29 protein-coding genes and 1 tRNA gene (1 of these 30 running past the window's edge) are annotated in these 42,593 nt (G+C 73.1%); 12 read left to right on the top strand and 18 right to left on the bottom strand.

Features of this window, described 5'->3' with window-relative positions:
• Positions 1-208: 208 nt before the first annotated feature.
• Complete coding sequence (locus F6W97_RS28030; RefSeq protein ID WP_155373495.1) at positions 209-1,039, bottom strand: alpha/beta hydrolase family protein; 831 nt, start codon at positions 1,037-1,039, stop codon at positions 209-211.
• Between the two features lie 159 nt (positions 1,040-1,198).
• On the opposite strand from F6W97_RS28030, the gene F6W97_RS28025 reads away from it, so the two are divergent.
• The 4 genes from F6W97_RS28025 (at position 1,199) to F6W97_RS28010 (ending at position 8,462) form a co-directional block, all read left to right on the top strand.
• On the top strand, positions 1,199-2,224 hold the full coding sequence (locus F6W97_RS28025; protein ID WP_155373494.1) for a DUF695 domain-containing protein: 1,026 nt from the start codon (positions 1,199-1,201) through the stop codon (positions 2,222-2,224).
• Positions 2,225-2,483: 259 nt separating this feature from the next.
• Complete coding sequence (locus F6W97_RS28020; RefSeq protein WP_155373493.1) at positions 2,484-5,618, top strand: hypothetical protein; 3,135 nt, start codon at positions 2,484-2,486, stop codon at positions 5,616-5,618.
• Positions 5,615-7,372: a hypothetical protein gene (locus F6W97_RS28015; RefSeq protein ID WP_155373492.1), complete on the top strand. Its 1,758-nt coding sequence runs from the start codon at positions 5,615-5,617 to the stop codon at positions 7,370-7,372. The genes F6W97_RS28020 and F6W97_RS28015 overlap by 4 nt, the downstream gene beginning before the upstream one ends.
• A 16-nt stretch (positions 7,373-7,388) precedes the next feature.
• A complete protein-coding gene (locus F6W97_RS28010) occupies positions 7,389-8,462 on the top strand; it encodes a hypothetical protein (protein ID WP_155373491.1) in 1,074 nt (357 codons plus the stop codon).
• Positions 8,463-8,469: 7 nt separating this feature from the next.
• On the opposite strand, the gene F6W97_RS28005 is transcribed toward F6W97_RS28010, so the two are convergent.
• The 7 genes from F6W97_RS28005 to F6W97_RS27975 form a co-directional block, all read right to left on the bottom strand.
• Positions 8,470-9,426, bottom strand: coding sequence for an AraC family transcriptional regulator (locus F6W97_RS28005; RefSeq protein WP_196279361.1), 957 nt, complete (start codon positions 9,424-9,426; stop codon positions 8,470-8,472).
• 150 nt (positions 9,427-9,576) lie between these two features.
• Positions 9,577-10,851 (bottom strand): Gfo/Idh/MocA family protein, encoded by a 1,275-nt coding sequence (locus F6W97_RS28000; RefSeq protein WP_155373489.1) that lies wholly within the window; start codon positions 10,849-10,851, stop codon positions 9,577-9,579.
• Positions 10,852-10,991: 140 nt separating this feature from the next.
• A complete protein-coding gene (gene ypfJ / locus F6W97_RS27995; RefSeq protein WP_155373488.1) occupies positions 10,992-11,912 on the bottom strand; it encodes a KPN_02809 family neutral zinc metallopeptidase in 921 nt (306 codons plus the stop codon).
• A 38-nt stretch (positions 11,913-11,950) separates the two neighbouring features.
• Positions 11,951-13,618: a hypothetical protein gene (locus tag F6W97_RS27990; protein ID WP_155373487.1), complete on the bottom strand. Its 1,668-nt coding sequence runs from the start codon at positions 13,616-13,618 to the stop codon at positions 11,951-11,953.
• Positions 13,619-13,824: 206 nt separating this feature from the next.
• A complete protein-coding gene (locus F6W97_RS27985; RefSeq protein WP_155373486.1) occupies positions 13,825-14,775 on the bottom strand; it encodes a sensor histidine kinase in 951 nt (316 codons plus the stop codon).
• 125 nt (positions 14,776-14,900) lie between these two features.
• Positions 14,901-15,236 (bottom strand): STAS domain-containing protein, encoded by a 336-nt coding sequence (locus tag F6W97_RS40250; RefSeq protein WP_196279360.1) that lies wholly within the window; start codon positions 15,234-15,236, stop codon positions 14,901-14,903.
• A 50-nt stretch (positions 15,237-15,286) separates the two neighbouring features.
• Positions 15,287-17,287 (bottom strand): APC family permease, encoded by a 2,001-nt coding sequence (locus F6W97_RS27975; RefSeq protein WP_155373484.1) that lies wholly within the window; start codon positions 17,285-17,287, stop codon positions 15,287-15,289.
• Positions 17,288-17,414: 127 nt separating this feature from the next.
• On the opposite strand from F6W97_RS27975, the gene F6W97_RS27970 reads away from it, so the two are divergent.
• The 3 genes from F6W97_RS27970 (at position 17,415) to F6W97_RS27960 (ending at position 19,994) form a co-directional block, all read left to right on the top strand.
• A tRNA-OTHER gene (locus tag F6W97_RS27970) sits at positions 17,415-17,487 on the top strand.
• A gap of 26 nt (positions 17,488-17,513) precedes the next feature.
• Positions 17,514-19,163 carry an ankyrin repeat domain-containing protein gene (locus tag F6W97_RS27965; RefSeq protein ID WP_155373483.1) on the top strand — a complete coding sequence of 550 codons (1,650 nt, stop codon included), beginning with the start codon at positions 17,514-17,516 and terminating at the stop codon, positions 19,161-19,163.
• A gap of 189 nt (positions 19,164-19,352) precedes the next feature.
• A complete protein-coding gene (locus tag F6W97_RS27960; protein WP_155373482.1) occupies positions 19,353-19,994 on the top strand; it encodes a hypothetical protein in 642 nt (213 codons plus the stop codon).
• Between the two features lie 105 nt (positions 19,995-20,099).
• Here the strand turns inward: F6W97_RS27960 and F6W97_RS27955 are convergent, their stop codons facing one another.
• From F6W97_RS27955 to F6W97_RS27920, 6 genes are all read right to left on the bottom strand, one after another.
• A complete protein-coding gene (locus F6W97_RS27955; protein WP_155373481.1) occupies positions 20,100-23,207 on the bottom strand; it encodes a non-ribosomal peptide synthetase in 3,108 nt (1,035 codons plus the stop codon).
• Positions 23,204-26,440 (bottom strand): AMP-binding protein, encoded by a 3,237-nt coding sequence (locus F6W97_RS41290; RefSeq protein WP_196279359.1) that lies wholly within the window; start codon positions 26,438-26,440, stop codon positions 23,204-23,206. The genes F6W97_RS27955 and F6W97_RS41290 overlap by 4 nt, the downstream gene beginning before the upstream one ends.
• Positions 26,441-26,444: 4 nt before the next feature.
• Complete coding sequence (locus F6W97_RS27935) at positions 26,445-27,689, bottom strand: SGNH/GDSL hydrolase family protein (protein ID WP_155373480.1); 1,245 nt, start codon at positions 27,687-27,689, stop codon at positions 26,445-26,447.
• Positions 27,690-27,887: 198 nt separating this feature from the next.
• Positions 27,888-29,123, bottom strand: a complete 1,236-nt coding sequence (locus tag F6W97_RS27930; RefSeq protein ID WP_155373479.1) for a macrolide family glycosyltransferase — start codon at positions 29,121-29,123, stop codon at positions 27,888-27,890.
• A complete protein-coding gene (locus tag F6W97_RS27925) occupies positions 29,116-30,429 on the bottom strand; it encodes a condensation domain-containing protein (protein ID WP_155373478.1) in 1,314 nt (437 codons plus the stop codon). The genes F6W97_RS27930 and F6W97_RS27925 overlap by 8 nt, the downstream gene beginning before the upstream one ends.
• 162 nt (positions 30,430-30,591) lie before the next feature.
• On the bottom strand, positions 30,592-31,692 hold the full coding sequence (locus F6W97_RS27920) for a hypothetical protein (protein WP_155373477.1): 1,101 nt from the start codon (positions 31,690-31,692) through the stop codon (positions 30,592-30,594).
• 57 nt (positions 31,693-31,749) lie between these two features.
• Here F6W97_RS27920 and F6W97_RS27915 point away from each other — a divergent pair, with 57 nt between their 5' ends.
• From F6W97_RS27915 to F6W97_RS27900, 4 genes are all read left to right on the top strand, one after another.
• Positions 31,750-33,549 carry an ATP-binding cassette domain-containing protein gene (locus F6W97_RS27915; protein WP_155373476.1) on the top strand — a complete coding sequence of 600 codons (1,800 nt, stop codon included), beginning with the start codon at positions 31,750-31,752 and terminating at the stop codon, positions 33,547-33,549.
• Positions 33,546-35,321 (top strand): ABC transporter ATP-binding protein, encoded by a 1,776-nt coding sequence (locus F6W97_RS27910; RefSeq protein WP_155373475.1) that lies wholly within the window; start codon positions 33,546-33,548, stop codon positions 35,319-35,321. The genes F6W97_RS27915 and F6W97_RS27910 overlap by 4 nt, the downstream gene beginning before the upstream one ends.
• Before the next feature lie 138 nt (positions 35,322-35,459).
• Positions 35,460-36,308, top strand: a complete 849-nt coding sequence (locus F6W97_RS27905) for a hypothetical protein (protein ID WP_155373474.1) — start codon at positions 35,460-35,462, stop codon at positions 36,306-36,308.
• Positions 36,309-36,406: 98 nt separating this feature from the next.
• Positions 36,407-37,582 carry a damage-control phosphatase ARMT1 family protein gene (locus F6W97_RS27900; protein ID WP_230687034.1) on the top strand — a complete coding sequence of 392 codons (1,176 nt, stop codon included), beginning with the start codon at positions 36,407-36,409 and terminating at the stop codon, positions 37,580-37,582.
• Positions 37,583-37,683: 101 nt separating this feature from the next.
• Here F6W97_RS27900 and F6W97_RS27895 read toward each other — a convergent pair whose 3' ends face one another.
• The 4 genes from F6W97_RS27895 to F6W97_RS27880 form a co-directional block, all read right to left on the bottom strand.
• Positions 37,684-38,460 carry a hypothetical protein gene (locus F6W97_RS27895; protein WP_155373473.1) on the bottom strand — a complete coding sequence of 259 codons (777 nt, stop codon included), beginning with the start codon at positions 38,458-38,460 and terminating at the stop codon, positions 37,684-37,686.
• 337 nt (positions 38,461-38,797) lie between these two features.
• The gene (locus tag F6W97_RS27890; protein ID WP_155373472.1) at positions 38,798-40,624 is read right to left on the bottom strand and encodes a hypothetical protein; all 1,827 of its coding nucleotides are present in this window, start codon (positions 40,622-40,624) and stop codon (positions 38,798-38,800) included.
• 105 nt (positions 40,625-40,729) lie between these two features.
• Positions 40,730-41,521: a maleylpyruvate isomerase family mycothiol-dependent enzyme gene (locus tag F6W97_RS27885; RefSeq protein WP_155373471.1), complete on the bottom strand. Its 792-nt coding sequence runs from the start codon at positions 41,519-41,521 to the stop codon at positions 40,730-40,732.
• 80 nt (positions 41,522-41,601) lie between these two features.
• Positions 41,602-42,246, bottom strand: coding sequence for a M15 family metallopeptidase (locus F6W97_RS27880; RefSeq protein ID WP_155373470.1), 645 nt, complete (start codon positions 42,244-42,246; stop codon positions 41,602-41,604).
• A gap of 141 nt (positions 42,247-42,387) precedes the next feature.
• Between F6W97_RS27880 and F6W97_RS27875 the strand changes: the two genes are divergently transcribed.
• Positions 42,388-42,593, top strand: partial view of a hypothetical protein gene (locus F6W97_RS27875; RefSeq protein ID WP_155373469.1) — the 5' end (the start) only. It continues 259 nt past the right edge of the window; the window shows 206 of its 465 coding nt (coding positions 1-206); its start codon is at positions 42,388-42,390; its stop codon lies off the right edge, out of view.

Here is a 42,593-nt window from a genome sequence, read left to right as displayed (position 1 = left end):
TTCCCAGCGTCAGACTCCTATCCGGGCTCGAAGCACCAGGCATCAACGACGTCGGCGGGCGACCACCCCGATTTTCACGCCCGGCATGGGCGTCGCGATAGGGACATCGGAGACTCCTATAGGGACAGCCAGCGTCCACAACAACAGATCTTCGTCAGCGCGGCGTCCGTTCCGCTCGTTTCGTGACTGACCGGCGGGCAGACGCGACTCAGCTCAGGCGGTCGGCGAAATTGCTGCCGAGCCCTGCGAGGCGGTTGCGGGCCTCCGCGTCGCCGTTGAGGCGCCAGCGCAGGAAGTCGGTCGTCGACGTGGCGACCAGGGTGAAGTCCGGGTCGGCCGGGGACATGAACGGGTTGCGGTGGGTGCCGCCGGGCAGGGTCAGGAACGCCTTCGGCCAGGGCACGGCGTCGTACGCGGCACGGCCCTGGTCGATCGTCACCACCTGGTCGCCCATGCCGTGGATGAACAGCATCGCCGCCGGGTCGCCCCGGAACTCCGCCCCGACCTCGCGAGCGCTGCCCGCCAGCACGATCCCGGCCTTGAGCCGCGGGTCCCGCCACTTCCCCAGCGCCCCGACCGTGGTCATGCCGCCGAGCGAGTGCCCACCGGCTGCGATCCGGTCCGGGTCGATCCGCCCGTACAGCGGGTCGCCGTCCTTCGCTGCGCGAGCCAGCACCGCGTCGAGCACGGCAGTGACGTCCTGCGGCTGGTTGAGCAGGTCCATCACGTCGAGTTTCGCGGCCGCGCCGTTGGTGTACGGGAACGTCGGCGCGGCCACCGCGAACCCGGCCACCACCCAGTGCGCGATCAGGTCCGCGTACTCCGACACGTGGCAGGTGTACCCGTGCACGAACAGCACCAGCGGATGCCTGTCCCGCCCCGGCGGCAGGTGGACCTCGGTCGGCAGCGGCCGGTCCGGCCCCCGGGCGAGGTCGAGCCGCACCACCGTCGAGGGCGGGGTCTCCTGCGCCGTCGTCGGCGAGCCGCATCCGGCCAGCATGACGAGTCCCGCAGCGATGATCGCAGTCCGACGGCGCAAGGCGCCCTCCCCGTGGTCGTATGGCGTCCCGCAGGAAAGGACCCGGCAGGTCCCCGCCCCGGTTGCTCCCGCACCACGATCGATCGACACGGGCGTCACCGCGGACGCGGTCGGCAACGGCCTTCCGCCCCGGCCCGGCTGCCGTTATGCTCCCGCACCATGATCTTCTCCCGGAAGCGGCGTCCCGAGCAGTCCGTGGCGATCGCCGCGTTCTGGGCGGCCTGGCCGCAGCTGCGCGCCCGGTCGGAGGCGGCGATCGGCACCGGCGACTTCCCCGACGACCTGGTCGCGGAGGTTTCGGCCAGGGTCAAGGGCATCCACCCCGAGCTGGAATGGGAGTTCAGCAAGGGCCGGGTGTCAGAGCACGCGTTCATCGTCAGCGCGGCCGGCGACACGGCCCTGCGCGCGATCGCGCACCGCTGGCGGCAGGCTGCCCCGGCGGCGGACGCCACCTGGGAGTTCCACGACGCCCGGCAGGCCGAGCCGGAGATGTTCGAGGCCGTGTTCCAGGCCGACGGCCACCGGGTGGAGCTGGCCGAGCTGCGTTACGCCTGGAGCCTCGACGAGCCGCGGTGCGAGTACGACGTGGTGGTCTTCCATGCCGCGTTCGCCGCCATGACGGAGTCGGAGCGGCTGCGGCTGGCATTCCTGTCGCTGGCCTGGCTGCTGGGCGAGGACGCCGTCGAGACGTGGATCGGCGGCATCGACGCCGTCACGCAGCTGCCGGACGGGGCGCTGCCGCCGCAGCGGCTGGCCGCGGCGGTGGCGGAGCTGGCCGGGCAGTACCGGGACGAGACCTGGGTGCTGCTGGGCAGCAGCCCGGACGCCGAGGTCCCGCGCATCGCCACGACCCAGCGGCCCCTGAAGCCGGCCCGCTGGCCGGTGCTGGACACGCACGTCGCGGTCACGCTGGCGTTCCGGGGCCGGGACAACGGCATGCCGGACTCGGATGCGCTAACCGCGTTGCGCGACTTCGAGGACCGGCTGCGCGACGTGCTCGCCGACGCCGCGCTGATCGCCCACGAGACCAGCGACGGGATGCGGACCTTCCACGTGTACGCCGACTCGGCCAGGTTCTCCGCCGACGCCGTCGAGAAGCTGGCCAAGGGCTGGTCCGCGGGCCGGGCGAAGGTCAAGGTCGCCGCGGACCACGGCTGGGAGGGCGTGCGTCACCTGCGCCCGTGAGCGGGGCGGCGCAGGTGCGCAAGGGGTGAGCGGACCGCTCGCGGCGGCCGGACGGGGCGCAGGCGCCGACGGCGGGCTGACCGGTGGCAGCCGGGCGTCCGGTCCACGCCGGTGGAGCGGTCGGTCGTGCTGTCGGGTCCGCGTCCGGGGCGAGCACCGCAACGGCTCCGGAGCTTAGCTTTACGTCGATGCCGTCGGCACCATCACGGCAGTTGCACCGCCCTTCCCTTGCGGCACAACTGATCCGAGGAGTTCGGCCATGGCCGATGACGCGACGCCGATTTTCGACTTCATGCTGGTACGCCCGCCGGAGCTGGCCGCGGACGCGCTGATGCGCCGCCGCTATATCCGCGACGAGCTGCTGACCGGTGACGTCGGCGGCCCGGCCGATGTGGACCTGCGCTCGCCGCAGAGTCCGTCGGCGATCGCGCGGCTGGTGTACCGGAAGGTGTTCTGCGAGCCGCAGAACCCGAGCATGGTCGAGGCGTTGCAGGACCTGCAGCAGGCGGTGCTGGCGACACTGCCGATCTACGTGCCGTTCTGCGGGGACGGCCCGAGCCCGCAGACGGGCAGCCACCCGTCGACGCACCTGCCCAAGCCGTGGGGCTCGGGCGGGCGAGGGTCGACGGACGACGGCGGCGAGCCGACGATGATGATCGGCTCGGACGAGCCGGCCCAGCCCGAGCGGGAGCTGCTGCCGCTGGACCTGGCCGATCTGCAGCGCCACGCGTACGTGACGGTGGCCGGGCACTACATCCTGCTGCCGGACCGGTTCGAGGATCTCGACGGGCCGCTGATCGGGCGGCTGGTGGAGGTGCTGCCGCTGCTGATCGAGGCCGCCGCGCCACCACCGGAGCCGGGCACGCCGCCCGCCGGGGGCGCACCGGTGGGACAGAAGCTGTCCGACCGGCTCAGGACGCTGTTCGACGGGGTGCCGGTGGAGGAGATGGTGTTCGCGGGCAACGGCGCGCACACCGAGGCGTACGCGCAGACCAAGCGGGTGCTGTTCGACGCCCTTTACACGCTGTACGTGCTGCGCCGGTCGGTGGGCTGCAGCTTCGAGTCCGTCATGGACGGGCTGCAGGCGCTGCACGCCCTGGAGGCGGTGGCGATCGACGAGATCTATGCCAGGGGCAAGGCGAACAAGCTGAGCGCGCGCGACCGGGTGGTGCTGCAGCGGCTGGAGCCGGTGTTCCCGGCCCTGCGCCACTGGGCGGGCGGCACCTCGGTGCCCGGGTTCCCGCTGGCGGCGACGGCGGCTGACCTGGCCGAGCACCTGGAGGCGCGACCGGTGGTGCATCTGCTGTTCGCGCGGTTGTTCCACCTGCTGCGGCCGTTCAACGCGATCAAGCCGCTGGGCGTCGGGGACCTGAAGGTCGTCAAGCAGTGGCTGGTGGCCTACCAGGCCGGGGAGATCTCCGACATCCACAACATGATGAAGGGCGAGCACAAGGACCGGGTGCACCGGCGGCTGGAGAAGACCCAGGAGCTGTTCTCGTACAGCTCCAGCGAGTCGTCGGAGACCAGCCGGGACACCCAGTCCGCGGACCGGTTCGAGGTCAAGCGCGAAGCCGAGCAGGTGCTCAAGCAGGACCTCAACGTCAACGCGAGCCTGCGCGCGCAGTACAACTACATGTCCGTGGTGAGTGTGGCCGTCGGAGCCGGGTTCGCTTACAACCGCAACAGCAGCGACCAGCAGAAGGTGGCGCAGAACTTCTCCCGCGAGGTCGTCGACAAGGCCGTGTCGCGGGTGCAGTCGTCGTCGGCGACGCAGCGCTCCACCACGAAGACCTTCGAGACCGAGGAGACCAACACCCACGGTTTCGACAACAAGCAGGGCACCGGCCACGTCTCGGGCATCTACCGCTGGGTGGACAAGCGGTACCGGGCGCAGGTGTTCAACTACGGCAAGCGGTTGATGTTCGAGTTCGTGCTGCCGGAGCCGGCGGCGCTGCTGGTGCAGTCGCGGCTGCGGGCGTACGAGGCGAACCTTGACGTGCCGCGTAAGCCGATCGACCCGACGTCGTTGTTCAAGACGCCCAATATCGGGGTGGCCCGGCCGCAGGACATCGACAAGGCGCAGTTCGAGCGGCTGCGGCTCAAGTACGACCTCGGCGAGCTGGCGTACCCGGTGATGCGCAAGTCGCTGCCGCTGGTGAACATGGAGGGCAAGGCGTTCTTCGCCGAGACGGGCATCCACGGCAACGATGCCTGGTATGCCGCCTCGCACCACTGCAAGCTGGACGCGGTCGGCTACGCGGTGGAGCGGATGCGGTTCACGACCCGGATCGGCTTCTCCGACCAGAACGCCGACGACCCGAGGACTCCGCAGGACCGCAACATCGTGCGGATCGCGCTGGACGGCACGACCGTGTGGGAGCAGCAGTTCGCCACGCAGTGGGTGTGGGGCAACAACTTCAGCTGGTCGCCGACGGGCGGGCCGGTGACGCTGACCCGCGACGCGGTGGATCTGACGCTGACGTTCTCCGACGTCAGCGGCTACGAGCTGACGGCCACGGCCGACCTGGTGCTGACCGCCGACGAGCTGCTGCGCTGGCAGACGCAGGTGTTCAAGACCGCGGAGGCGATCGAGCGCAAGGCCGTCGACGACCACAACCGCGAGCTGAAGACGGCGTACGACGCGGACATGACCACGTACCGCAACCGGCTCGGGCAGCTGGAGGCGACGACGGTGCACGAGCTGATCCAGGGGCAGTCCTCGGCGTACAACCAGGACATGATCATGACGGAGCTGCGGCGGCAGTGCCTGGCCATGCTGGCCAAGGAGTTCGACGCCTACGACGGCGACGACCTGCTCACCTCGATGGAGACGATGGGCGAGCGCACCGTCAACGTCGACTACCAGCAGCTGGTCGTCGACGAGTCGGGCGCGCAGCCGGTCGCGCAGTTCAAGCCGCAGCCCCGGCCGGTGCCGTATCCGCTGCCGAACACCGCCGCCGCGCAGATCAAGGGGCGTTACATCCAGTTCCTGGAGCAGGCGTTCGAGTGGAACCGGCTCGGCTACGTGTGCTACCCGTACTTCTGGGCGACCCCGCCGAAGTGGATGGAGCTGCTGGCCCGCAACGACGAGGCCGACCCGGAGTACACCGCGTTCCTGCGCGCGGGCGCGGTGAAGGTGCTGGTCGCGGTGTCCCCGGCGTACGACGACGCGGTGCTGCACTTCCTGGCCACCCGCGAGCCGTGGGAGGGCGGGCCGGGGCCGGTCATCGGCGACCCGCTGTACCTGCCGCTGTTCGAGGAGCTGCACAAGGCGCAGGACGACCGGTACGGCGCGGTGGCCCAGGGCGAGCCGTGGGAGTTCACGCTGCCCACCTCACTGGTGTACCTGCACGGCAGTGAGACGGAGCTGCCCGAGATCGCCCCCGAGCCGTGAGCATTCTGATCACGGCCGAGCCCGCCCGGGCGGACATCTTCACCCCGGGCGGGCCGGACGAGGCTGCCGAGCCGCTGCTGCCCGAGGTGCAGCCGCTGGCCGACAGCCTCATGACGGCGTACCGGGCGCGGGCCGGGCACTACCACGACGCGCTGACCGAGCAGCTGGGGCGGCAGGGCGACGAGCTGCCGATGAGCTTCGTGCCCAGCGTGGTGATGGCCGACGGCGAGCAGATCCCGATCGACGCCGACCTGTTCCAGACCCTGCTGGAGCTGTACCTGGCCGACGGGTGGGCGCCGCTGGTCGCGATCGAGGCCGGGCTGAAGGAGGCGGCCAGGCCGCAGGGCGTGCCGGACCGGCCGAGCGCGGGCACGCCGGCGTTGCCGTGGCTGAAGGCGTACGAGTTCTTCGTGTTCACCCGCAACCTGGTCGCGCTGCTGGTCCGCGAGTCGCTGACGCGCATCGAGCAGCACGCGGCCACCGTCCTGCAGGCGCGCCGGGCCGCGTCGGCGGAGCAGCTCGAACAGGCCATGCGGGGCGTCTTCATGGTCACCGCGGACAAGTCGAAGCCGGTCGGTGTCCCCCGCGGCCCCGGTGCGCCGATCAGCGTGCCGGTGACGGTGTACCACTTCGACAACCGGGCGCTCATGGACGATCTGACCCGGATCATGAACGACGCGGCCAAGCAGCGGGTGGTGCTCGACGGCCTGGTCCGCGACATCGCGCAGACGCAGCAGCAGCGCCGTCAGGCCCAGACGGCGACGCAGAGCGCGCAGGGCGGCAGCGGCGGCCCGGCCGCCTCCGACTCCGCCGCACGCGAGCAGTCGCTGGCCGCCAAGGAGGGCGAGCAGCAGACTCTGCGGCAGGCGGCCGAAGGCATGCTGACGCAGCTCAAGGCGGTCATCGGGCAGCGGGCGCCGCTGGCGCTGCTGGTCGTCGACGGGCTGCGGCCGGGCTTCAAACGCGACGAGCTGGAGGCCAAGCTCGGCCGGGCGCTGTACTCGCTCCGTGACCAGCTCGCCGAGCTGGGCTCGGGCCTGAACCCGGAGCGCAGCTTCACCGGCGAGGTGCTGCGCGGCGTCGCCGTCGGCGAGCAGGCGCAGGTGTCGCTGGTGGAGGTGCAGAACCTGGCGGTGCCCGCCGCAGGGCCCGAGGCCGCGGTCGCCGCTGCGGCGCTGGCCCGCCTGTCCGCCGACAAACACCTGTTCGCGCTGGTCCACGAGCAGACATGGTGGCTGTTGGTGCAGTCCGGGCACGTCGCGCGGGACAGTTTCGACTACGTGGTGCTGCACCACTACCTCGTCGAGCTGGAGCGGCAGACGCAGGCCCTGGAGGCGGGCACGAAGGCGACCGAGGCGGTGCTCCGCACCATCACCATGGTCTCGGCGGCGCTGTCGATCACGCTGCTGGTGACGCCGCTGGCCGAGCTGGTGCCCGCGCTGGCCGGGCTGTCCTACCTGATCGACATGGCGCTGCTGGCGTACCAGATCCATTCCGTGGTGGGGCAGCTGCGGCAGCTGGACGTGATGCTGTCGACGGCGCTGCTGGCCCCGGACGCGTTCGGGCTGGAGCAGCTCGCGCACCTGGGCGACCTGCTGATCGCCCGCGGCGACCTCGGGGCCGGGCTGACCGAGGCGGTGCTGAAGGAACTGCTGCTGGCGATCGCGGGCAGCCGGTGGCGGATCACCCGGCGCGCGCTGATCATGCGCGGCTTCTACGCCGACGTGCAGACGCTGCTCGGCTCCGACGGCTGACGGGGAGGGAACCGTCATGGGCAACCGGGCCGCGACGAAGAAGCTGTCCGCCAAGGAGCGCCTGAAGGCTCGCCAGGCGAGCAACGAGCAGGAGGTCCGGCTGACCGTCAAGGCCGTGCTGCCGCCGCCCGGCGCCCCGCTGGACGTCAAGGGCGCGCTGAAGGCGCTGCACAAGGTCGGCTCGCTGGCGCTGCGGCCCAATATCCGCAAGAAGGTCCTCGCCAAGCTGACCGAGGAGCTGGCCAAGACGCTGCCGCAGACCAGCATCACACCGACCGACCTCGGCGCGAAGGACTTCGCCGACCTGGCCGACCGCATGGTGAAGATGCTCGAACGCGCCGGGTACGCCGAGTACGGCATCGGCGAGCTGCGCCGCAAACGGGCCGGGCTGCGCCACAACTTCGCGGGCGAGCTGTTCGAGCAGCTGGTCCTGAACCACGGGGAACTGCAGGCGATCTTCGCGGGCCTGGCCGACGAGGGGCTGCGCACCGCACTGGACGTGATCACCGCCGAGGAGGCGCTGCGCCAGACGCTGTCCGCGGCCGACTTCGCCAAGAGGACCCGGCTGCTGACCGCCAAGGGTGAACCCGCGCTGCTGGACCTGGCGTCGTTCGTCGACAAGAACGGCCGCGCGCTGGTGTACATCGAGCGGGTCGTGGACCTGCGGACCCGGGTCGGCAACTCGTGGCGCATGTTCACCGACACCGCGTACGTCGTGCGCTTCACGCCCGCCGGCGGCGGCCCGCAGCGGGTGATGATCCTGGTGGAGACCGAGATCAAGTTGCCCGCGGCGGCGCGGGACTTCTCCGGGCAGGTCGCCGAGGCGCAGTTCCGCCACGGCGCCGCCGACGAGATCGAGATGCGGGGCCTGCAGTCCGGGACGAGACACAGCTTCACCCCGGACAACGTGATCTTCGACGTGGGCGGGATCAGCCGCAACGCCGTCACCATCACCCGCCGGCGCACCATGACCGCCGCCTTCCGCTACGTCGAGTACGCCGGTGGCGGCCGCGAGCAGTACACCCGGATCGGTCTGGCGGTGCAGGTCGACGAGCTGCGGCGGCTGATCGCGCTGCTGTTCCGGATCTGAACGGGGCTCAGGTGCGCAGGGTCTGCCGGGGCGAGCGGCCGTACTCCTCCCGGTAGACCGCGGCGAAGCGGCTCAGGCTGGTGAAACCCCAGCGGCGGGCCACCGCGGCCACCGTGTCGCCCCGGGTCGGGTCGGCGTTCTGCAGGTCGCGGTGGGCGCGGGCCAGCCGCACCCGGCGCAGGTACGCCATCGGCGTGCTGTCGGCGTGCCGGGCGAACGCCGCCTGCAGCCCGCGCGAGGAGATCCCGGCCGCCTCGGCGATGTCCTCGACCGTCACCGGCTCGTGCGCGTGCGCGTCGACGAACGCCACCGCACGGCGCAGCGCGGCGGGCGCGACCCGGCCCGGCTCGCCGACGTAGCCGGAGGTGGTGGCGGTGTTCGGGAACGTCGCGATGGCGGTGGTGGCGGCGAGGTCGATCGCGGAGGCGTGCACCAGCGGGTTGGCCAGCGGCGTGTCCGGCGCGTTGAGCATGTGGAACAGGTACGCCATGGTGTCGCGCCAGTGCCGGCCCGCCTCGGCGGACACCGGGCTCATGCCGTCGAAGCGGAAGTCGGCCAGCGCGACGCCGGCGCGGGCCGCGACCCGGGCGACCCGTTCGGCGGGCACGCGCAGCAGGCGCAGGTCGAAGTCGGTCCAGCGGATGGTCAGCGGCATGCCGACCGGGTAGAGGAACGCCTCGCCGCGCATGGGGCGCAGCTCGTCGCGCCCGGCCCGGACGGTGAGGTCGGCGTTCAGCGACACCACGAACATCAGGTACGGCAGCGGGTCGGTGACCGTCTCGACGGTCGCGGTATGCCGCACGCTGTCCATGCCCAGCTCCCCGGCCGTCACCACGTGCTGGCGGAACTGGAAGTCCTGGGCCCCGCCGAACACCCGGTGCCGGTGCTCGACATACGTCTCGCGCAGGGCGTGGTGCGCGACCTCCACGTCCCCGGTCGTGAACTCGCGCGTGCGTATCCGCACTGCAACACCCTCAGTCATGTCACCCATCCCCGGTGCGGCGGCCCGGCCGAGGTGTTCGGTGGGTCGCCTAACCAGGAAACGAGGGTCGGGGGAACGGGGTGTTGCCTGGACCGGGCAGGCGCCTGGATCCGAGGCGGGCTCGCGAACGGGTCAGCCCGCGAGCGCGACCGGCCTGGCGACGGTGACGACGGTGCCGGAGTGCCGGGCCTGCTCCGCGGCGAAGGTGGCCAGGTGCGAGTTGAGCGTCTGCGCCGGGCCGGACAGGATCCGCGCCCGGTCGCCGGTGGCCACCGCGGCGGTGAACGCGTCCATCAGCCCGGCGTCGCCGCCGCCGTGCCCGCCGGCGGCGTCCGCGCCGCCCGCGGTCTGCGGGTCGTGGCTGGTCGCAGCGCCGGTGGTGAAGTCGTGCACGGTCACGCTGACGGCGTCGCAGACCAGCTCACCGCGGGTGCCGAAGACGCGGGTGCGCCGGTGTCCACCGGTGTTGAAGGCGTTCATGGTGAACGACGCGGTCACCCCGCCGTCGAACTCCATCGCGACCACCTGGTGGTCGACGACGTCGTTGTCGCACGCGTACACGCAGCGGCCGTAGGGTCCTTCACGCAAGGCCGCGGTCAGCGCCTCCTCGGTGAAGACCGGGGTGACCACCGACAGCGGCCAGCCGTGGTCGCCGCTTTCCAACCGGTCGCGGTAGAGGCGGGGTGCCGAGTACGGGCAGTCCGGCTCGACGGCGCAGTCCAGGCACCGGTCGGCGGCGTCGGCGGGGCGGTTCTCGGGGCGGAAGTGGCGCAGCCCGCCGAAGCTGGACACGCGGGCGATGTCACGGCCCACGATGTGCTGCAGCCAGTCGATGTCATGGCAGGACTTGGCGAGCAGCATGAAGCTGGACAGGTCCTCGCGCCGCCAGTTGCCGCGCACGAACGAGTGCGCCTGGTGCCAGAAGCCGACCGGCTCGTGGTGCTGCACCGACACCACGTCGCCGATCGCACCGGCGTCGATCAGGTGCTTGACCAGCCGCGTGTACGGCGCATAGCGGAGCACGTGGCACACGGCGAGCATCACGTCGGCCTCGCGTACCGCGTCGACGATGCGCACGCACTCCTGCGCGGTCGGCGCGAGCGGCTTCTCCAGCATGATGTGCAGCCCGCGCCGGGCGGCGGCCACGGCCGGGTCGGCGTGCCCGGCGTCCTGGGTGGCGATGACGACCGCGTCGACCGCGAGGTCCGGGTCGGCCAGCAGGGCCTGCCAGTCGTCGTGCCGGGCGGCCGGGTCGATGCCGTGGGCTGCGACGAAGCGGGCCCGCCGCGCCGGGTCGGGCTCGGCGACGGCGACGAACCGCGCCCGGTCGGGATGGGCCAGGGCCCACCGGGCGTACGCGTTGCCGCGGTCACCCGCGCCGATCAGCGCCAGACGCACAGGGTTCACGGTGGTTCTCCCGCCCGAAGATCAGTTCCCGGTCCCGGCCACTATAGGAACCGTTTACCGGCGACGACAAGCCGTCTGCGGACAGCACTCGGGTCCGGAACGTACACGTCCCGGACCCGATCGTCATCAAAAAGCCGAGATCAGACGCCCTTGCTGAAGGTGTCGCACTGGCGGCCGTCGCCGCTGCGGTAACCGTTGTTGAACCAGTCGCTGCGCTGCTTGGCGGTGCCGTGGGTGAACTTCGACTCGTCGATCGGGCTGCCCGACTTCTCCTGGATCTTGTCGTCGCCGATCGCGGCCGCCGCCTCCAGGGCCTGGTCGATGTCCTGCTGGGTGACCGACTTGAAGATCGCGACGCCCTTGGCGTCCTTGGTCTCCACCGCGTGCTTGGCCCACACCCCGGCCAGGCAGTCAGCCTGCAGCTCCAGCTTCACCGACAGCGCGTTGGCGGCGCCGGGATCACGCTCGGACTGCCGCTGCACGTCCGCCGAGATGCCCAGCAGGTTCTGCAGGTGGTGGCCGTACTCGTGGGCCAGCACGTACGGCTGGGCGAACTGCCCGTCCGCGCCGAAGCGGGTGGCCAGCTCGTCGTAGAACGACAGGTCGATGTACACCAGCTGGTCCGGCGGGCAGTAGAACGGGCCCACCCCGCTGTCGGCCGCGCCGCAACCGGTGTTCACCGCCTGCGAGAAGAACACCGTGTCGGTCTGCTGGTACTGCTCGCCGAACGTCTGCGGCAGCGCGTCGCGCCAGTAGGCCTGGATCGAGTTGATGTACAGCGCGTTGCGGCACTCGGACTTCTCGAGCCGGTCCGGGTTCGCCGTCGAGCAGGTCTCGCTCACGCCCGGCCCGCCGTCCTCGCCGCCGCCGCCGAACATCTGCGGGCCGAGGAACGTGCCGACCAGCGCCAGCCCGATCACGATCAGCGTGCCGACGATGCCGCCGCCGACCGGGATCGGGATGCCGCCGAGCCCACCGCCGCCCACGCCACCGCCGCCCCCGGATCCCCGGGCGTCGGTGACCTGGCTGGTATCGATGTCCGCGTTCTCATTGAGGGTCATGGCGACGCGATACCCCGCCCCGACGGCTCGTTAACCGGTCATGAGCCCGTGCCCATGTCGAGCACCGCGACCCGGCACACCGGCTCGCCCTCGACCACCACGGCGTAGACCTCGCGGTAGCCGGGACCGGCCTCACCGGTGGTGATCCGGAAGAACGGCTGGCCTTCGCCGACCGAGACGAAGTTGTCCGGCAGGTCGACCTCGGCCAGCGAGTTCCACTGGTGCTCGTCGCGGAACGTCGGAGCCACGTCGCTGGTGAACTGCCGGTAGTTCTCCCCCAGCCAGACCGCCGCGGCCCGGGTGCACGAACCGTAGTAGGTGCTCTCGTAGTCGTGGCGGGCCGTGGTGTAGCCGCCGGCCAGCGGGCTGAAGTAGGAGTACTCGTAGGGGTAGATGCGGGCGGAGGCGTACAGGGCCTCGCCCTGGCCGAGCACCGCAGCCCCGATCAGCGCCCAGGCCAGCGCCGTGCGGCCGGAGTCGAACGACTCCCGCGCCCAGCGCACCAGCAGCACCGCGGCCAGCACGATCATGCCGGGCACCACGAACAGGAACTGGCGCATGCTGTTGTACAGCGTCGAGTGCGCCCCGATGATCAGCGCGAGCGGCACCAGGATGTACGCGCCGACCAGCAGCATCCGCCCGTCCAGCCGCTGCCGCCGGACCAGCGCCACGACCGCGGCCACCGCGCCCGCCACGGTCAGCGCGACCACGGGCAGCGGCGAGCCGACCACCAGCCACCAGGGGGCGTAGTACCAGGGCAGCTGGGTCGAGCGGACCATCTCGCCGCCGAACAGGATCTCGTTGTCCCAGTCGTACTTGGCCATCGACTCGACCGAGATCAGCAGCCCGTCGGTCGGGTTGGTCAGCAGGTACGGCCAGAACAGCGACATCACCAGGTAGGCCGTGGTGCCGATGGCGAGGATCGCGGTGACCTGGTTGGTCAGCTCGCTGCGCAGGGCCGCCCCGCGCAGCTTGTACCCGTGACGCGCCCAGAAGCCCAGGCCGACCAGTGCCAGCAGGCCGAACCACAGCAGCGCGTTGACCCGGATCGAACCGGCGAAGCCGATCGCCGCGCCGATCGCGGCCAGCTCCAGCACCTCGAACCGGCGGTCGGGCGAGTTCCAGCGCCGCATCAACCGCAGCACCAGCCACAGCACCAGCACCATCGCCACGGCCAGCGGGATGTCCTTGGAGTTGTTCATCATCTGGCCGGTGTAGCGCGGGTACAGCGCGAGGCCGACCGCGGCGGCCAGGCCCGCCCACGCGCCGAGGCGGCCGCGCCCGGCCAGCTCCCGGGCCGCCAGCGCGGTGATCAGCATGCCGAGCACGCCGAACAGCCCGTTGACAATGGTGCGGGTGTTCCACACCTCGCCGGTCAGGTACTGGAAGAACGCCACGACCAGCTCGAACCCGGCGCCGTGTTGGGGCATGTGGATGTAGTCCGGGAAGTCCAGGAATGAGCGGTCGGCGGTGCCGGACAGGTAGAACTTCAGCACCCGGGCGCCGTAGTCGTCCTGCATGTACTCGTCGTAGGTGCGGCCGTGGAACCGGCCCTGCGCGATGGTGAACCAGCTCATCACCAGCAGCAGGGCGCCCAGCAGCAGGTGCGGCAGCCGCTCGTGCCACCAGGGGGCGGCAGGGGAGTCGGCGGGCTCTGGGGCGTCGTCCGGGCTCGTGGTCACCGGCTCGACGTCGACATCGGACACGAAGCTGCTCCTGAGGTATGGGAACGGGCGGGCGGCCGGGCCGCGACCAGCGGGCCCCGGACACCCGGGTCGAGCCAACCATGCCGCCCGGATCGACAGGGTTGCCCCGCAAGATTGTCGCCCAGCCTGCCGCCGAGCACCAGCCGCGCGGGCCCGCGTCCCCCGGCGACGTCACCGATGATCTCGGCGGGGCCGGTGCGCGCTGCTCAGCCCGGCAGCTTCCCGCCCAGCAGCCGGACCGTGAACCCGTCCGGCTCGCGCTGCAGGGAGACGTACGCGCAGACCTGGTGGGCCAGCCACAGACCCCAGCCGCCGGGGCTCGTGCCGGGCACCAAACCGACGAGCGGGTCGGCCGGGCCGGGCCCGTGATCGGTGACCGTGACCACGACGCGGCCCGGGGTCGCCCACAGCCGCAGCAGCACCGGCGGCCGTCCGTGCAGCACGGCGTTGGTGACCGTCTCCGTGGTCGCCAGCAGCAGGCCGCTGAGATCGTTGTCGGGCAGCCCGGCGGTCGCCTGCACCGCGACGAGCGCGCCCCGGGCCTGGGCGGTGCTCGGCCCGGTCAGCTCGATCGCGGGCGCGGCGTCCTCCAGCGGGTCGCGCCACGGGGTCACCCCGGCGGCCAGCACCGCGAACGGGTCCTGGAAGGCGAGGTTGGCGGTGTGGCCCAGGGGCGTCGCGATGTGCGGGTGGGTCCGGCGCACGTGGTCGAGCACCTCGTCGGGCGCGGTCCGGGTGTCGTACGGGCACAGCCCCCACATGGGGAAGTCGTCGTAGGCGTGGTTCACCGCGGCCTCGTACCGCGCCCACCACTCCCAGGGCACGCCCACGCCCGGATGCGGCACGTCGCCCGCGACCCGGATCTGGGCGGCTCCGGCCGCCACGTGCTCGGCCATCATCTCCCGGTACCGCTTGATCGCCCCGGCGGGCCGCTGGTACTGCGCGTCGCCCCGGACGAAGGTCACTCCGCAGTCGGCGCCCATCGCGTCGCGGATCAGCAGTTCGTTGGGTTCGCCGAAGACCGCCAGGGTGGGCTCGCCCGCGGCCACGCCGTCCCGGAGGAAGGGCACGACGACCGAGAGGAATTCCTCGTCGGATGCGTAGAACGCCGTCTCGTGGAAGAAGCCGCGGTGGTCTGCGGCCGCGCCGGTTCTCATGGCGACCGCTTCCGCATCCTGACCTCCCTGCACGTCGGGCAGGTACCCCCTGACGCGTCCGCCCAACCTAGCACAGGCACGTGAGTTCGATTCCGGTTCGAGATCACGCCCGGAACAGCCGCGCGTCAGGCCGGCGGTTCGCCGCTGAGGTGCGCGTACACCCCGGCGACCTGGAGCACGCGCAGCGCCATCCCGGCCGTGTTGACCAGGCGCAGGCCCCGCCCGGCCCCGACCGCGTCGTTGCGGGCGCGCACGAAGGCCCGGATCCCGGAGGAGTCGATGAACGTCACCGCGGCCATGTCCACCTCGACCGGCAGGCCGGGGTGCGCAGACGCCGCCGAGGCCAGCCAGCCGTGCAGGTCGTCGGCCACGGCCAGATCGACCTCACCGGCCAGCGCGACGCGCACCACGCCGTCCGCGGCGACGACGTGGTGGCTCAGCTGGGGTGGTGGCACGCTCACGCGAAGCTTTGTAGCACACGTGCCCCCGGGGCGTCTCCTGGTGGGCGGGCTCAGCCGCCGACGTGGATGCCGGGCCGGCGGGCCGGCTCGGCGTCGCGCTCGCGCAGGATCTCCCGGACCACGGGCGGGGTGTCGCCGCGGCCGAGGAACAGGTATCGCAGCAGGTGGGTGAGCGGCGAGCCCTCCGACCACTCGAAGTAGCAGTGCGGGCGCACGCCGGTCGTGTCGCGTAGCGCGAGCAGGATCGCGGCGATGGCGTTCGGCGCGGCCGGGGCCGAGGCCCGCAGCACCCGGTACTCGCCGACCTGCACGCCCTTGACCTGGAGCACGTCGGCGAACATCGACGGGTCCACCACGTCGATCTCCAGGAACAGCACGTCGGCGCGGCCCGGGACGGGGTTCATGCCGCGCTGCTCGGCCTCCTTGCCGGCGTACTCCGCGACGTCGCCCGCCTGGCGGCGGTTCGCGATCAGGTTCAGCTGCCCGTCGTAGGCGATCGAGTCGGTGACGTACTGCCGGGCGCGGGTGTCGAACTCGATGTGCTTGACCCGCAGCTCGGTGGTGCGCGCGGCCCGGGAGACCAGCGAGATCACCACGATGGCGAGGATGAACAGCGCCGAGATGGCGATGCCGTCGGGCTTCTCCCGGATGTTCTCGCCGAGGGCGTACAGCAGGACCAGCGTGAGCACCGCGAACCCGGCGGCCGCCCAGGTGCGGCGGTAGCGGATCGCGGAGATGGTGACCGCGACGCTGCCGGAGACCATCATCGCCAGGATGCCGGTGGCGTACGCCCCGGCCTGCGCCTCGACGTCGGCCCCGAAGGCGATGGTCACGCCCACGCACACGACCGTGTAGACCAGCACCACGGGACGGACGGCCCGGGCCCACTCCGGCGCCATGCCGTAGGACGGCAGGTACCGCGGCACGATGTTGACCAGGCCCGCCATCGCCGACGCCCCGGCGAACCACAGGATCAGGATGGTGCTGATGTCGTAGACGGTGCCGAAGCCCTCGCCCAGGTGCTCGTGCGCGAGATAAGCCAGGGCCCGGCCGTTGGCCGCCCCGCCGGGCTCGAATTCCTTCGCCGGGATCAGCACCGTGGTGACGAAGCTCGTCAGCAGCAGGTACACCGACATGATCAGCGCGGCGACGGTGAGCAGTTTGCGGGTGTTGCGCACCCGCGACGCCATCCGCGCACGGCCGTCGGAGCCGTCGGCGGCGACCAGCGGCATCATGCTCACGCCGGTCTCGAAGCCGGACAGGCCCAGCACCAGCAGCGGGAACGCCAGCACCGCCGGGCCGAGCATGCCCCCGAAGCCCCGGCCGCCGGTCGTCAGCGCATCGGTCCAGGACGACCACGCGCCGGGCGTGGTGAACACCTCGACCAGGCCGTACACCGCGATCACGGCGTTGAGGCCGAGGAACACGGCGACCAGGGGGATCGCGACGCCGACGGCCTCGCTGAAGCCGAGCAGGAACACCCCGCCCAGGATGAGCAGCAGGACCACCGTGATGGTGACGGCGTGCCCCTCCAGGAAGTGCGGGGCGAGCGGGTTCTCCAGCAGGTGCACCGAGGCGTCGGCGGCCGACAGGGTGATCGTGATGATCCACGAGGTGGCCACGAAGCCGAGCAGCACCAGCACGAACGCCTTGCCGCGCCAGAACGGCAGCAGGTCCTCCAGCATCGCCACCGAGCCCTGCCCGTGCGGGCTCTCCTTGGCCACCCGCCGGTACATCGGCAGCATGCCCAGCAGTGTCAGCGCCACGATCAGCAGCGTTGCCAGCGGCGACAGCGCGCCGGCCGCGGTCGCCGCGATCGCGGGCAGGTAGGCCAGCGTGGAGAAGTAGTCGACGCCGGTCAGGCACATCACCTTCCACCAGGCCTGCGGCTTGGCGTGGCTCTCGTCGGCCTCCGGCCCGACCGGCTGCACCTGGTGCTGCAGCAGCCAGCCGCCGAGCCGCCCGGCGGGCGTCGGCGCGCCCGCGGGGCTGTCCACGACTGCGGGAATGGCGTACTCCACGGCCTCGCCGGTGGTGGTGTCGCTGCTCATGACCTTCTCTTACCCGGGGTGCGAACCTGACTCGCGAACACGGGACACCTTAGGCCCGCCGGTCACGCCGCGTGCACCCGGCCGAGGGCGGTTCCACTGTCGGAGTCGATGTGTAGGCTGCCCGCGGCAGGCCGTAGCGCAGAGGTCGTCGCGCCACTTCGCGCAGTTGGAGGACGCCGGTTCGAATCCGGTCGGCCTGCCGCCCACGGCTCCCGGAGGTGTGCGGATGATCACGCTGCTGCGGCCCGACCTGACGCAGTGGCGGCGCATCCGCGCCCGCATGCCCTCCCCCGCCGCCATCGCCGCGGCGGCGGACGCCCGCGCGGCCGGTGACTGGCGCGCGGCCGCGGCCCTCGCGGACACCGACGTCGACCTGGACCTCGACGCCGTCCGGGACCGGTTCGGCGTGGACGCCGCCGAGGCCGTCGCCGACGATCTGCGCCACCTGGCCCTGGACCTGCTGCACTGGCACCTGCCCCGGCACCAGGGCGGCATGACCTCGCTGCGGGCCCGCACCAGCGCGGTGCTCGCGCCGCGAGCCGCCGACCACGGCAGCCCGCTGATCCGGGTACGCCTGCCGCTGTCCCCGACCGGCCCGCAGCGGCTGCGCCTCGACGTCGTGACGCTGAGCCGGCTCGCCGACCACCGCTGGTACCTGGCACCGCGGCACACCTGGGACGTGCGCGAGACCGCGGCGCTGCGTGCCGCGTGGGGCTGCTCGGCAGACCGGCCGCCGCTGCTCGCGCCCGACGGCTCCCCGCTGGCCTGGTCCGCGCTGGGCGTCGGCGAGGACGCCGCGGCCGCGACCGAGCGCGTCTACCTGATGCTGGCCGCGGGCGAGTACGCCGCCGCCTGGCAGACCTGCGGCATCGAGGTTCCGTTCACCGAGACGAAGGCCCTGCAGCGCGACTGCGCCGCGCCGACCTGCCCGGTCGGGCTCGCCACCGAGATCCGGGCCGCGGCCGCGGCGTTCGCCCAGCGCTCGCGATTTCCGGCCGAACGGGTGGACACGCTGTTCGGGGCACATCTCAACGTCAGCGTCGGCGACGAGCTCGTGGCCGCGGAATCGGACCCGCACGAATACAACGAGGGCCCGCCGCAGGTCGCGAGCGGGCCGGTCCCGGCCGACCTCGCCCTGCTGCACGCCGGGCTGCTGACCCCGGACGACCTGCACCCGCTGCTGCGCGCCGCGCTGTTCCCGGCCCTGCCGCCGCCCGCCGCGCGGCCCGTCCGCGAGTCGCCGGTCGTGCCGGCCGACGGTGAGCCCGGCACGCCGGTCCGGGTGCGCTGCCGGGGCGAGTGGCACGTGGTGGGCGTACGGGACGGGGCGCTGCGGCTGCCCGACCACGACGCCGACGAGCTGCGCCGCGAGCAGGCCCTGCGGGCCATGGGCGGGGCGAGCGCGGGCTGCTTCGCGGTACGCGACACCTGGCTGACCGGCGACGGGCGGCTGCCCAGAGCCCTGGCCGCCCAACGCACCCGGGTACGCGAGCGCATGCTCGACGGCGACACGCGGTGGCTGCTCGACGGCCTGGCCCGGGGCGTGGTCGATCCGCTGATGCGCGACGGCGGCGGCTGGTCGCTGCGGCACATGGCGATGTGGGTCGACCACGCGCGGCTGCTCCCCCTGCTGGACGCCGCAGGTCTGCCCGTGGACGTGCCCGACCGTATCGGCCGCACCCCGCTGTACGTCGCCGTGATGAACGGCGGCGACGTGCCGCTGATCCGCGCCCTGCTCGACGCAGGCGCCGACCCGCTCGCCGAAACGGTCCACGGCGCCTGCCCCGGCAGCGTCGCCGCAGGCCACGCCCGCCGCGACGACCTCACCTTCCTCGTCCGCCTCTGGCACGACCGCCACGCCGCCGCCCGCCCCTGACCCCCAACCGGCTTGCAGTTTCGGGGAAACCGCACGAACCGCCGCCGCTTTTCATGCAGTTTCCCCGAAACTGCGTGCGGCCTGCGCGCGCGCGTCTGTCGGGGTGGCGACGACGCCGCGTCGGGTGCGGTGGATCACCCCTATCGTGCAGTGGCGCATCCCCATCCCGCTGTCGTCGAAGGACCACCCATGCCGCACCACCCCCGCCGCGCCGCCCTGCTGCTGATCCCGGTCCTCGCCCTCACCGGGCTGGCGAGCGCCTGCAAGTCCACCGAATCACCCTCGGCCGCGCCCAGCGCGGTCACCGTGCTGAGCCCGTCGCCGGAGGCCTCGCCGAGCGCCGCCGCCCCCGCCAAGCCCACGCCCACCTGCGCCGAGGTGAAAGAGGCGATGGTGCGCGGGCTGATCGACCCCTACTACGCGTTCGGCGACGACGGCGCGCCGCTCACCGAGGGCATGTTCTCCGGCGAGGACGGCCTCGTGCTGGCGGTGCAGCAGCCCTGCGCGACCGGCGACCTGGGCGGCGAGATCGGCGCCGTCACCGTCGGCACGATCATGAGCAGCGTCGTGGACACCACCGGCCGGTACTGGGGCGTCATGCTGTGCGCGAAGCCGGGCGACCGGGCGCAGTGCGTGGTGCACTTCGTGCTCGGCGACCGGGACCCGATCGAGTCCGTCGCCGTCGCCGGCAAGAAGCTCACCCTGGTCTACCTGACCCGCCCCGCCGACGCCGGCTCCGCGGTGGTCAGCGTCAAGCGCACCGCCGTGTACTTCGCCGACGGCAGCATCCTCAAGGAGGAGTCCCACACGGACGCGCCGTACACGCCGTGACCGTGCCCCGGCGGGTCCCGTGAGCCACCACGGACGGGACCCGCCGGGCGTGCGATGGTGAGCCGACGGCCCTGCCCGGCGCCGAGACGACGTTCCTGGCCGCGGTCACCGGTCCGCGGCGGCGACGATGCCGTTGATGGTGGGCGTGTCGAAGAAGACGTGCAGCGGCAGGTCCACGCCGAGCCTGCGGCGCAACCGGGCGGCGATCTTCGTGACGGTGAGCGAGTGGCCGCCGAGATCGAACAGGTCGTCGTCGGGCCCGATCTCGCCGTGCCCGAGCACCTCCCGCCAGATCTCGTACACCTGCAGCGCCAGCCCCGTGTAGGGCCGCGGCGACGCCTGCGGCACCAGCGGCGCGCCGGCCAGCCCGGCGAGCGCGGCCCGGTCCAGCTTGCCGTTGGCGTTGCGCGGCAACTGTTCGACCAGCAGGAACACCGACGGCACCAGGTATCCGGGCAGTCCCGCCGCGAGCTGCTCGCGCAGCCGGGCCGGATCGGGTGCGCCGACGACGTACGCGACCAGCGCGTCCCCGTCCGCGGACACGGTCACCGCCGCGTCCACTACCGACTCGGCCGCCCGCAGGAACGCCTCGACCTCCCCCGGCTCGATCCGGTGCCCGCGCACCTTCAGCTGGTCGTCGATCCGCCCGTGGAACTCCAGCGACCCGTCGGGCAGCCGGCGCACCCGGTCACCGGTGCGGTAGAGCCGCCCCCAGGCCGTGTCCACGAACCGGTCCGCGGTCAGCTCGGGGCGGCCCAGGTAACCCCGGGCGACCCCGGCCCCGCCCAGGCACAGCTCGCCCACGATGCCGTGCGGCACCGGCCGCAGTGCCGCGTCCAGGACGTACGCCGTCGTGTTGGCCAGCGGGCGGCCGATGGTCACCGGACCGCCCCCGGTGAGGTCGGCGGCGGTGGACCACACCGTCGTCTCGGTCGGGCCGTACAGGTTGACCAGGCGCGACGTCTGCGACCGCAGCTCGGCGGCGAGCGGGGCGGGCAGCGCCTCGGCCCCGCACACCGCGACCACGCCGCGCTCGGCGAAACCGGCGTCGAGCAGCCGCCGCCACGTCGACGGGGTCAGGTGCGCGTGGGTGGCCCCGGTCAGGCGCAGCAGTTTCAGCAGCAGCTCGCCGTCGCGCGCCTGCTCGGCGGTGGCCAGCACGACCGTGCCGCCGGTGACCAGCGGCAGCCACAACTCCGGCACCGACATGTCGAACGCCGCCGACGCCACGGCCAGCCACACGTCCCCCGGGCCGGTCGGCACGACGTCCGGCAGCGCGTGCAGCAGGTTCACCACGGCGCGATGCTCCACCGCCACACCCTTGGGCCGCCCGGTCGAACCGGACGTGTAGATCACGTAACAGAGCCCGGGTTCGTGCCGCGACGGCGTGGCCGGATCACCGACGGTCGGCGGCATGGCCGGGTCGCCGGGGATCGGCGGCGTGGTCTCGGCGAGCACGGTCGACCCGTCGGCGTCGGCCGTCAGCACCGCCGCCGGGCCCGCGTCGGCGAGCAGGCCGTCGCGTCGGGCCGGCGGGTGCTCAGGGTCCAGCGGCAGGTAGGCCGCGCCGGTGCGCAGGACGCCGAGCAGCGCGGGCAGCAGCCGCGAGGTGCGGGGCAGGCACACCGCGACCAGGTCGCCGGGGCCGATCCCGCGCCCGCGCAGCTGTGCCGCGACCGCGGCGGCCTCGGCGTCGAGCTGGGCGTATGTCATCGCGCTGTCGGCGGCGACCACCGCGACGGCGTCGGGTCGGGCCGCGATCGCCGCGCCGACGAGCTCGTGCAGCGCCTGCGGCCCGGGAACGGCCCGGCCGGTGTCGTTCCAGGTGGCGAGCAGCTCGTGTTCGGACGGATCGAGCAGGTCGAGGTCGTGCAGCGGCGCGTCGGGCTGGCGGGCGAAGCCGTCGAGCAGGGTACGCAGGTGCGCGCCGACCCTGGCGGCGTCGGCGGGGTCCAGCCGGGCCGGGTCGACGTGCAGCAGCACGGGCAGGTCCGCCGCGGCGGGGTCGTCGAGCAGCTGGACGTGCAGGGCGTTGCGGGCGGCGTGGTGGAATGCCGTCCACTCGACCCGCGCGTCGAGCCCGGCGAACACCGGCGCGGGCCGGGCCCGGCGGCGGTAGCTGATCGACACCGGGGTGAGCGCGGCGCGCGGGGCGAGGCCGGACACGGCCCGCGACAGCGGCACGGCACGCAGCGGATACGTCTCCCGCAGCGTGTGCCGTACGGCCGCGACGCGTTCGCGGACGGTGACCGGGTCCGCCGGGCCGGTCGCGGGTATGCCGATCGGCAGTTCGTTGACGTGCAGCCCGACCCGGTCGTGGCCGTCGGCGGGCCGGGTGCCGAGGTCGACGCCGACCGTGGGCGCCGGGTCGCCGTAGCGGTCCAGCAGCGTCAGCAGCCCGGCGAGCACCACCTCGAACGTCGTCGCGCCCAGCTCCGCGGCGGCCGCCCGGACCGCCACCGCGTCCAGGTCGAACGGCACGGCAACGCCCGGCCGCGCACCCGCGGCGCTGACCCCGCGCAGTCCCGGCAAGCTCGGCTCACCCGGCGCCCGAAACCCCGCCCAATGCTCCACCGCCCGCACCATCACCTCACCACTCCACCCCTCCTCCCCGACACCGCCCGCCACACCGTCCTGCCTCGCCGCAGGATTCGGCCAGTTTCGAGGAAGGTGCAGGAATTCGGTGCGGGACTGCTGCGGTTTCCCCGAAACCGCAGGCCCTGCTTCGGTGCGGCCCGCGCCGGGCGCGGGATCCCGGGGTGCGGGAGGCGGGGTGGAGTAGGCGGCCGCGAGGTCGGCGAGCAGGATCTCCTTCGACTCGCCGTCGAAGACGAGGTGGTGCGCGACGATCAGTAGCAGGTGCCGCCCAGGACCCGCGGGCACCAGGTCGAAGCGGATCAGCGGCCCGGCGGCCAGGTCGAACGGCGCGAGCGTGCGCTCCCGGACGAACGCCGCCAGGTCGTCCGGAGCCGCGCTCAGCCGCAGCGACGGCGTCCGGGCCGCCGGGGCGGTCTGCAGTTCGCCGTCCTGCTCGGTGAACGCGCACGACAGCACCGGGTGCCGGGCGACCGCCGCCGCGCACGCGTCCGCGAGCCGGGCCGGGTCGAGCGGGCCGTCGAGCCATACCGGCAGCGGCATGTGGTAGGCCGTGGCGGCCAGACCGAGGCGCTCGGTCAGCCACATGCCGTGCTGGGCCGGGGTGGCGGTGCTCATCGTGGAACCTCCTGCGGTGGTGCGGGGGCGAGCTCGCGCGCCGCGTGCTCGAACAGCTCGGTGACCCGCCCGGCGAGGATGTCCATCTCGGACCGCGCGAAGGCGTGGTGGTTCCAGAGCAGGTGCGCGACCAGGCGGCCGTCCGGGTGCTCGACGACGGCCAGCTCGGGGGCCTGGAGGTCGGGCAGGCCGCCGGGTGTCGGCCAGTCCGCGTCGAGCGCCCGGGGCAGCTCGAACGGCTCCGACTCCAGTCCCGGCAGGTGCGCCTGCCCGCCCCAGGTCTCCACCCGCAGCCAGGCCGCGCCGGTGTGCCGTTGGTAGAACTCGGCGAACGGATAGTGCTGGTGGTCCAGCGCGTCCACCACGGTGCGCCGGGTCCGGGCCAGCAGCTCGGCGGCGGACGGGCCGCCGGAGGTGTCCACGCGCAGCAGCAGCGACTGGCTCAGGCAGCCGATCAGCGCCTCGCTGCCGGGGCGGGTGCGGCCGGGCACCGGAGACATCAGCAGGATGTCGTGGGTGCCGGTGCGTTCGGACAGCGCCGCCGCCCAGCACGACGCGATCAGCATGAACGGCGTCGCGCCCTGGGCCGCGGCTGCCCGGCGCAGCCCGTCGCCGAGCGTGCCGGGCAGCGCGAACTCCAGCTGCGCGGTGCGCAGGCGCACCGCCTCCCGGCGGCCGCGGAACGGCTCCAGGTGGGCGGGCGCGCCGTCGAGCACCCGCCGCCAGTACGGCAGGGTGGTCTGCCAACGCTGCCGGGTGTACGCGACGAAGTCCCGCAGCGGCGTGGCCGGCGGCAGCCCGCTGCCGCGTGCAACCGTCACCTCGGCAGCCGCCGTCGGCGGGTGGCCACCGCCTTGTCGCGTCCCCGGCGCAGCGGCCGGCAGCGGGCTGCCGCTGCGCAACGCCGCATAGGCGACGCCGATCTCATGCAGCAGCGGCCCCATCGACGCGCCGTCGCAGACCAGGTGGTGCACGGCCAGGCCGAGCACATGGTCCTCAGGGCCGAGGCCGGCGACCATGGCCCGCACCAGCGGCCCGCGTTCCGTGTCGAAGCCGCCCTCCCGGTCGGCCCGGCACAGCTGCCCGGCGTGGTCGAGGTCCCGGGCCGCGACGGCGGTCACCACCGGCGGGCAGTGGTCGAGCACCCGGGCCCGGTGCCGCCCGGCCGGATCACGGTCGAACACCGTGCGCAGCGCCTCATGCCGGTCCGCCACCGCACTCAGCGCCCGCTCCAGCAGCCCCGGATCGAGCTGATCCCGCACCCGGATCCCGACACTGATCGGCCCGACGTCCCGCGGCTCCCCCGTGGCCCACATCCACGCCAGCATGCTCTCCTGAGTGGACGCCAGCGGCATCTCCCCGCTCGCGGCCCCGCTCCCCCCGGACTCGGCGGGCTCAGCGGCTTGGCGATGATCGCTGATTCGTGTCAGATCCTGCGGTCCAACCTCACTTTCCGACACGAAACAGCGATCATCGCCCATCGGCGTCGGCGTCGGCGTCGGCGTCGGCGTCACCAGCGGCGGCAGTGGAGGCGGCGGTTCGGCGGTGGGGGGTGCGGAGGAGAGGTGTTCGGCCTGGTCGGCCAGGAGGGGGGTGTCGAAGATGAGGGAGAGTGGGATGTCGCGGCCGAAGTGGGTGGTGATGAGGGCGGCCAGGCGGGTGGCGCGCGTCGAGTCGCCGCCGAGGGCGAAGAAGTCGTCGCCGACGCCGACCTCGGGCACCCGCAGCACCTCACGCCACAGCCCGGCCAGCGCCACCTCGGCCTCGGTGCGGGGTGCGACCCGGGCCGGGGCCTGCGTGAACAGCTCCCGCAGCGCGGCCTTGCGCACCTTGCCGCCGTCGTTGCGCGGCAGCTCGGCCACCGCGACGATCCGGGTCGGCAGCTCGTAGGGAGCGAGCCGGTCGGCGAGGAAGGCACGCAGCCCGGCCAGCGCCGACGGGTCGCGCAGCTCGACGGCGGCGGCGACGGTCGCGCCCATCACCGGGTGCGGCAGGCCGAGCACCGCCGCGCCGAGCACCGCCGGGTGCTCGTGCAGCGCCGCCTCCACCCGCAGCGTGGAGACCCGGTGCGCACCCGCGTTGACCAGGTCGGATTCGCGGTCGACGAGGAACAGGTAGCCGTCGGCGTCGCGGTAGCCGAGGTCGCCCATGCGCACCCAGCCGTCGCGGAACACGGCCGCGCTCGCGCCGGGGTCGCCGTGGTAGGCCCGCACCGCGTCGCCCGCCCGCAGCCACACCTCACCGGTCTGCCCCGGCCCGGCGATCGCGCCGTCGGCGTCGAGGATGCGCAGCTCCGCCCCGCCCTCGGCCCGCCCGACCGAGGCGGGCCGGTCCGGGTCGAAGACCATGCTGGTGTACGCGGGCGCAGCCTCGGTGGACGTGTAGTTGTTGACGATCACGGCTTCCGGCAGCGCGTCGGCCAGCGCTCGCGCCACGGCGGGCGGCAGGGCGGCGGCGGTGCACGACACCAGCTGCACCGCGTCGAGGTCGCACCGCTCGAACACGCCCGCCTCCAGCAGCGCGCTCGCCATCGCGGGGACGAGGAACAGGGTGCCGACGTGCAGTGTCTGCGCCGTGCGGGCGTACGCCCACGGGTCGAAGGCCGGGATGGTGACCAGCGTGGGCCGCGCGACCAGCGCGGTGACCAGCATCGTCTGCGCGGCGTTGGTGCCGAGCGGGAAGGCGTGCAGCGCGTGCCGCGAGTGCGCCAGCGGCGGCCGGGCCGGGTCGAGTCCGTGGGTGAGGCTGGCGTGGCTCGCGGCCACGCCCTTGGGGGTGCCGGTGGTGCCGGAGGTGTAGACGATCTGCGCGGTCTGTCCGGGCCGGACGGTGTCCGGCAGCGGCGTGGCATCTTCGGCATCCAGTTCGGACAGGGTCCAGCCGAGCGTGCCGACGACGACCCGTGCCCCCGCGTGGTCGAGCAGTTCCCGCAGCCGGGCGGCGGGCGAGGTCGCCGACAGCGGCACGGCGACCGCGCCGATCCCGGTGACCGCCGCGTACGCGACCGCGAAGTCGAGCCAGTCCGCCCCGTCGAACACGAGGCCCACCCGGTCGCCGGGCGCGACGCCCTTGCCGAGCAGCCCGTTTCCGGCGGCCGTGGCGCGGGCGTGCCACGCCGCCGCGGTGAGTTCGGTGGGCCCCGCGCCCTCCCCGCCTGCCACTTGCAGCGCGACGTGTTCGGGTCGCGCCGCCGCGAGGGCGGCCAGCAGTTCGGGGAGGGTGCGGGACGTCATCGGGTCACAGCAGCCAGAGCGGTACGGCCGCGGCGAGTGCCTGGGCGCCGGTGTCGTTGGGGTGGATGTGGTCGCCGCTGTCGTAGGCGGGCAGGACCTTGCTGGGTGCGGCGGGGTCGCGCAGGATCTGGTCGAAATCGAGCAGCCCGTCGAATTCGTTGTCGCCGCGCAGCCAGGTGTTGACCGCCTGGCGGACGGCCTCCTTCTCGGGTGTCCAGGTCGAGTAGCCCTCGAACGGGCCGAGGGTGGCCACGACGACGCGTACGCCGCGGTCCTTGGCCTGGACCGCCAGCTGGCGGAGCCCGTCGATGATCTGTGCGGCGGGGAAGCCGGACAGGTGGACGTCGTTGATGCCGAGTTCGACGATGACGGTGCGTACGCCGGGTTGGCTGAACACGTCGTCGTCGAGGCGGGCCAGGGCGCTGTCGCCCAGCGCCGGGGAGTTGATGGCCAGGCCGTCCTTGGTGACCTGGTTGCCGGCCAGGCTGACGTTGAGCACCCCGGGGTCGCCGAGTGCGGGCCAGGTGCCGGTGATGCGCGTGGCGAGCTGGTCGGGCCAGCGGGTGTTCGCGCCGAGCGTGGAGCCGGACCCGTCGCTGACCGAGTCGCCGAGCACGACCACGGTGCCCGCGCCGGTCTTGGTGAGCACCTCGATGCCGGCCAGGTAGTAGAAGTGGCTGTAGGCGGCGGTCTGCCCGGCTCCGGTCAAATCCTCCGCCTTGTCGCCGGCGTAGACGTACGAGGTCTGCCGGGCGGTCCAGTGCCACGACGTGGCCCCGGTCGCGGTCGGCAGGTAGAGCGTGACCGCGAGTTCCGCGGTCGGCGACACCGGCAGGTCGATCGGGTCGGTCAGCAGCTCCGCGCCCTTGTAGACGACCGCGGACTCGCTGCCGTTGAAGGTGATCTCGCGGATGCTGCCCGGCTGCAGCGTGGGCGAGCCGGGCGAGACCGGCAGGCCGACGCTGGCGTGGCCGATGCTCAGCGGGCCGGTGCCGTACGCGTTGGTGATCCTCAGTCGCACCTTCTCCCCGCCGAGGGAGATCCGCACGAGCTGGCGGATCGACTGGTCGGTGAAGCCGTTGAGCGAGCTGCCGGTGTTGGCCAGACTCGGTGCGGTGAGTGCGGTCCCCCAGGTCCCCACCCAGCGCGCGGGCAGGCTGCCCGAGGCCGGACCGGCCGCGGCGACCAGGGTGGTCGCGAGCAGGCCGAGACCGGCGAGCACGGCCGTGGCGCGCCTTCGTTTGATCATCACTAGTGGAACCTCCATCGATTCCCGAGGGGGATGTGGCGGGCTGTCCCGCCGACGCGACCACGATGCCAATAAATAGTTAAGTTTCTTACGTACAAAGCATCGATCACTGGTGGCGGTTCGGCTGATTTAAATGGCCCCATCTCTCGATGGCACGTAGGCGACGGGCCGCCCGGGGGGCGCCGGGCGGCCCGCCGTCTATCCCTGAGGGGCCAGGGTCCTGACGCCCGCGGCACCGCGCTGGGCGGGCTCCCGCAGGCACGACTCGACGATGTCCGCGGCCCGCGCCGCACCGCCCGCGGCCAGCACCTCGGCGCGCATCGCGGCGACCCCGGCCGCGATGCGGGGGTCGGTGTCGACCCGGGTCACCGCCTCGCGTAGCCGGGCCGGGGTGAGCCCGTCCAGGCTCAGCGCCGCGCCGATGCCGGTGTCGACGATGCGGGCGGCGTTGAGGTCCTGCTCCAGGGTGCGGGCCACGGCCACGTGCGGCACCCCGGCCTGCACGCCCTCCATGACCCCGCCCAGCCCGCCGTGCGAGACGAACACCCGCGCCTGGGCCAGCACCGCCAGCTGCGGCACCACCGGCATGACCTGGACGTTCGGCGGCGGCGTACCCAGCGAGGCCGGGTCGAGGCGGCGGCCCACGGCCAGCACCACATGCCACGGCGTGTCGGCGAACGCCTCGAACACCAGGCGGTAGAAGTCGGGCCAGTGGTTGTTGAGCGTGCCCAGCGACACCAGCGCCACCGGCGCGCCGTCGGCAGGCGGCGACCAGGGCACATCACCGGCACGCGGGGTCGTGCACGGCCCGACGAAGGAGAACTCCTCGCCGAAGGCCGCGCCCGCGTACTGGAACGCCCGCGGCAGGAAGGCCAGGTGGCGCACCACCCTGGGGGCGAGGAACTCGTCCGCGGGCAGCCCGGTCAGCCCGCGGCCGGCCAGGAAACGCTCCAGGCGCAGGGTGTACTCGGCGAGCGTCGGATGGCCGAAGTCGACCGGCACCGCCTCGTTCAGCGACCACGGCCCCGCCGACACGATCATCGGCCAGAGCTGGATCGCGGGGATGCCCTGGGTGTGCGCGAACACGTGCCCGGCGAAGGCCATCCGGTCGAACAGCACCAGGTCCGGCGGGTCGGCCAGCAGGGCCGGCTCCAGCTGCGGCAGGGTGTGCTCGGTCTCGGTGAGGAAGTTGAGCAGGCTGCGTCCGATGTGCTCGGCGCGGGCCGGGGTGCGCGCCTGCGGATCGGTGTCGCCGGGCCGCGTCGAGGTGTACGGGATCACCCGCGCCCCGGCCGCGGCGACGTAGGCGGCGCGGTCGGCGGGCGCGGCGTAGCTGACCCGGTGCCCGCGCCGGACCAGCTCGGACACCACACCCAGGGTCGGGAACAGGTGCCCGAGCGCCGGAATGTTGAAGAACACCAGGTGGCTACCCATGCCGCGCCTCCACCGCGAAGACCGGCGGCGTCGCGCCCTCGGCCAGGTCCCGCAGCACCGCGACGACCTCGTCGGCCAGCGCGGCGGCGGTGTCAGCGGTGAACAGCCCGGTGTCGTAGCGCAGCGTCAGCTCCAGGCCGTCGGGCTCGCGCCAGGCGTCCACCCCCAGGTCGTGCAGGATCTGCGGAACGGCCTGGGCGAACGGCCGCCAGTGCGGATCGGCCGGCCCGCCGGCGGTATGCGTGTGCAGCGCCGCCGTCACCTGGAAGACCGGGGTGCGGGAGCGGTCGGCGTCCGGGTCGACCGCGGCGACGACCTGCCCGAACGGCACCGCCTGCCGGGCCAGAGCGTCGATGGTCGCGGCGCGCACCCGGCCCAGCAGCTCGCCGAGATCCGGCTCGCCGGTCAGGTCGGCCCGCAACGCGATCGTGTTGGCGAACAGGCCGACCGTGCGCTCGGTCTCCTCGAGCAGGCGGCCGGACACCGGCATGCCCACGCACAGATCGGTCTGCCCCGAACGCCGCGCGAGCACCACCAGCAGTGCGGTGACCAGCACCATGTACGGCGTGACCCGCCGCTGCCGGGCGAAGCGGTCCAGTGCGTCCGCGACCGGTGCGGCGACCTGCACGTCGATCTGGCCGCCGCGGAGTGTCTTGGCCGGCGGGCGTGGCAGGTCGGTGGGCAGCTCCAGCGGAGGCACGCCGTGCAGCCGCTCGGTCCACCAGGCCAGATCCTCGGCTCCGGTGGTGTCGGCGCACTGCCAGGCAGCGAAGTCGGCATACCCGATGAAGGGCTCGGGCAGCGGTTCGCCCCGGTAGAGCGCCACGGCCTCGCGTTGCAGGATCATGGTCGACTCGCCGTCGACCAGGATGTGGTGCACCGCCAGGCACCAGACGTGGTCGTCCGGGCCGAGGCGGATCAGCCGGGAGCGCACCAGGGTGCCGCCGGCCAGGTCGAGCAGCGTCCTGGCGAGTTCCGCGACCAGCTCACGCGCCCGGGCGGGCGGGTCGGGCTCGCCGGACACGTCGAGCAGCTCCGTGGCCAGGCCGCCGGGTGGTGCGATCACCTGCCGCGGCCCGTCGGGGCCGACGGCGAACGTGGTCCGCAGGGCGTCGTGCCGGTCGGCGAGCGCGTCGACGGCCGCCGTGAACGCGGGCACGTCCAGCGGCGCGGTGATGCGGTCGGCGATCACCACGATCGGCGACGCGTCGCCCTCGTACGCGGTGCACAGGTGCCACCACCGCTGCTGCAGCAGGGACAGCGGCGCGGTGCCGGACGGCGTGGCGCGACGCGGGATGACCTGCACTCAGCCCACCTCCTCGCTGCCGCGCGGTGCTGGGTTATCCATCGACGCCTGCCTGTCTGCGGGGAACCGGGTGACACGGCGCGCGCCGGGGTGGGCGCACAGGACCGCCCAGCACCGGAGGTCATCCACGCATGGGCATATAACTGATAGCACAGTTGACCTTTACTGTAAATATTCCTTCCAGAACTGATCTCCGGTCTGACCAGCGTGTACGCATCCGTCCGATATGGCCAAGCGCAGCAGTGGATCGACGAGTACAGGCAGCCCGGCGAGCCGGTGGCCGGGCACGAACCGGCGCAGCGCACCCGGGGCGAGCGTGCGCAGCGCCGCCGCCCCGGGCACCGTCCGCAAAGCACGTTCCACCACCGCGACGTCGCCCAGCACCGCGTACGCCGCGACGCCGTAGCAGAAGGCGGCCAGCCACAGTTGCAGCAGCAGCGAGTCGGCCACCACCCGGCGCACCCGCCCGGTCGGGTCGCCCGCCCTGACCGCCGCGGCATACCGTTCGAGCAGGTCGGGCAGCGTCAGGCCGGACGGGGCGAGGAAGGCGTCGGCGAGCACCGCCCGCCACCCGTCGCCGTCGGGCACCTGGCACACCACCACCCCGTCGAACAGGAGCAGATGCGGCACCACGGGCGGGACCAGCACCCGCCCCCAGTCGCCGGGCGGGCCGCCGAACAGCGCCGCGTGGCGCGGGCCGTGCAGCACGTCGTTGCCGATCAGCGAGTCGCCCTGCTCGTGCTCGGCCAGGTTCGGGGAGCTGACCAGCGGCGTCATCCCGTGCGCCCGAGCGAAGCGCAGCAGCAGCACGTCGTCGGGCTCACCGGGCTCGGCCGGGAACTCGGCCAGCGCGTGCGCGACGGCGGTCGGCAGCACCACGGCGGTGGTCGGCACGTACGGGTCGAGCAGCGGCACCCAGCCCGCGCCCGCCAGCGCGGCCAGCCGCACCGCCGGCGAGGTGCGCGAACCCCACTCGGTGAACAGGCACAGGATCCGGTCCGGCTGTGCCGCCACGGCCGAGCGCACCAGCCGGGCGAACCCGGGCGCGAGCCGCATGTCGTCCTGCACCAGCAGCCGGTGCGTGCAGCCGGGGTCGGCGGTCCGCCAGGCCAGCCGCGCGGTGCGCAGCGCACTGCGCGGCCCGTCGGGCTCCGGGTCCAGGACCACCGCGAAGTCCAGGCCGGGCTGGCTCGCAGCCAGGGCTTCGGCCTCCAGGCGGCGGCGCGGGTGCGCGGTGACCGCGGCCGAAATCGACGCGTGCATTTAAGTATCTTAACTGTTAAGTTTGTTGATGTTACCGGCTGTCGAGAGGACGTCACTATGAGGCCCCGACTGCGCCGGTGGCTCGACCTCATCGGCCTGCTCCGCCATGCGGGCGGCCTGCCGGTCACCGTCGCGCTGGGAGTCAGCGCCGCGTTCGGGCTGGCCCCGATCGTGTTCATCGTCGGCATGGCCGGGCTGCTGGCCCGGGTGCCCGCGGTGGCCCGCGGCGAGGCCGCGTTCGGCGCCGCCGTCGCGCTCACCCTCGCCGCGCTCGTCGCCCAGCAACTGCTCGGCCCCATGCAGCTCGCGCTGGCCGAGCTGGTCTCGCGCCGCGTCGACGGGCACGTCGTGCAGCGGGCACTGCGGGCGGCGTACACCGACGCGCCGGTGGCCGCCCTGGAACGGCCCGGCACGCTGGACCTGCTCGCCGACGTGCGCACGGCGATCGACCGGGCCAGCCCGTCGCCCGGCAACGCCGCCGCGGCGCTGCCCGCGCTGCTGGCCCGCTACACCGGGCTCGCCGGGGCCGTGGCACTCATCGCGGTGGTGCTGTCCCCGCTCGCCGGGCTCGTCGTCGCGGCGACCGCGCTGGTCATCCGGTTCGGGCAGCGCGGCTCGCTGGGCCGCTTCGCGGCGGAATGGGACGCGCTGTCCCCGCAGCGCCGCCGCGTGGCGTACACCCGCACGCTGACCACCGGCACCGCGGCGGCCAAGGAGATCCGGGTGCTCGGGCTGCTCGGCTTCCTCACCGCGCGCCTGGACACCGAGCACCGCGGCTACCTCGATCCGATCTGGAGCATGCGGCGACGTCTGCTGCTGCGCCCGTTCCTCGGCTTCGCGCTGGCCGGGCTCGTCGGCGCGACGCTGGCCCTGGCCGCGGTCGCGCAGGCCACCGCGCGCGGCGAGCTGGACCTGCTCGGGTACGCCGTCGCCGTGCAGGCGGTGCTGGTGCCGATCCGCTTCGGCGTCTATTTCCCCGAAGCCGACGTGCAGACCCAGTTCGGCGGCCGCGCACTGGCCGCGCTGACCGGCTTCGAGCACGCGGCGCGCGGGGAAGCCCTGCCCGGCGCCGCGCCGGCGCCCGCCCCGCAGCGTGAGATCCGGTTCAGCCAGGTCGGCTTCGCCTACCCCGGCGGGCGGCGCGTGTTCACCGCTCTCGACCTGGTCATCCCCGCCGGGCGCTGCACCGCCGTCGTCGGGCTCAACGGGGCCGGCAAGACCACCCTGGTGAAGCTGCTGACCCGCTGCTACGACCCCGACCGCGGCGCGGTCACCGTCGACGGACTCGACCTGCGCGACCTGGACCCCGCCTCCTGGCAGCGCCGGCTCGCCGTCATCTTCCAGGACTTCAACCGCTACGAGCTGACCGCGGGCGAGAACATCGGCCTCGGCGCGGGCACCCCGGCCGCCTGGCACGCCGCGGCGACCCGAGCCGGGGCGCAGGACCTGCTCGACGGCCTGCCCGCGGGCCTGGACACCCCGCTGCACGCCCGCTACACCGGCGGGCGCGACCTGTCCGGCGGCCAGTGGCAGCGCATCGCGCTGGCCCGCGCCCTGCACGCGGTCGACCGCGGCGCGCGCCTGCTGGTGCTCGACGAACCCACCGCCGCCCTCGACGTACGCGCCGAAGTCGAGTTCTTCGACCGCTTCCTCACCCAGACCGAGGGCCTGACCAGCGTCATCATCTCGCACCGCTTCTCCACGGTGCGCCGCGCCGACCAGATCCTGGTGCTGTCCGACGGGCACGTCGTCGAACGCGGCGACCACGACACGCTGCTCGCGGCGGGCGGCCACTACGCCGAGATGTTCACGTTGCAGGCCAGCCGGTTCCGCGACGACGTGGCGGCCGTCGCATGAGGACGCTGCGTACCGCGTTCGGATTCGTGTTCGGCCTGGCCTGGGCCGCCGACCGGCGCAGGCTGACCGTCGCGCTCGTCCTGCTGGCCGGCGGCTACCTGGCCACCCCGTTCATCGGGTTCCTGCTGCGCGACTTCACCGACGCCGCGCTGGCCGGTCTCACCGGGCCCGCCACCGCGCTGGCCGTCGGCGTCGCGACGCTGCTGGTCGTGGAGCTGATGCTCGGGCACTTCGCGCACCTGTCCTACTTCGAGGTCGGCGAGCAGGCCGGCACGGTGCTCGACCGGCGGCTGCTGGCCCTGGCCAACGGGCAGCCGGGCCTCGCCCACCTGGACGATCCCGGCTTCGCCGACACGCTCGCGCTCGCCGCCCAGGACGCCGCGCAGACCCGGCAGTCCCTGGAAGGGCTGCTGCACCTGGGCGGGCTCCTGCTGCGGGCCGCGGTGACCACGGTCATCCTGGCCGGCGTCGACCCGTGGCTGGCCCTGCTCCCGCTGGCCGCGGTGCCACCGGTGCTGGTCGCCCGCCGAGCCGCGAAGCTGGCCGAACACGCCCGCGAGCGCACCGCCGAGGCCGGTCGGCTGTCCAGCCACCTGCTGGCGCTGGCCGCCGACGCGAACGCGGTCAAGGAGATCCGGCTGGGTGGGGCGGCCGGCTTCCTGCTGGACCGGCAGGCGCAGACCTGGGCGCGGACGACCGAGACGCTGTGGGCGGCACAGTGGCGGGCCGCGCTGCTGCGCGGGTGCGGGCAGCTGCTGTTCGCGTTCGCGTACGGCGGGGCGATCCTGCTGGTGCTCGGCCGGGCCGTGGACGGCACCGCGACCGTCGGCGAGGTCATCCTGGTGGTGACCCTCGCCGTGCAGATCAGCGTGCAGGTGGCCGGGGCGATCGGGCTGCACGCGACCGTCGCCGCCGCCGCCCGCACCGCGGGCCGTTTCGCCGAGCTGGCCGCCGCCGCGCCCGCGCCGGAATCCGCGAGCACACCCGCCCCGCGGCGGCTGCGGCACGGCATCCGCCTGCACGGCGTCACCTTCGCCTACCCCGGCGCGGCCGGGCCGACGCTGCGCGACGTGGACCTGACCCTGCCCGCCGGGGCCACCGTGGCGCTGGTCGGTGAGAACGGCGCGGGCAAGAGCACCCTGGTCAAGCTGCTCTGCGGCCTCTACACCCCGACCAGCGGCGCGCTCACCGTGGACGGCGCGGACCTGTCCGGCATCGAGGCCGGGTCGTGGCACCGCCGGATCGCGATGCTGTTCCAGGACTTCGCCCGGCTGCACTGGAGCGTCCGCGACAACGTCGGCGTCGGCGAGCTGGCCCACCACGACGACGACGCGGCGCTGCAGGCGGCGATCCACCGGGCCCGCGCCGGGCACGCCGTCGACCAGGCCGGCGGCCTGGACGGGATGCTCGGCCGGGGGTACGCCGACGGCACCGAGCTGTCCGGCGGCCAGTGGCAGTCCCTCGGCCTGGCCCGGTCGCTGATGCGGCCCCGGCCGCTGCTGCTGGCCCTCGACGAGCCCGCCGCCGCGCTCGACGCCCACGCCGAGAACGCGCTGTTCACCCGGTTCGCCACCGCGGCCCGCCGGGCGGCCCGGGGCTCCGGCGCGATCACCCTGTTCGTCTCGCACCGCTTCTCGACCGTACGCGCCGCGGACCTGATCGTGGTGCTGCGTGACGGCACGGTCGCCGAGCTGGGCAGCCATGACGAGCTGATGGCCCGCGGCGGTCTCTACCACGATCTGTTCACGTTGCAGGCGAGGGCATACGCCTGACCGTGGCCACAACCCATGTGTTGTATACCCACCACACACGGGTTGTGGCGGCAGCCGGAACACCCGCGCCGGCCGGGCGGCCGTCAGATTTGCGACGGGGCCTAGGCAACGGTGCTCGATCAACTTACCGTGTCGGCCATGACCGCCTCTCCGCTGCGCCACGCCGCCCCCGGCAACGACGGCGTGCGTACCGACAACCGTCCCCACCGCACCGCCCGCACCGCCGTCGCCGTCGCCGGTGTGCTCGCCCTCGCCCTGCTGGGCACCGCCGCCTGCGGCAAGAAGGGCGACCCGCAGGCCAGTGCCAGCGCCAACACCGTGATCACGGAGAGCCCCGCGGCCACCGGCAGCGCCCTGCCATCCGGCTCCGCGACGGCGACCGCGCAGCCGTCGGCGACCGGTGGCAGCGGCAACCAGGCCCCGACCTTCCCGAAGGCGGCCAAGGAATACGGCCTGGCCACGCTCGCCGCGTGGGCGACCGGCAGCAAGTCCAAGCTCGACCTGTACGCCGTGCAGGCCGCGGTGGCGCAGTTCATGGGCCACGGCAAGCCCAACAGCCAGTGGACGACGCTGAACTGCGAGCCGTCCGGGGCCGACCGCACCGCCTGCAACTACCGAAACGCCCACGGCGACGACGCCCGGCTGACCATGGACACCACCCAGCTCGGCCACCCGACGGCGACCGTCGACGCGTTCCTCAACCGCACCGACTATGCCGACAACGCGGCCGGTTACGTCGGCTACTTCATGGCCGCCTGGGGCGACGGCAACAAGCAGCGGATGACACGGTTCTCCAGCTCGTCGATCGCGAACATGTTCACCGGCAAGACCCCGCCGACCGGCAGCCAGACCCACGCCACCCAGAACGGCAACACCTGGACGGTGGAGGTGACCGGCCTTCCGCTCGGCTCCGGGAGCTGGACGTTCACCGTCAACGGCAGCAGGCTCGGCGGCGGCAACGCCATCACCGCCGCCAAGGTCGGCTGAGGTCGGGCTCGTCGCCACACGGCACAGGGGGACGTCCGGCCGGGGGCGTCCCCCTAGACTGGCCATGATCGGATGACGGGCGACGCGAGGGGCGACGAGTGTCCGAAGCTGACCGGGAGCAGGCACTGTCCGACGCACCGCCGATCCTGAGCGACGTGCCCGGATCCTTCACCTGGCGGGTGCTGCACGACCGGCATCCGGCGATCATCGAGCAGGTGGCCTCGGCGTTCCCCTACCCGCCGCACATCCGCGCCGCCCTGGCGCGGCTGGCCGAGGACGCCGTGTCCGGCGTCGTGGAGCCGCTGCCCGCCGACGCGCACGACGCCGCCGACTGGGCCCGCTGGAGCGCGCCGTTCCTGGGCATGAGCTGGTACGACGTGCCGTTCCTGTGGGCCGAGAACTACTTCTACCGGCGGCTGCTGGAAGCCGTGGAGTACTTCCGGCCGGGCCCGTGGCGCGGGCTGGACCCGTTCACCCCGCAGAAGTCGGCGGAGCTGGCCGACCCCGCGCTCGACGCCGACCTGGCCGCGCTGGCCGACCTGGCCGGCAGACCTGCCGAGCAGCAGCTCACCGCAGCCGTGGACGCGGCCCTGTGGGGCAACCGGGCGGACCTGGCGACCCGGGTGTCCGACCCGGAGGCCGAGCACCGCAAGCAGGCGTCCGACCTGGTCGCCGACGACAGCGCGGCGCTGCGGCAGATCCTGGCCCCCGGGACCGGCGGCACCGTATGCCTGGTCGCCGACAACGCCGGGCGCGAACTCATCCCCGACCTGGTGCTGGTCGACGTGCTGCTGCGCAACGGGCTGGCCGACCGGGTCGAGCTGCACCTCAAGCCCCAGCCGTACTTCGTCTCCGACGCCATGCTGCACGACCTGCTGTCCTGCCTGCGGCGGCTGGCAGATGCCGAACCGGCGCTGCGCGGGCGACTGTGGACCGCCCAACGCGACGGATCGCTGGAAGTGGTGACCCACCCGTTCTACTGCGAGCCGCTGAGCTATCACGACCTGCCCGGCGACCTCGCCGCGCGGTTCCGGTCGGCGAAGCTGACGATGGTGAAGGGCGACCTGAACTACCGCCGCCTGGTCGGGGACCGGCACTGGCCGGCGCAGACGCCGTTCGAGGCGGTGACCGCGTACTTTCCCGGGGCGGTCGCGGCGCTGCGTACGCTCAAATCCGAGGTCCTGGTCGGCGCGCCCGACGTCGCGGCGCTCGACGCCGCAGGGCTGGGCTGGCGATTGGACGGCACGCACGGGCTGATCCAGGTCCGGGCATGAAAGGTGGCGAGGCACCGTCAGCCGACGACCGGCGGAGCCTCGCCACACTCACCTGATCCTTGCCTCACCGGCAGATCCCCGGCAGGGCTGCGATCTCCGTCCTAGCAGCCGTACCTTCCCGTCTGGCTGCTCGTGCCCCAGTTGGACGACGTCGAGGTCCATTGCGCGCTGATCGACCACGGGCCGATGCCGAATCCGTTGAGGGCCGTGCTGTCCCAGCTGTGCCCGTACCTGGAGAACGCCTGAACACATCCCAGCCCTCCGCGGAAACGGAAGGCGAACGTCAGCGAACCCCGGTACGTGTCCCCGCCACCCAGCAGGGTCGAGGTCGCCCAGTCCTGGAATGCCCAACCCGCGCCGTACTGGCCGTTGGTCTCGAGGTAACCCGTCGATGCGCATTTGTTGTAGATGTTGCAGCCGATGAACGAAACACCGTCATTGAGCACCGAGATGTCGAGGGCGACCGCGATCCCGTCCACACCGCCGACCGCCACCTTGCAGGTGCTGGGCGCCTCCGGGTGGGAATTCCATTTGTAGGTCGCGGTGGCGTACATCTGGTAGCCCTGGCTGGAGCCATTGAAAACGATCGTCGGGGCCGGCACGGACATCGCACCGGCGCCGGTCTGCGGATTGGTGATGGAGCAACCCATCGGGCTCACGCCGCTCCCCTGCGCAGTCGGCGGTGCCGCCGGCGCCTGGGCGACCGGCGTCTTGCCGGTGGCGACGGTGAGCGTGCGAAGTCCCATCTGAGACATCATCGCCGGGGTGAGCTTTCCCTGCGCGGACAGCAAGGTGATCTGGTCCCGATACGCTGTCTCCTGCTCTTTGGTCCGCTTGGTCGGGTCGATGGGCACGGCCTGTCCGGTCAACAGGTTCACCGATGCGATGCCGGCCGACGGAGTCGTCCCCTCGGCGGCCGCATTCACCGGAGTGCTGAATGCGCTGACGCTTGCCCCGGCAAGGACCAGCGCTATCGCCAGTCTCCTCGCCCGGTGCCAGTTACGCCTTGACGTAGCCACTGATTTTCCCCTCGTGAGCGCTGCATTTGGCGCTGGGAAACATATCGAGGCTCTTCGCAGGGACCAAGTTTTATATTTGAATTTGCACAAATGTGCAATTGCTCGGGAATGGGGACGGCAATGCGTGCTCGAGTGCGGCAGACGCGGTCGGAATCCGGTGGTTGCCCGGGCCGGAACGGCGCGACAGCACCGCCGGTCAGCGGCGGCCGAACAGGTTGCGCAGGTTCGCGACGCCGATCGCGACGGCGGCGGCCACCGCGACCACGCCGAAGGCGATGCGCAGGTTGGTGAGCAGCAGCCAGGTCAGCCAGCCGACGCCGACGAGGATCGCCAGGCTCGCCAGGAACAGCAGCAGGCGGCGGCGCAGCACCGCCTCGACTCCCATCACCGCCAGCACCGCCAGCGTGCACGCCAGCAGCAGCGACCCCTGCTCCAGCAGCAGCGCGAAGCCGAGCAGGAGCAGCAGCACCGACAGCGACGCCCCGGCCCAGAACCGCATCAGCGCGCCCGCGGGCGCGGCGACGTCCGGGACGACCCGGTTGCGCAGGTGCGCGTGCGGCGGCGGCAGCGGCGGCACGCCGCCCACCGCCTGGAGCTGGTCTCGCTCGTTGACGGCCGCCCGGCGGCGGGCCCGCAGCAGCGCCACGGCCTGCTCCTGCGCGATCAGCGCGGCGGCCGCGCCGTCACCGCCGCGGCGGCTCGCGGTGACCGTCGGCGGCAGCACCTCCAGCCCGGCCGACATGCGCCGCAGCTCCTCCTGCCCCTCGGCGATCCTGCCGTCCAGCTCGGCGATGGTCTCCGCCAGCTCGCGGGTCCGGTCGGCCCCGGCCCGTAGCGCCCGCGCCGCGGTCGGCGGCACCTTGTCCAGGCCGGCCCAGCCGACCGGGTCGCCCCACGAGGCCCGGATCGCGCCGCTGCGCTCGTAGCGGGGACCGGCCGGCGCCCGCTCGCCGCCGAACGGATCGGCCGTGTCCAGCCCCCACAGCCCCCGGTAGTCACGCACCCAGGGCGTCGCCGAGTCGATCAGGATCGGGGTCCACGGCCGGGACGTGCCGGGCCCGATCCGCGCCCCGTCACCGCGCCGGTAGTCGACGTACGGGATGCCCAGCCCTTCGGCGGCCGTGCCGCGCGTCCACGGGAACAGCACGGCGCGGACCCGGGTGACGGTGTTGAGCACGCCCTCCAGCGCCGGCGGCTGCACCCGCACCAGGTAGTCACCGGGCAGGTAAGCCCCCGAGTGCGAGCCCGCGCCCGCGTTCGCCACCAGGTGCGTGCCGTCGACCCAGGTCAGATCGGGGTCGTCGGGGCGGCGGCGCAGCTCGTCGCCGACCTCGTCGTGCGAGGACAGCGCCACCCAGGCCAGCTCGAACCCGTCCGGTCCGTCGGGCGCGGGCACCAGGTAGAGGGTCAGCTGTTCCCAGTCGGACTCGTGGTCGTTGACGCCGCTGAAACTCGACCGCCAGTCGTTCATCGCGTAGAGGAACCAGTACTGGATGACCACGTAGCCGCCGTCCGAGCTGACGTGGGCGTGGTAGGTGTCGGTCTGCGGACCGGCGGCCGCGTACTGGCGCTGCACCGCGGCGGTGAGCCCGCCCGGCACCCGCCCTCGCAGGGTCAGCGAAAGGCGCAGCAGCGAGTCGATGAACCGGCCGAGCAGCCCGACCGCGGCCAGCCGGGACACCCCGGTGAACTTCGGCCGGTCCGGCCTGCGCCGCCACTCCCGCAGTTCACGGCGCTGCAGGCCACGCGGGGCGTAGCGCAGGAACAGCGCGGCCTCGGGACGCGCGCGGGCGGTCTCGGCCAGCCGCTCGGGGTCCAGCTCGCCGTGGTCGACCAGCAGCGTCGGCGCGCCGCGCGAGGTGTGGTGCGAGGCCCACAGCGCCGCCCCGGCCAGGTAGGTGTCGACGGGCATCGGGAAGAACATCTCGCCCGCGGTGAAGCACAGCACCGGCTCGTAGCGCTGCACCAGCGCGCGCAGGTCGACTCCTGCGAGCAGTCCCGCACGGTCGTCTACGCCGGTCACCACCGTAGTGTCACAGCTCCGGCGCGAGTAATCAGGCGAAACCTACGCATACCAACCGACAGCCTCCGGCCCCGGTCACGGGCCGGAGGCTGTCGGCAACAGCGGTCAGAAACCGCGGAACACGCTGCGGAGCAGGGTCAGGTCGGCCGCCCCGGTGGCCTCGACCGGGTCCGGGGTGTAACGCGGCCCGAGCCGGCCGGCGATCAGGCGCAGCCAGGCCTCGGCGGGCAGCCGCAGCACGCCGTCGGCGTCGGCCGGGGCGTCGGCCAGCTCGACCTTCTCCGCGAGCCGCAGGCCGTGCACGGCTTCGGGGTCGGTGGTCTCGACGCGCAGGGTCAGCTCCTTGCCGTCCAGGGCGTCGGACTTGGCCAGCCAGCCGAACATGCCGCCGAGCGTGCCCGCCAGCAGCGGCACCGCCTCGGGCGCGAGCACGGCCTGCGGGTCGCCGCCGACCCGCACATCCCACGAGTGGAACGTGTACTCGCTCAGCCGCAGGCTGCCCGCGGTGGCGACGTCGACCGGCGCGGGCAGGAAGCCCATGTCGATCCGCAGGTCGGCGCGGGTGGCCGCGTCGAGCGACTCGTACTTCGCCAGCAGCGCGTCGTTGGCCGCGAGGAAACCCTCGGCCCGGTCGGCGGGCTCCATCGCGTCCCAGCGCGCCCACACGCCCTTGTTGAACTCGAAGCCGGGATTGGGCTCACCGGCCAGCGCCGCCTCGACCGTGGCCAGGTTGATCTCGGCGCCGCTGCCCAGGTGGCTGAGCACCTGGGACACGTCCCACTCGGACGCGCCCGACGGGCCGGTGAGGTCGGCTGCCGACAGGCCCCGCACGTGCGCGGCGAGCGAGTCGTGGCCGGACCGCAGCGCGGCGATGACGGCGTCGGCGGAGCTGGTCATAGAGGTACTCCTCGGTGATCTCGGGTGTCTTCGGCTGGATCAACCGCGTACCCGCTCCGCTTGTTCCGCACGCCGGCGGCTCAGACCGCCGCGACCGGGCCGTACCGGGTCTGCGCGGCCCGGGTCTGCAGCGCCCAGTAACGGTCGCCGAAGGACCAGTGCCACCACTCGGTGGGGTAGTTGACCAGGCCGACGCCCGACAGCGCGAGCGCCAGCACGTCGCGGTGCTCGCGGGCCGCCGCCGACACGTGCGGCGAGGCCGTGAAGCAGGCGTCTGCGCTGGCCAGTGGGCTCGCGTTGACCGCGGTGCCCATGTCCAGCTCCATGCCCTGCTCGGTGCACAGGGTCAGGTCGACGGTGCCGCCGGTGCTGTGCGGCGCGACGTCGGGCGGTGAGACGTACTTGCTCGCCTCGGTGTGCAGCCGCTCGGCGTCCCACCCGGGATGGGCGGCGCGCAGCTCGGCCCGGTAGTCCTCGAAGTACCGGGTCTGCAGGCGCAGCGGCCGGTACGCCTCGATCACCAGCAGCCGCAGCCCGTCCGGCAGCGCCCGCTGCGCGTCGAGCAGGCGCTGGGCGACACCCTCGCGCAGATGGGCGTACGCCCCGGCCGGGTCGGCGAGCCGGGAGTCGATCCGCAGCTCCGGCACCTCGCGCAGGTCGATCATGGGTTCGCCGGTGTCGCCGAGGGCGATGGCGGAGATCCGGCGGTCGGACAGCAGGATCATGCCGCCGCCTCGCTAATCAGGTCGGTCACGGCGCACAGTCCACCCGACCGGCTGCGACGTGGACGTGAGCGGAAGTCCTCACACCGCGCTCACACAGGCGCGTCACCGGCCGATGACGCACCGAACCGCTAGCATCCGCCAATGACGATTCTCTCGGGCGCGACCGGTGCCTGGACCGGAGCCAACGGCTTCCGGTTGCTGCCCCAGGACCAGTTCACCGAGTCGCCGGCCACGCTGACGCTGGCCACGGCGGCGGGCGGCCACATGACCACCGTCGCCTACACCTGGGCGCACCCGGCCGACGGCCCACAGCAGGGCCTGCTCGCCCTCGGCGCGGGCGCCGAGCC

The sequence above is a fragment of the Catellatospora vulcania genome, from assembly GCF_009720385.1.
GTDB classification, from domain to species: Bacteria; Actinomycetota; Actinomycetes; order Mycobacteriales; family Micromonosporaceae; genus Catellatospora; species Catellatospora vulcania.
Note: the sequence above shows the minus strand (reverse complement) of the source record. Positions and strands in the feature narration are given on the sequence as shown.

What these genes read in the sequence shown, in the direction of transcription:
- F6W97_RS28025 (WP_155373494.1), top strand. Translation starts at nt 1,199, where the DNA reads ATGATCTTCTCCCGGAAGCGGCGTCCCGAGCAGTCCGTGGCGATCGCC.
- F6W97_RS28020 (WP_155373493.1), top strand. Translation starts at nt 2,484, where the DNA reads ATGGCCGATGACGCGACGCCGATTTTCGACTTCATGCTGGTACGCCCG.
- F6W97_RS28010 (WP_155373491.1), top strand. Translation starts at nt 7,389, where the DNA reads ATGGGCAACCGGGCCGCGACGAAGAAGCTGTCCGCCAAGGAGCGCCTG.
- ypfJ (WP_155373488.1), bottom strand. Translation starts at nt 11,912, where the DNA reads ATGACCCTCAATGAGAACGCGGACATCGATACCAGCCAGGTCACCGAC.
- F6W97_RS27985 (WP_155373486.1), bottom strand. Translation starts at nt 14,775, where the DNA reads ATGAGAACCGGCGCGGCCGCAGACCACCGCGGCTTCTTCCACGAGACG.
- F6W97_RS27975 (WP_155373484.1), bottom strand. Translation starts at nt 17,287, where the DNA reads ATGAGCAGCGACACCACCACCGGCGAGGCCGTGGAGTACGCCATTCCC.
- F6W97_RS27965 (WP_155373483.1), top strand. Translation starts at nt 17,514, where the DNA reads ATGATCACGCTGCTGCGGCCCGACCTGACGCAGTGGCGGCGCATCCGC.
- F6W97_RS27960 (WP_155373482.1), top strand. Translation starts at nt 19,353, where the DNA reads ATGCCGCACCACCCCCGCCGCGCCGCCCTGCTGCTGATCCCGGTCCTC.
- F6W97_RS27955 (WP_155373481.1), bottom strand. Translation starts at nt 23,207, where the DNA reads ATGAGCACCGCCACCCCGGCCCAGCACGGCATGTGGCTGACCGAGCGC.
- F6W97_RS41290 (WP_196279359.1), bottom strand. Translation starts at nt 26,440, where the DNA reads ATGACGTCCCGCACCCTCCCCGAACTGCTGGCCGCCCTCGCGGCGGCG.
- F6W97_RS27935 (WP_155373480.1), bottom strand. Translation starts at nt 27,689, where the DNA reads ATGATCAAACGAAGGCGCGCCACGGCCGTGCTCGCCGGTCTCGGCCTG.
- F6W97_RS27930 (WP_155373479.1), bottom strand. Translation starts at nt 29,123, where the DNA reads ATGGGTAGCCACCTGGTGTTCTTCAACATTCCGGCGCTCGGGCACCTG.
- F6W97_RS27920 (WP_155373477.1), bottom strand. Translation starts at nt 31,692, where the DNA reads ATGCACGCGTCGATTTCGGCCGCGGTCACCGCGCACCCGCGCCGCCGC.
- F6W97_RS27915 (WP_155373476.1), top strand. Translation starts at nt 31,750, where the DNA reads ATGAGGCCCCGACTGCGCCGGTGGCTCGACCTCATCGGCCTGCTCCGC.
- F6W97_RS27910 (WP_155373475.1), top strand. Translation starts at nt 33,546, where the DNA reads ATGAGGACGCTGCGTACCGCGTTCGGATTCGTGTTCGGCCTGGCCTGG.
- F6W97_RS27905 (WP_155373474.1), top strand. Translation starts at nt 35,460, where the DNA reads ATGACCGCCTCTCCGCTGCGCCACGCCGCCCCCGGCAACGACGGCGTG.
- F6W97_RS27885 (WP_155373471.1), bottom strand. Translation starts at nt 41,521, where the DNA reads ATGACCAGCTCCGCCGACGCCGTCATCGCCGCGCTGCGGTCCGGCCAC.
- F6W97_RS27880 (WP_155373470.1), bottom strand. Translation starts at nt 42,246, where the DNA reads ATGATCCTGCTGTCCGACCGCCGGATCTCCGCCATCGCCCTCGGCGAC.